The organism is Nocardioides segetis (assembly GCF_051390595.1).
GTDB lineage: Bacteria > Actinomycetota > Actinomycetes > Propionibacteriales > Nocardioidaceae > Nocardioides.
Window position 1 is genome coordinate 112,807 of record NZ_JBNINR010000009.1, and the last position, 55,931, is coordinate 168,737.

Genomic DNA, 55,931 nt, shown 5'->3' on the forward strand with positions numbered 1-55,931 from the left:
CGACCCGCGCGACACCCGGACGGTGCTGGGCATCTGCCTGTCCGTCATCGACAACCAGCCGATCGAGGGCGCCATGAACTTCGGCGTCTTCAGGATGTGAGCGCCATGATCACCCGACTCCTGGTGGCCAACCGCGGCGAGATCGCCCGCCGCGTCTTCCGCACCGCCCGCCGCCTCGGCATCGAGACCGTGGCCGTCCACTCCGACGCCGACGCGGGGCTGCCGTTCGTGCGGGAGGCGGACTTCGCCTGCCGCCTGCCGGGGAACACGCCGGCCGAGACCTACCTGCGCGGCGACCTTGTCATCGCCGCCGCGCTCAAGGCCGGCGCCGACGCGATCCACCCCGGCTACGGCTTCCTCTCTGAGAACGCCGCGTTCGCGCGCCAGGTCGCCGATGCAGGTCTGGTCTGGCTCGGGCCCGACCCGTCCTCGATCGACTCGATGGGCTCCAAGATCGAGTCCAAGAAGCTGATGGACGCCGCCGGCGTGCCGGTCCTCGGCAACCTCACCGTCGACACGGCGACCGAGGCGGACCTGCCACTGCTGGTCAAGGCCTCGGCCGGTGGCGGTGGCCGCGGCATGCGCGTCGTGCGCTCGCTCGGCGAGCTGGCCGGCGAGGTCGAGAAGGCGGCGGCCGAGGCCGAGTCGGCCTTCGGCGACGGCACCGTCTTCGTCGAGCCGTACGTCGAGCGCGGCCGCCATGTCGAGGTCCAGGTCGTCGGCGACCGGTCCGGCAACGTCGAGGTCTTCGGCACCCGCGACTGCTCGCTGCAGCGCCGGCACCAGAAGGTCGTCGAGGAGGCGCCGGCCCCCGGCCTGTCCGACACGGTGCGCACCGCGATGCACGACGCCGCCCGGGCCGCGGCCCAGGCGGTCGACTACGTCGGGGCCGGCACCGTCGAGTTCCTCTACGACGCCGACACCGAGCGCTTCTTCTTCCTGGAGATGAACACCCGGCTCCAGGTCGAGCACCCGGTCTCCGAGCTGATCCACGGCGTCGACCTGGTCGAGCTCCAGATCGCGGTGGCCGAGGGCCGTCCGCTCCCGCCGGTCACCGAGCCGGTGGGGCACGCGATCGAGGTCCGGCTCTACGCCGAGGACCCGGCCGCCGACTACGCGCCCCAGACCGGGCGGCTGCTCGAGCTCGAGGTCGACCACGACGACGCCTTCGCGCTCGCCGGCTTCGGCGTCCGCCTCGACACCGGCTTCGAGTCCGGCGACGAGGTCGGCACCTTCTACGACGCCATGCTGTCGAAGGTCATCGCCTGGGCGCCGACCCGCGAGCAGGCCGTCCGCTCGCTCGCGCGAGTGCTGGAGAAGGCCCGGATCCACGGCCTGGTCACCAACCGCGACCAGCTCGTCGCCTCGCTGCGACACCCCGCGTTCCTGGACCCGGCCGGCCTGACGACCTCCTTCTACGCCGACCACCCCGAGACGCTCGCGTCCCCCGGCGCCGACGACCTGCTGCCGCTGGCCGGCGCGGTCGCGCTCGCCGAGCACCGTCGTACCGGTGCGCAGGTGCAGTCCCGGATCCCGGCCGGCTTCCGCAACGTCGACGCCGGGCCGCGCTCGACCCGGCTCGGTCTCGGGGCCGAGGAGGTCGACGTGCGCTGGTACGGCGGCCGCGACGGCTACCGCAGCGCCGAGCGCGGCGACGTGGTCGTCGTCTCCGCGACGCCGGCCGAGGTCGTGCTCGACGTCGACGGGGTCACTCGGCGCTACCGGACCCGGGTGCTCGACGACGCGGTGCTGGTCGACGGCCCGCGCGGCGGGGCCACCCTCCGGATCTTGCCGCGCTTCGTCGACCCGTCGACCCAGGTCGCGGAGGGGTCGCTGCTGGCACCGATGCCGGGCAGCGTGATCGCGGTCCGGGCGGCTCTCGGGGACGTCGTACGGGAGGGTCAGCCGATCCTCGTGATGGAGGCCATGAAGATGCAGCACACCATCGCGGCGCCCTACGCGGGCACCGTCACCGAGCTGTCGGCGAGCGCCGGTCAGCAGGTCGAGGCGGGCGCCGTGCTCGCCGTCGTGGAGCCCGAGGGCTCGGAGGAGGAAACCGCATGACGCAGACGATGTTCACTGAGCCCGAGGAGCGCGTCGCGCTGCGCGAGGCGGTCAAGAAGCTCGCGAGCAAGTACGGCCGCGAGTATGTCGAGAAGCAGGCCCGCGAGGGCGGCAAGATGACCGAGATGTGGCTCGAGATGGGCCGCAACGGCTTCCTCGGCGTCAACATCGCCGAGGAGTACGGCGGCGGAGGTGGCGGCATGGCCGACCTGGCCGCGGTCCTCGAGGAGTCGGCGGCGGCCGGCGCGCCGCTGCTCATGATGGTGGTCTCGCCGGCCATCTGCGGCTCGATCATCAGCCGCTGCGGCACCGACGAGCAGAAGCAGCGCTGGCTGCCCGCCATCGCCGACGGCACGCACCTGATGGCCTTCGGCATCACCGAGGCCGACGCCGGCTCGAACTCGCACCAGATCACCACCACCGCCACCCGCGACGGCGACCACTGGGTGCTCAACGGGCAGAAGACGTTCATCTCCGGCGTCGACGAGGCGCAGTCGGTGCTCATCGTGTCGCGCACCGAGGACGCGAAGACCGGCAAGCTCAAGCCGGCGCTCTTCGTCGTACCCACCGACGCCGAGGGCTTCACCAAGCAGCCCATCCCGATGTCCTGGCAGGCGCCGGAGAAGCAGTTCACCCTCTTCCTCGACGACGTCCGGGTGCCCGCCGACAGCCTGGTCGGCGACGAGGACGGCGGCCTGTGGCAGCTCTTCGCCGGGCTCAACCCCGAGCGGATCATGGGCGGCGCGTTCTCCTGCGGCATCGCGCGTTACGCGCTGGAGAAGGCGACGGCGTACGCCAAGGAGCGCTCGGTCTGGAAGGACCAGCCCATCGGCGCCCACCAGGGCATCGCCCACCCGCTCGCCAAGGTGAAGATCGAGCTCGAGCAGGCGCGCCTGCTGTGGCAGAAGGCCGCCGCGCTCTACGACGCCGGGGACGACTTCACCGCCGGCGAGTACGCCAACATGGCCAAGTACGCCGGCGGCGAGGTCGCCTGCAACGCCACCGACGTCGCCGTCCACACCCACGGCGGCAACGGCCTGACCCAGGAGTACGGCCTCGGCAACATGCTCGTCGCCGCCCGCCTCGGGCGGATCGCCCCTGTCAGCCGGGAGATGATCCTCAACTTCGTCGCGATGCACTCGTTGGGGCTGCCGAAGTCGTACTGAGGGGTGGTGGGAGTTTCACCGGCCGGCCGGTGAAACTCATGCTGGGACGAGGAAGCTTCCTCGTCCCAGCATGAGTTTCGTCGTCCCACCCCCGCCCATGTCCACAGCCAGGCGTGATGCGCTGATGCGATAGCATCAGATCATGCGCACCACCTTGGACCTCGACGACGACGTCGTGGCAGCGGCCCGCGAGCTGGCCGGTGCCCAGCGGCGCTCGTTGGGTGCCGTCGTGTCCGAGCTGGCGCGGCGCGGCCTCACTCCGGCCAAGGTCGACGCGGACGGAGAGCTGCCGGTGATCCGGGTGCCGGCCGGGACCGCCCCGATCACGCCGGAGATGGTGCGGCGCGCGCTCGACGAGGACTGATCGCGGATGGCCTCCCCTGGACGGGTGCACCTTCTCGACGTCAACGCCCTGGTGGCCCTGGCGTGGGACTCGCACGTCCACCACGCCGCGATCCGGTCGTGGTTCCGTGGTCACGCACGGCGCGGCTGGGCGACCTCGCCGGTCACCGAGAGCGGATTCGTCCGGGTGTCCTCCAACCCGAAGGCACTGCCTGCCGCCATCGGCGTCGGCGCGGCCCGCGAGGTGCTTCGCGGGCTCCGATCAGCAACGGGCCACCGGTTCTGGGTGGATGACGTGTCGCCCACCGACGGGGACGTTCCCTCGCCGCTCGGCCACCGTCAGGTGACCGACGCGCAGCTGCTGACGCTCGCCCGCCGGCGCGGCGGTGCCGTGCTGACCTTCGACGCCGGCCTGGCCACCCTCGGGAGCGACGACGTCGTCCTCCTGGACGTCTGACTCGCGGGTCCCGAGGTGCCCACGCGGCGGCTGTCACCTCACTCCCGGAGGTCGTCGCGGCGGATCTTCCCCGTGGCTGTCTTGGGGAGGTCGGCGACCAGATGCACCTCCCGCGGCGCCTTGTACGCCGCCAGCCGGGCGCGGGCGTGCGCGATGAGGGCCTCGGGCGTGGCCTGGTGGCCCGCGGCGAGGACGACGTGGGCGACGACGGCCTCGCCGCGGTAGTCGTCGGGCCGGCCGACGACGGCGGCCTCGTGCACGGCGGGATGCTCGTAGAGCACGTCCTCGACCTCTCGCGGCCACACCTTGTAGCCGGAGACGTTGATCTGGTCCTTGAGCCGGTCGACCAGGTAGATCCAGCCGTCGGCGTCGGCCACCACGACGTCGCCGGTGTGCAGCCGGCCCTCCGGCATCGTCCGTGCGGTCGCCTCAGGGTTGCGCCAGTAGCCGGGCACCACCTGGCTGCCGCTGAGCACCAGCTCGCCCGGCTCGCCGGGCGCGGCCGGCGAGCCCGCGTCGGTGACGACCTCGACGCCGACCCCGGGCAGGGCCCGGCCGATCGCGACCGCCCCGGACGCCGGGTCGACGGGAGCGGCCACGCCGAGCGGGACGGCGATCACGGCCGAGGTGGACTCGGTCATGCCGTAGGCGTTGTGGATGGCGATCCCGAACCGCTCGCGGAACCGGTCCAGCGAGGCCTGGGGCACGGGCGCGCCGCCGGTGTACGCCGCGCGCAGCGACTCGAGGTGACGGCGCTCGGCCCACTCCACCTGCTCGATCGCGTGGAAGGCGGTGATCGAGGCGATGGTGAAGGTCGCCGCCTCCGCCTCGATCGTGCGCACGGCGTCGGCGGGGTCGAAGCGGCCGGAGAGGGCGAGCGTCGCGCCGCCAGCGAGGGCGAGGGCCGCCGAGGCGACGGCTCCGGTGATGTGGAACAGCGGCGCGGCGGCGTACACGACGTCGTCCTCGGTCAGCTCGATCCAGGCGGCGTACCGCTCGACGGTCGCGAGCACGTTGCCGTGGGTGTTCATCGCGCCCTTGGGCGGACCCGTCGTGCCCGAGGTGTAGGTCAGCAGTGCCACGTCGTGCAATGCGGACTCGTGCTCGGCGACGAGGGCGCCGACGTGCTCCCCGACGACGTCGCCGAGCGTGGGGTCCTCGTCGGCGACGCCGAGCCACCAGTCGACATCGGTCCCCGCCGCGGCCTCGCCGAGCGCGTCGAGGTCGGTGGTCGACGCGATGACGCCGACCGCGCCCGAGTCGGCGAGGAGGTGGTGCAGCTCCCGGTCGCGGTACATCGGGTTGGCCAGCACGCCCACCGCGCCGAGCCGCCACAGGGCGAGCAGCGCGAGCGGGAAGGCGGGCACGTTCTGCAGATGCAGGGCGACCCGGTCGCCCGGTCCGACGCCGCGACCGGCCAGTGCGGCGGCGAGGGCGGTGGCGTCGGCGTCGAGCTCGGCTGCAGTCCAGCGCCGGCCGCGGTGGCTGAGCGCCACCCGGCCCGGGTCCGCTCTCACGCGCGCCCGCCAGGCGGCGGCCAGCGAGGTCGGCGGAGTCGGTGGGGTCGGCGCGGTCATTGCGGGCTCCCGGGCAGGGAGACGTGCCGGGGCGCGAGCTCGGCGACCGAGCGCGCGCCGAGCAGCCGCATGGTGCGCACCAGCTGGGTCTCCAGGATCGTGATGCTGCGCTCGACCCCGGGCAGCCCGCCGGCCATCAGGCCGTAGAGGTACGCGCGGCCGATGAGCACGAAGTCCGCGCCCAGGGCGAGGGCGGCGGCGATGTCCTGGCCGTGCATGACGCCGGTGTCGAGGATGATCTCGGGGTCCGGTCCCAGCGCGGCCCGGGTCGCGGGCAGCAGGGTCAGCGGGACGGGCGCGCGGTCGAGCTGGCGGCCGCCGTGGTTGGACAGGACGACCGCGTCGGCGCCCGCGTCCACGGCCCGGCGCGCATCCTCGACCGTCTGGATCCCCTTGACGACGAGCTTGCCGGGCCAGCGCTCGCGCAGCCAGGCGAGGTCGTCGAACGAGACCGACGGGTCGAACATCGCGTCGAGCAGCTCGGCGATGGTTCCGGACCAGCTGGTGAGCGAGGCGAACGTCAGCGGCGGCGTGGTGAGCAGGTCGGTCCACCAGCGCGGTCGCGGGATGGCGTCGAGCACGGTGCGCGGGGTCAGGGTGGGCGGGATCGTCATCCCGTTGCGTACGTCGCGCAGCCGGGCCCCCGCGACCGGGACGTCGACGGTGACCACGAGCGTGTCGTACCCCGCCGCAGCGGCGCGGTCGACCAGGCCGACGGAGCGCTCCCGGTCGGTCCACATGTAGAGCTGGAACCAGCGCCGGACGCCGGGTGCCGCCGCTGCGACGTCCTCGAGCGACGTCGTCGCCATCGTCGAGAGGGTGTAGGGGATCCCGGCGCGCTGGGCGGCGACCGCGCCGGCGATCTCGCCCTCGGTGTGCATCAGCCGGGTGAAGCCGGTCGGAGCGATCCCGAAGGGCAGGCGACTGGGCGCGCCGAGGATGTCGACGGAGGTGTCGACCGCGCCCACGTCGCGCAGGATCTCGGGGTGGAAGGTCAGCTCGCGGAACGTGGCCCGGGCCCGGTCCAGCGAGATCTCGGCGTCGGCGGCGCCGTCGGTGTAGTCGAAGGCCGCGCGCGGCGTACGGCGCCGGGCCATCGCGCGCAGCTCCTCGATGGTGTGCGCCCGCGCGAGCCGGTGGTGCCGTCCGAAGCCCGGGCGGCGGAACCGGATGAGGGGGGCGAGGTCGCGCCAGCGGGGCAGACGCCGGGGTGTCCGCGGCATCGCGGCAGGTTCATATACATGAACTTTGGTTCGCATACTTGACATGTGACGGACGATACACGAGGGTGAGGGCACTCCGCAGGGCTCGTCGAGCCCTGACCAGGGCGGAGCTCAGGAGGGCCTGCGGGCCGCGCCGCCGAGGCGCCGGCCGACGCTGCCCGTCGCCGTACCCGAGAGGATGTGAAGACCCCGTGAAGCAGGTCCCCGTCGAGGGTGCACCGGGCCTGGCGCCGCTCGCCGTCCCGGCAGCGGGCGCGGCCGCCGGGCTCCCGGCCCGCGACGACCACCGGCTGCGGGCCGGCTTCCGCCGGCGCGCGCTCGGGCTTCCGGTCCGCGACACCGTGCTGACCTGGGAGCCCGGCGCCGCGACGACGCCGGGGACCGGCTACCTGGTCGAGGCGACGCTCGCCGGCGCCCAGGTGTGGACGACGGCGACCGACGGCCCCGTCGCGATCCTTCCGGCCGACCTCGCCGGGACGGCTCGCCGCCTGGAGTGGCGCGTGCGCAGCGCGGACGGTGCGTGGGCCAGCGAGACCGCCACGGTCGAGTTCGGCCTGGCGGACGCCGCGGCGTGGGACGCACCGTGGGTCGCCGCGCCCGCCAACCCGTTCGCGCGGGAGACCGACGACCCGGCGCCGTACCTGCGCCGGGAGGTCGAGCTCGCCGCGGTGCCCCCGGCCGCGCGCCTGTATGTCACGGCTCTCGGGATCTACCGGATCTGGGTCAACGGCGTCGAGATCACCCACGACGACCTCCTCCGTCCCGGGTGGACGGAGTACGGCGTCCGCGTGCACCACCAGACCTTCGCCGTCGAGGCCCACCTCCGCCCGGGGCGCAATGTCGTCGCCGTCGCGCTTGCCAAGGGCTGGTACGCCGGCCGCGTCGGGCTGCTCCGTCACCCGGGCCTGTACGGCGAGCGCCCCGCGCTCCGCCTGCAGCTCGAGGCGACCACCGCCGCGGGGGAACGGACGCTCCTGCTCGGCACCTCCACCGACTGGCGGGCCGGCTCGGGCGCGGTCCGCGCCACCGACATGCTGCGCGGCGAGGTGCTCGACCTGCGCCGCGAGCCGCACGGCTGGACCGAGCCCGGGTACGACGACAGCGGCTGGGCTCCCGTCGAGACGATCACCCCTGCCCCCGACCCCGAGATCACCCCCCAGCCCCACGACACCGTCAGCGTGCTCGAGGTCCGCACCGGGGAGCTGGTGCGTGAGCACGGTCGCGGCCCGGCCGTCTTCGACTTCGGCCAGAACCTGGTCGGCTGGACCCGGATCACCTCACGGCTGCTGCCGCGCACCGAGGTCGTCGTCCGCCACGGCGAGATGCTCACCCCCGAGGACCTCGTCTACCGCGACAACCTGCGGGGGGGCGTTCCAGGAGGACCGCTTCGCCGGCGACGGCGAGGGCCGGCAGACGCTGGAGACCCGGTTCACCGTGCACGGCTTCCGCTACGCCGAGGTCTGGGGCCTGCCGAGCGCCGACACCTACGGCAACTACGCCCTGCCCGACGACGTGGAGGTCGAGGCCGTCGCGCTGACCGCGCTCCCGGAGCGGGTCGGCCGGTTCGAGAGCAGCAACGAGCTGCTCAACCGCTTCGCCTCGGCGGTCGAGTGGACCGTCCGCGACAACTTCATCGAGGTGCCGACCGACTGCCCCCAGCGTGACGAGCGCCTCGGCTGGCTCGGCGACGCCGGCGTGATCTCGCCGACGGCGCGCTACCTGCTGGACGTCGCGGCCTTCCTCGGCAAGTTCCTGCAGGACATCGCGGACACCCAGGGACCCGACGGCGAGATCCGCTCCTACGTCCCGCCCGTCCCTCCGGGCGACCGGCGCCCGGGCGCCCCCGGCTGGGCCGACGGCTTCGTCCGGATGGCCCACGTCCTCGCCGACACCTACGGCGACCTGCCCACGGTCGACCGTCTCTTCCCCGCGCTGGAGCGGTTCTGCGACCACGTCGACCGGCACAACCCCGACGGCCTGCGGGTCAACGAGGTCGGCGCCGACTTCGCCGACTGGCTCTCGCTGCCGGAGAAGGACGGCGAGCCGCTCCACCCGGGCTACGCCTGGACCGGGGCCCGCTCGACCGCGCCCCGCCCCGTCGTCGGCACCGCCCACACCTACCGCTCGCTGCGCCAGCTCGCCGACATCGCCCGCTGGACCGGGCGGGACGCCGCCGGCCGACGACTCGACGAACGGGCCGAGGACGTGCGCGCGGCGTACCGCAAGGCCTTCGTGGGCGACGACCTCGCGATCGACGGTGCCACCCAGACCGTCTACGCCCAGGCGATCGGCTTCGGTCTCCTCGGGGGCCCGGACGCCGCCGTCGCCGCCGAGCGCCTGGCCGCGATGGTCCGTGCGCGCGGACACGTCACGACCGGCATCCACGGCGTCCAGCACGTGCTGCCCGCGCTGATGCGGCACGGCCACGCGGAGCTGGCCTACGACATGCTGCTGCGCGAGGGCATGCCCGGCTGGCTCTACATGGCCGCGCGGGGCGCCACCACCGTGTGGGAGAAGTGGGACGGCCTGCGTCCCGACGCCACCTTGTCCACCGCACAGATGAACTCCTTCAACCACTGCGCGCTCGGTGCGGTCGGCGCCGCGCTGTTCGAGGAGGTGGCCGGCATCCGTGTCGGCGGTGCGCTCCGTGCGGGCCGGATCGGCGTCCAGCCCGTCTACTCCGAGCGGCTCGGCTGGGCCGGGGCGGTGCACGACAGTCCGCTCGGGCGGGTGGCCAGCCGCTGGGTCCACCACGGCGAGCGGGTCGACCAGGAGGTCGTCGTCCCCGCGGGGGCCCGCGTCGACTTCGCCGCGCCGGCCGGGTGGGCACTCGCCGACGGCGCCGTCGCGGCGTCCCTCGCCGCCGGCACCCATCACCTCGTGCTCACCCGGAGCCGATCGTGAGCCGCGCCCGCCTGATGCGGATCGGCCTCAAGGTGCTGCGGCTCGCCGCCGTGCTGCTGGTCGTCTGCACCCTGTGCTTCTTCAGCCTCGCCCTGCTCCCCGGCGACCCCGCCCGGCTGATGCTCGGCGACGCCGCCACCGACGACGCCGTCGCCACGCTGCGCAGCCAGCTGGGACTCGACCTGCCCACGATGGAGCGCTTCGCGCACTGGCTCGGCGGCGTCCTGCGTGGCGACCTCGGCGAGTCCTACCGGACCGGCCAGTCCGTCACCGACGTCCTGGCCGAGCGGGCACCGGTCACCGTGGAGCTGATCGTGCTCAGCCAGATCATCGCGCTCGGCCTCGCCGTGCCCGCCGCGATCGTCGCCGCCCACCGCCGCCGCACCGGCACGGACCGCGCCCTGAGCCTGTGGGTCTTCACGGCGCTGTCCACGCCGGACTTCGTGGTCGGCGTGGTGCTGATCTGGATCCTGTCGGTGCATCTGGGCTGGTTCCCGGCCAACGGCTACGCGCCGTGGTCGGACGGCGTCGGGCCGCACCTCTCCTCGATGATCATGCCGGCCATCGCGCTGGCGGGGACGTCCTTCGCCCTCTACCAGCGGGTGCTGCGCGCCGACCTGGTCGAGACCCTGCGCCAGGACTACATCGAGGTCGCCCGCGCCAAGGGACTCTCGCTGACCCGGATCACCTTCCGGCACGCGCTGCGGCCGAGCCTGCTCGGGCTGACCACCCAGATCGGCGTCACCGTCGGCATGCTGATCGGCTCGACGGTGGTCGTGGAGTCGCTGTTCGGGCTGCCGGGCATCGGCGACGAGCTCGCCGGTGCCGTCACGGCGCGCGACTACGTCGAGGTCCAGGGCCTGGTGCTGGTGATCGCGACCTCCTTCGTGCTCGTCAACGCGCTGGTCGACGTCCTCTACCCCGTGATCGACCCGCGCCTCGCCGCGTCCGGGTCCCGTCGCGCCCGCGGAGGTGCCCGATGACCGCGTCCGCACCCGTGCCCACCCCCGCTCCGTCTCCCGACGCCGATCGTCGGCGCCGTCGTACCCGGCGCGGAGGCCGCTGGACGATCGCCGAGCGGCTCTCGGCCGGCTGGCTCGTCCTGCTCGTCGGCGGCATGCTCCTGCTCCCGGCGCTGCGCGGCACCGACCCGCTCGACATCGGGGCGGAGAGCCGGTTCGCCAAGCCCGGAGCCGACCACTGGCTCGGCGCCGACAACCTCGGCCGCGACCTGCTGGCCCGGGCCCTCGACGGGGCCCAGGTCTCGGTGCTCATCGGTGTCGGCTCGGTGCTCATCGCCGCGCTGATCGGCGTCCCGCTCGGCATGATGTCGGCCTACTACGGCGGTGCCGTCGCCGCGGTCGTCTCCTTCGTCGTCGACGTCATCTTGGCCTTCCCCGGCCTGGTGCTGGCCCTGGGCCTGGCGTCCTTCCTCGGCGCGAGCGTCACGAACGTGATGATCGCGATCACGGTGCCGATGTTCCCGGTCTTCGTCCGGCTGGCCCGCGCCCAGACGCTCTCCCTGCTGGAGAGGGAGTACCTCGAGGCGAGCGAGGTGATCGGCACGCCCGTGCTGTCGATCATGCGTCGCGACGTCCTGCCCAATATCTCCGAGGCGATCCTCGCCTTCGGCTTCGTGAGCATCGGCCGCGCCATCCTCATCGAGGGCAGCCTGAGCTTCCTCGGCATCGGCGTCCCGCGCACCCAGCCCACGTGGGGCGGGATGATCAACGAGGGCCGCATCTACATGACCACCGACCCCCTGCTGATCCTCGTCCCCGGGGCCTTCCTGCTGTTGACGATCCTCAGCCTCAACCTCATCTCCGACCGGTTCCTGGTCGACGGTGACCCTGCGACGGGAGCGCGCGCATGAGCGCCGACGAGCCGCTGCTGCGGGTCCGCGACCTGGTGGTCGAGTTCCGCACCGCCGCCGGACCGCTGCGCGCGGTCGACGGCGTCAGTCTCGACGTGGCCCGCGGCGAGCGTCTGGGCATCGTCGGCGAGTCGGGCTCCGGCAAGTCCGTGCTGTCCCGTACGGCGATGGGCCTACTCGGTCGCAAAGACGCGCGGATCACCGGCGAGATCACGTTCCGGGGTCGCGACCTGCTCGCCCTGGGCGAACGTGAGCGGCGCGAGCTGTGGGGCCGCGAGATCGCGATGGTCTTCCAGGACCCGCTGAGCTCGCTGCACCCGATCACGCCGGTGGGCGAGCAGATCGTCGAGACGCTGCGCCGTGACCCGGCCATGGACAAGGCGAGGGCGCGTGCCCGGGCTGTCGAGCTGCTCGACATGGTCGGCATCCCGCAGGCGGAGCGACGCTTCCGGTCTCGGCCGCACGAGCTGTCCGGCGGCATGCGCCAGCGGGTGATGATCGCGATCGCGGTCGCCAACAGCCCGTCCCTGCTGTTCGCCGACGAGCCGACCACGGCGCTCGACGTCACGGTCCAGGCCCGCATCCTCGAGCTCTTCGACCAGCTGTGTCGCGAGCTGTCCATCGGCCTGGTGATGGTGAGCCACGACCTCGGCGTGGTGGCCCACCACACCGACTCGGTGGCCGTCATGTACGCCGGTCGGATCGCCGAGCAGGGCCGGGTCGACGACGTGCTGCGCACTCCGCGCATGCGCTACACGAGCGCGCTGCTGGCCGCGATCCCCCGGATCGAGCACGGCCGACGGGCACTGCCCCGCCCGATCGGCGGGCTGCCGCCGGACCTCGTCGACCCGCCCCCGGGCTGCCGGTTCGCGCCGCGGTGCCCGGCGGCGGTCGCGGCGTGCGCGGACCAGGTGCCGGCGCTGGAGCCCGCGGCCGGCGTACCCGACCACCGGTTCGCGTGCTGGAACCCCACCGAGCAGACCCAGGGGACGGAGGTCGCGCGATGACCACGAGCAGCGATCCCGTGCTGGAGGTCCGGGGCGGCGGCGTCACCTTCCGTGACGCCGACCGCCGCGAGTTCCACGCCATCGACGACGTCGACCTGCAGCTGCGCCGCGGCGAGATCCTCGGCCTGGTCGGCGAGTCCGGCTGCGGCAAGTCGACCACGGCCCGGGTCCTGATGGGCCTGCAGCGGCTGACCCGCGGGCAGATCCTCCTCGACGGCGGCCCCGTCGTCCCCGGCCGCCGGTCGCTGGCGCCGCGGGTGCAGGCGATCTTCCAGAACCCGGCGGGATCGTTCAATCCTCGCCGCTCCCTGCTGGACTCGGTCGCCGAGCCGCTGCGGGTCTGGAAGCAGGGCACGCCGGCCGAGCGCCGGGACCGGGCCCTGGAGGAGCTGGCCCGGGTGGGCATCTCCCCGCAGATGGCGCAGCGCCGGCCGTCCGAGGTCTCCGGCGGCCAGTGCCAGCGGGCCGCGATCGCGCGGGCCACGGTGCTGCGGCCCGAGGTCCTCATCTGCGACGAGCCGGTCTCCGCGCTCGACGTGTCGATCCAGGCCCAGATCCTCGAGCTGCTCGCCGAGCTCCGCGAGGAACAGGGTCTGGCGATGCTGTTCATCTCCCACGACCTCTCGGTCGTGGCGACGCTGTGCGACCGCACGGCGGTGATGTACGCCGGCACGGTGGTCGAGCAGGGTGACACCCCTGCCGTCACCGACCGGCCCCGGCACCCCTACACCGCGATCCTCCACGACTCGGTCCCCACGCTGGCCCCCGCCGGCGCGGCGACCGGCCTGCGGATGCGCCCGGCGGCCGGCACGGTCGACGGGCGCGCCGAGCCCGGCTGCCGGTTCGCCGCCCTGTGCCCGCTGGCGCAGGACGACTGCCGTGTCGCCCGCCCCGACCTGCAGCCAGGTGATCACACCGCCGCCTGCCTGCACCCGCTGGGCTCCTGATCTCCCGACCAGGACCCGCACCGCAACGCACGCCGACGTGCGTCGATCACAAGGAGAAGAGATGACCACATTCGGATCTGGCGGGCTCGGACGCCTCCGGACCGCGATGGCTGCCTCCGTAGCGGGCGTCCTGCTGTTCGCCGGCTGCTCCGGCGGCGGCTCCGGCTCCGACTCCGACGACCCCCAGAGCGGCGGCACCCTGCGGGTCGGCATGAGCTCGGAGGTCACCACCCTCGACCCGGCGAAAGGGTCGGCCAACGCGATGGCACTGACCGGCTACGCCATCTACGACACCTTGATGAAGGTGGAGAAGCTCGGTGACGAGCCGGCTCCGAACATCGCGGAGTCGATGGAGCCCAACGCCGACTTCACCGAGTGGACGATGAAGCTCCCGTCGGGCCTGAAGTTCAGCGACGGCACGCCCTTCGACGCCGCGGCGGTGAAGTTCAACATGGACCGCCACCTCGACCCCGACACGGCGTCGACGGCCAAGTCGCTGCTGTCCTCCGTGGAGTCGGTGGACGCGCCCGACGCCACGACCGTGGTCTTCCACCTCAAGCACGCCTACGCCGGCCTGCCCTACGCCTTCTCCTACGACGGGAGCGGCACGGCGGGCTACATCGCCTCGCCGACCGCGCTGCAGCAGTACGGCGACGACTACACCGGTCACGCGGCCGGCGTCGGTCCCTACAAGCTCGAGTCGTGGGGCCCGGGCAAGGACACCGTGCTGGTCCGCAACCCGGAGTACTGGGGCGAGGACGAGCCCTACCTCGACAAGGTGCAGATCCGGCTGATCGAGGACGAGCAGGCCCGCTTCCAGGCGCTCCAGGCCGGCGACATCGACTACGCGCCGACGATCAACCCCACGATCATGCTGCAGGCGCAGAACGACGCGTCGGTCAACCTCGTCCAGGGCGTCGGCAGCGACCAGGACTCGATCGTCCTCAACCTGACGAAGCCGCCCTTCGACGACCTGCGGGTCCGCCAGGCGGTGTCGATGGCGCTGGACCGCGAGGAGATCGTGGACCTCACCAAGGAGGGCATGGCCGAGCCGGCCGTCAACCTCTTCCCGGAGTCCGACCCGTTCCACGACGACCACGAGGTCCCCGGCTACGACCTCGACGAGGCCAAGCGGCTGATCGCCGAGTACGAGGCCGAGACCGGCTCCGAGGTCTCCTTCACCTACATGTGCCGGCCGACGGTCAACACCACCGACGTCATCGAGCGCCAGCTCACCGAGGCGGGCATGGACGTGAAGGTCGACGTGCAGGAGAGCACTACCGCGGTCTCGAACTTCATCGCGGGCAAGTACGACGCCGCGTGCTGGACCATGGCGGGCTTCCTCACCCCGGACCTGCTGCCCTACCGGTTCTTCTACTCGAGTGGCGACCTGAACAGCGGCGGCTTCGCCGACCCGGAGTTCGACAAGCTCGTGGACGACGCGCGGCTCACCGCCGACCAGGACGAGCGCAAGGACCTGTGGGGCCAGGCCGACGGCATCCTCACCGAGGAGCTGCCGTGGGTGTGGACGACCAGCCAGCCGATCGGCTTCGTCTACTCCGACCGGGTCCACAGCGTCGATCTCGACGAGCCGAGCCGCCTGCGCTACTACGTGCCGACCATCAACAACGTCTGGCTCTCGAAGTAGCACCCGCACCGGATCCGGAGGAAGGAACACCATGGAGAACGCAGTGCAGCGGCCGCGGGTCGCCGTCGTGACCGGTGCCGCGTCCGGCATCGGCCGTGCCACGGCCGAGCTGTTCGCCGCCCGCGGCCACGTCGTGGCTGCGCTCGACCTCGCCGAGGAGCGCCTGCACCAGGTGGCTGCCGAGGCATCCTCCTCCGGATCCGGCCGGATCCTGCCCGTCGCGGTCGACGTCGCCGACCGCGACCGGGTGGGCGCGGCGCTCGACGAGGTGGCGGCTGCCCACGGCGGCATCGACGCCGTGGTCAACTGCGCCGCGAGCTTCCTCGCCCGCGGCCTCGACGTCACCCCCGACGAGTGGGACGCCGTGCTGCGCGTCAACGTGCGCGGCATCAGCAACGTGGTCCAGGCCGCGCACCCCCACCTGGCCCGCTCCGCCGGCGCGGCGGTCGTCAACACCGCCAGCATCTCCGCCCACATCGCCCAGCCCCGGCGCTGGACCTACAACGCCACCAAGGGCGCCATCGTCAGCCTGACCCGCTGCATGGCGATGGACCTCGCCGTCGACGGGATCCGCGTCAACTCGATCTCGCCGGGCTGGATCTGGACGCCCGAGGTCGCCTCCGCGGCGGCCGACGGGGGCCGCGAGCGGTGGGAGCCGGTCTGGGGCCGCTACCACCTGCTCCGCCGCCTCGGGGAGGCGAGCGAGGTCGCCGCCGCCATCGGCTTCCTCTGCTCGCCGGAGGCGAGCTTCATCACCGGCGTCGACCTGCCCGTCGACGGCGGCTACCTCGCCATGGGCCCGGAGGGGCTCGGCGACACCTCCAGCTTCGCCGGCTCGGCCTGAGCCGCAGCGACGACCCGACACGACAAGAGAGTTCCCATGCGAAGAATCGTCATCACCGACACCAACCTGGGCGACGGGTCCCACGAGCGGGCCGAGCTCGGTGAGGGGTACGACGTGACGCTGGCCGGCGTGCTCACCGAGGAGGAGGTGATCGCGGCCGCCCAGGACGCCGAGGGGATCCTCGTGCAGTGGGCGCCGATGACCGAGCGCGTCTTCGCCGCGCTGCCCGGGCTGCGCGCGGTCGTGCGCTACGGCATCGGCCTCGACAACATCGACCTCGACGCCGCCGCCCGGCACGGCGTGGCCGTCAGCAACGTCGACGACTACTGCATCGCCGAGGTCGCCGACCACGCGGCCGCGTCGATCTACGCCCACAGCCGCCGACTGACCGCGGCCGCGCGCCGGGTCGCCGACCACGGCTGGAGCACGGCCGGCATCGCCCCGCCGTTGCCGCCGGCCCAGGACCCGGTGGGCATCGCCGGCTTCGGTCGGATCGGCCGCGCGGTCGCCGACCGCGTCGGCGCGCTGGGCTTCCCGGTGCACGTCTGGGACCCGTTCGCGACCGACCTGCCGTCGTCCGTGACTCGCCACGAGACCCTGGGCGAGCTGGCCGACGCGGTCCGCCACCTCACCCTGCACATGCCCTCGACCGCCGAGACCGCCGGTGTGGTCGACACCGCCGTGCTCGCCGCGCTCGGTGAGGGCGGCCACCTCGTCAACACCGCCCGGGGGGCGCTCGTGGACGAGGAGGCGCTGCTCGCCGCCCTCGACGCCGGGACCCTCGGCTTCGCCTCGCTCGACGTCCTGTCCAGCGAGCCGCCCGCGGGGATCGCCGCGCAGGTCGCCGCGCACCCGCGGGTCCTCGTGAACCCGCACATCGCCTACCTGTCGACGGAGTCGCTGCCGCAGCTGCGGGTGCGTGCCGCGACCCGGCTCGCCGCGCTGCTCGAGGACGACGCCCGGTGAAGGCCCTCGTCTTCACCGCCCCCGGCGTCGTCGAGCTCCAGGACGTGCCCGAGCCCGTCGCGGGCCCGGGCGAGGTGGAGATCCGGGTCGTCGCCTCGGGCATCTGCGGCAGCGAGCTGCACGGCATCACCCACACCGACTTCCGCAAGCCGCCGCTGGTGATGGGCCACGAGTTCTCCGGGACCACACCCGACGGCCGCCGGGTCACCGTGAACCCCCTGCTCAGCTGCGGAAGCTGCCCGGCCTGCGGCCGCGGGCAGGAGCAGCTGTGCGAGTCCCGCGCGATCATCGGCATCGACGCCCCGGGTGCGTTCGCCGAGCGCGTGGTCGTCCCGGAACGAGCCGTGCGCGAGCTGCCCGAGGGACTGTCCTTCACCCAGGCGGCGCTGGTCGAGCCGCTCGCCAACGCGGTGCACGCGATCCGGCTGGCCGGTCTGGGGCCGGACAGCCGCGTCGCCGTCCTCGGGGCGGGCACCATCGGCCTGACCTGCCTGCTGGTGGCGCTGCAGCACACGCCCGACGTCACCGTGACGGACCTGGCCCCGGGTCGCCTCGACCTGGCCGCCCGCCTCGGCGCCGCGCACACCGCCACCGGGCTGGAGGGACGCTACGACGCGATCATCGACGCCGTGGGCGCCGAGGTGACCCACCAGGCGTCGGTGGACTTCCTGCGGCCCGGCGGCACTGCCGTGTGGATCGGCCTGCTCAGCGCGTCGGCGGGGTTCGACGGCCAGGAGATCGTCCGGGCCGAGAAGCGCGTCGTCGGCTCGTACTGCTACACGCCACGGGACTTCGACGTGGCGCTCGACCTCGCGACCCGGGTTCCGCTGGACTGGGCCACCACGTTCCCCCTGACCGAGGGGGCCGAGGTGTTCACGAGCCTCATGTCGGGCGTCACCGCGACGACCAAAGCACTGTTGATGCCCTGACCACCAGGTCGGGAGAAGGAGGAGCGATGTCGTTCGGAGTGCGGATCCTGCCGCTGGGCACGGGGGAGGTCCCGGGCCCCGAGGTCTACTGGATGTCCGACTGGGACCAGTGGTACGAGCTGGCCTTCCAGGCCTTCCTCGTCGAGGGCGACGGCGTCCGGGCGCTGGTCGGGACCGGTCCCGCGCGGGACCTGACCGCGATGAACGAGGGCTGGGCCTCATTCCTCGGCGAGCGGGCGGCCTTCCGTCGCGAGCCCGGCCAGTGGCTGCCCGAGCAGCTCGCGGCGCTGGACGTGCCGCTCGACAGCATCACCCACGTGCTGCTGACACCGCTCCAGCTCTACACGACCGCGAACGTGCTGGCGTTCCCGGACGCCCAGGTCTGCATCACTCGACGCGGCTGGACGCACTTCCACACCAGCCACCGTCACCCGCACGACGACCGGGACACCTCGCTGCTCCCCGAGGTCGTCGCCCATCTCACCGGCCCCGCCTGGGACCGCGTGCGGCTGCTGGCCGACGAGGACGAGATCGCGCCGGGCCTGCGCACCTGGTGGACCGGCTCGCACCACCGGGCCTCGATGGCGGTGGAGGTCGACACCCCGGCCGGGGTGGTCACGATCACCGATGCCTACTTCACCGAGCGCAACCTGCGCGAGGACCACCCGATCGGCATCTGCGAGAACATCTACGAGGCGCTCGCCGCCCACGACCGGGTCCGGCGCACCGCCGACATCGCGCTGACCCTGTACGACGCCGGCCAGCTCGACCGCTACCCGGACGGCGTCGTCGTCCCGGTGCCGCGATGAGCGCGCCGGTCAAGTCCGCCGACCGGGTGCTGCTGATCTTCGAGCTGCTCACCGAGCATCCCGACGGGCTGACCCTGGCGGAGGTGCAGCAGCGGATGGGGCTGCCGAAGAGCAGCACCCACGGACTGCTGCACACGATGGTCATGCGCGGCTTCCTCGACCTCGACCCGGCGACCAAGCGATTCCGGATCGGCATCCGGCTGTGGCAGGCCGGACGGAGCTACCTCAGTGCCGCCTCGATCGAGAACCTCGCCCTGCCGTACATGGTCAAGGTCCGCGACGAGCTCAACGAGACCGTGCAGCTCGCCGTGCTCGACGGTGCCGACAACGTCTACGTCGCCAAGGTCGACCCCGACCACCAGCTCCGGCTCGCCTCCCACGTCGGCGCCCGGCTCCCGGCGTACGCCACGGGGATCGGGAAGGCGCTGCTGAGCACGCTCGACGACGAGGACGTGCTCGGCCGGGTCGGGACCGAGCCGTTCACGCGCTACACCAGCACCACGCTCCCCGACTCCCGCGCGCTGCTGGCGGAGCTGGCCGAGGTCCGCGAGCGCGGGTTCGCCGAGGACCACGCCGAGTACACCCCCGGCGTCTTCTGCGTCGCCGTGCCGCTGGCCCGCACCACCGAGCACCAACCGGCCATGAGTGTGTCGATCCCCGACGTCCGCAAGACCGACGAGCTCATCGCCCAGGCGATCCGCTCGCTCCAGGACGCCGCCGCGGCGATCGCCGCGCGGATCGCCTGACCCGCCTCTCCTCCATTCCCCCGTCCGTTACCCCGTCCGTTCCCCCTCCCCACCGCAAGGAGCAGTTCCCCCATGGAGTTCTTCAGGTACGGCGCACCCGGCACCGAGCAGCCCGCCGTGCGCGACGACGCGGGGTCGGTCCACGACCTGCGCGGCCTGACCGCCGACATCGACGGTGCCTTCCTCGCCGCCGACGGCATCGCCCGCACGCGGGCCGCGCTGGCGGCGGGCGAGCTGCCCGCCCTCGCGCTCGCCGACGACGTCCGCATCGGCGCACCGATCGCCCGTCCTCAGGCGGTCAGCTGCATCGGCATGAACTATGCGGCGCACGCGGCCGAGTCCGGCGCCGAGCCGCCCCCCGTCCCGGTGCTGTTCTACAAGCACCCCGGCACCGTGATCGGCCCCGACGACGACGTCCTGCTGCCGGTCGGCTCGACCCGCAGCGACTGGGAGGTCGAGCTCGGCGTCGTCATCAAGGACACTCCGCGCCACCTCGCCGACGACGCCGACCCGCTGGCCTTTGTCGCCGGCTACGTCACGGCCAACGACCTCTCCGAGCGGGCCAGCCAGCTGGAGCACTCCGGCGGCCAGTGGTCCAAGGGCAAGTCGGCCGAGACGTTCTGCCCGGTCGGCCCGGTCCTGCGTCCGGCCGACGAGGTCGACCCGCAGGCCCTGCGCCTGCGGTCCTGGGTGAACGGAGAGCCGCGCCAGGACTCCTCGACCTCCGACATGGTCTTCACCGTCGCGGAGATCATCCGGCACCTGAGCCGGCACGTGTACCTCGCGCCCGGTGACCTGGTGCTGACCGGCACGCCCGAGGGCGTGGCCCTCTCGGGCCGCTTCCCCTACCTCGCGGAGGGCGACGTCATGGACCTCGAGATCGAGGGCCTCGGTCACCAGCGCCAGCGGGTGCGCCAGGCGGTCGTCGCCGGGCGGTCCTGAGCGGAGCCGGCGCGAGTTTCACCGGCCGGCCGGTGAAACTCATGCTGGGACGAAGAAGTTTCCTCGTCCCAGCGTGAGTTCTGTCGTCCAGGCCCGCCAGCTTCTCCGGCCGGCTCGACGAACCCGTGCGCCGAGACGAGTCCGCTGGGGCACAATGCCGCTCATGCTGAGGTTGCTGCCACCCCTGCTGATCCTGATCCTGTGGATCTACTGCCTCGTCGACGTGATCACCGCCCGCGAGGACGGCGTCCGCAACCTCGCCAAGACGTGGTGGCTGCTCATCGTCTTCTTGTTCCCGCTCGTCGGGTCGATCGCCTGGTTCATCGCCGGCCGCCCGGTCGCGGAGCGGCCGCTCACCCGAGACCAGGGCGCGGCGCCGGGGTTCCCGGAGTACGAACGGCGCGGCCGGTTCGCCTCCGCCGACCCGGAGAAGGACGAGGACTTCCTGCGGAAGGTCCGCGAGCGGGCGGAGGAGCAGCGCCGCGCCCACGAGATGCGCAGGCGCGAGGAGGAGCGGCGTCAGCAGGAGGGACCCGATCCGGTCCCGTGACGCTCGTAGCCCGTCACGGCCACCACGCGGGCTGGGAGTCGCCCAGGCACGCACCTCGCCACGTCGGCGACGCTCCACAGACGACCCGGTGCGCCAGCGCTCCGCCGCGTCGCGACGCGCCATCCCCGCCCGCTCGGTGACCCGCTCCGGATCACTCACGGCCCCGCTCCGGTCATCCCGTCCGACGGACCGCCTCTCGCACTCGCCCGCTGCCCGGTCTGCCGTCGAGCGGAACGGGTACGCCGGAATGATGGACGACGAGGTACTCCACGGCTACCTGCAGCATCACTGGACCGGCTCGACGGCGGGCGTGTCGCTGTTCCGGCGCGTCGCCGGGACCCACGGCATCGCGGAGGTCGCCGCGGCGGTCGGCGAGCTCGCCGGGGAGGTGGCCGAGGAGCGCGAGATCCTGCAGCGGGTCATGCGCGACGTGGGCGCGCGTCCGAGCACCCTGGGCGCCGTCGCGGGCCGGGTGGGCGCCGAGCTGGGGCGGCTCAAGCCCAACGGCCGGATCCTCACCCGCGCGCCGTTGACCGACCTGGTCGAGATCGAGGCACTGCGCATCGCCGTCTTCGGCAAGCGCAGTGGATGGGAGGTGCTGCGCTCGGTCGCGGACGACGACCCGCGGCTCGACGCGGCCCTCCTCGACGACCTGATCGCCCGCTCCGACCGGCAGATCGAGACGTTGACGCGCCTGCATCTCACCACCGCGCGGCGGAGGGTCGGGTCATGAGGGTGGTCGTGACCGGAGCGTCCGGCAACATCGGCAGCGCGACCCTGCGCGAGCTCACCGCCGGCGGCCGCCACGAGGTGGTGGGGGTGGCCCGGCGCCGGCCGGAGCTGTCGGACCGCGCGGCCGCCGAGGGGTCGGTGACCTGGCGTCCGGCCGATGTCGGCTCCGACGACCTCGACCCCCTGCTGGAGGGCGCGGACGCGGTCATCCACCTCGCGTGGCGCTTCCAGCCGACCCATCGCCCCGAGGTGACCTGGCGGGCCAACGCGGTCGGCACCCGTCGCCTCCTCGCCGCGGTACGCCGTCAGCGGGTCCCCGCCCTCGTGTGCGCCTCCTCCGTGGCGGCCTACTCCCCGGCCCGGCACGACGACCCGGTCGACGAGGGGTGGGAGACCGACGGCTCGTCCGCGGCCGCCTACTGCCGGGAGAAGGCCTACAACGAGCGGGTGCTCGACGCGTTCGAGGCGTCCGGCGACGGCACCCGGGTCGTCCGGATCCGACCCGCCTTCGTGTTCCAGCGCTCGGCGGCCAGTGAGCAGCGGCGGATCTTCGGCGGCCCGCTCCTGCGCCCCCGGATGCTGGATCGCCGGCTGATCCCGGCCGTGCCGGTGCCGCGCGCGCTGCGCCTGCAGGCCGTGCACGCCGAGGACGTCGCGCGAGCGTTCGTCGCCGCGGTCGAGCGGCCGGTGACCGGAGCGTTCAACCTGGCCGCGGACGGCCTGCTGCGGCGCGAGGACCTCGGCCGGATCGTCGGGGCCCCGACCGTCGAGGTCCCGCCGCGGCTGGTCAGCGCGGCGCTCGACCTCGGCTGGCTCACCCGGCTGGTCGGGGTGCCGGGCTCGCTCGCGGACGCGCTGCTCGCCGTACCCGTGCTCGCGCCGGACCGGGCCCACGCCGAGCTCGACTGGCGGCCCCGGCACACGGCCGCCGACGCGATCGACGCGTTCCTCTCGGGTGCGGCGCAGTCGGCCGGCTCCGGGATGCCGCCGCTGCACCCCTGACCCGGCCCGTCGCGCTCGGGGGTGATGGGATCGACCCGTGACCGGGGTGCTGGAGGGGTTCGCGACGATCGCGATCGTCATCGCTCTCGGTGCCCTGCTGGCCGACCGCGGCATCGTCGACGCGCACGGGCAGCGCAGCCTCTCCCTGGCCTCCTTCTATCTCGCCAGTCCGGCGCTGCTGGTGACCGTCCTCGAGGACTCCGACCCCTCGCGCGTGCTGTCCGGCCCGCTGGTCGCGACCGCCGCGGGGGTGGTCGTCAGTGCCGGGATCATGGCGGTCGTCGCCCGGATCCGCCGCCTCGACGCCGGCACGTCGGTGGTCGCGGCGCTGTGCTCGGCGTACGTCAACGCCGGCAACCTCGGCATCCCGATCGCCGCCTACGCCCTGGGCGACGCGGCGCTGGTCGTGCCGGCGCTGCTGATGCAGCTCCTCGTCCTGCAGCCGCTCGCGCTGACCGTGCTCGACGTGGTGACCAGCCCGGAGCGACCGTCGGTGCTCACGATCGTCTCCCGGCCGGTCACCAACCCCCTCACGATCGCCTCCTTCGCCGGCCTGCTGCTCGCCGCGACGGACACCGAGCTGCCGCGGACGGTGCACGCGCCCCTGGAGCTGGTCGGTGGGATGGCGGTGCCCGCCATGCTCATCGCGTACGGCGTCGCGCTGCGGCTCGGGCCGCTGCCCGGGCGCGGGGTGACGCCGCGGGCACTCGCCGCCGTGACGTCGCTGAAGATGGTCGTCCAGCCGCTGGCGGCGTACGTCGTGGGGCGCTTCGGCGTCGGCCTGGAGGGGGACGAGCTGTTCGCCGTCACCCTGCTGTCGGCGCTGCCGACCGCGCAGAACGTGTTCGTGGTGGCGATGCGCTACGACCGCGGCATCCTGCTGGCCCGCGACGCCATCTTCGTCTCCACGATGGCCTCGGCTCCGGTCGCCCTCCTGATCTCGGCGCTGCTCGCCTGACCACCCTCCCGAGCACGGCGGGGCCGATGCCGTAGGTTCTGGCCGTGGGTGTCGTCGGCAACATCGATCGCGGGCAGCGGCGGAGATCCGTCGTCGGCTTCCCGCTCGCGGTCATCTACAAGTTCTTCGACGACCAGGGCAACTACCTCGCCGCGATCCTGACGTTCTACGCGTTCCTCTCGATCTTCCCGCTCCTGCTGCTCGCGACCTCGATCCTCGGCTTCTTCCTCGACGGCAACCCGCAGCTGCAGGAGCAGGTCCTCGACTCGGCCCTCGGGCAGTTCCCGATCATCGGCGACGCGCTCGGCCGGCCCAACGGCATCCAGGGCTCCACGGGCGGCATCATCGTCGGCTCCCTGACCGCGCTGTACGGCGCGCTCGGGCTGGGCCTCGCGCTGCAGAACGTGCAGTCCGCGGCGTGGGCGGTGCCGCGCAACAGCCGGCCGCACCCGGTGATGACCCGGGTCAACAGCCTCTTCCTGCTCCTGGTCGCGGGCACCGTCATCTTCTCGATCTCGGTCGGGTCCGCGGTGCTCACCGAGACCGACCTGGTCGGCACCCTGTCGCGGCACGGCTGGTTCCACTGGCTGGTGCGCCTGCTGACCGTGGCGATCCTCGGCTCGGCGATGACCGTGCTCCTGCGGATGGCCGCGGCCCGCGCGATCCGCGACCGCGGCATCCGCGCCGCGCCCGGCGGCTTCACCATCGCGGTGCTCTGGCAGTTCCTGCAGTACATCGGCACGGTCTACGTCACCAACGTGATCGCGAGCGCCGAGCGCAACAGCATGACCGCCACCTTCGGCGTGGTCCTCGGCCTGATGGGCTTGCTCTACATCGGCGCGATCATGGGCGTGATCGGCATCGAGGTCAACGTCGTCCTGGCCCGCAAGCTGTGGCCGCGAGCCCTCCTGACGCCGTTCACCGACGCCGTCGACCTGACCGAGGCGGACCGCCGCGCGTACGCCATGTACGCCCAGATGCAGCGGCACAAGGGCTTCGAGACCGTAGCGGTGCGCTTCGACGGCCGCGACGGCGACTCCCACGAGATCGTCCTCGATCCGCGGACCGAGCAGATCCACAAGCAGCACATCCCCGGTCGTCCCCCGCGGCCGGAGGCGGCCGAGGAGCCGACCCAGCCGTTCCTGCTGCCGCCGCGTCCGAAGAGCTGACCACGGGGGCGGAGCGCTGCCTCCGCCCGGTCACCCCCGCGTCGGCCCGGTCGCCCCCCGACGGCCCGGTCGCCCGCCGCGCGGTCGGTGACGCCCGCAGCCGTGTCGGCGTGCCGCGCACGGCACCGGTGTCGCGAAGAAATGGGCCGGAGGGTCTTGCGCTCGCCCGGCGGCCCGCCCATTATGGACGCCATGTCCACTTCGAGAATGGACCCCGAGTCCATTTCGGCCCCCTCGCAGGCGTCCGGCGCGGCGAAGAACCTCGTCAAGGGGCTGGCGCTGATCGACCTGGTGGCGACGGCCGACCGGCCCCTGCGGCTCGTGGACCTGGTGGAGGCCACCGGTCTGCCGCGGCCGACCGCGCTACGCCTGCTCGAGGTGCTCTGCCGCGGCGAGGTGCTGCGCAGCCAGTCCGACGGGTCCTACGCGCTCGGCCCCCGGGTGGCCGGCTGGGGCCAGGCCTTCTTGGAGTCGATCGATCTGCCCGGCGCCGCCGAGGACCTGGTGCAGGAGCTGGTCTCGATCAGCGGCGAGACCTGCTACGTCGGCGTCCTCGACGACCGCAGCGTGCTCTACATCGCGGCGGTGCACGGTCCGCATGCGATCCGGCCGGCAGCGCGGGTCGGCTCCCGGATGCCGCTCTACAGCACGGGGATCGGAAAGGTCCTGCTGAGTGCACGCAGCCGTGAGGAGCGTGAGGGCCTGCTGCCGGAGGTGCTGACGGCCCGCACCGAGAACACCATCACCGACCGGTCCCGCCTCCACGCCCATCTGGACGAGGTGCGCGACACCGGCTACGCGATCGACGAGATCGAGAACGAGGAGGGCGTGCGCTGCGTCGCGGCGCCGATCCATGACCACACGGGCGCCGTCACGGCGGCCCTGTCGGTCTCCGCGCCGGCCTACCGGTTCAGCCGCGAGGACGTCACCCGGCTCTCGGCCGACGTCCTCCGGATCACCGGCGAGATCTCCGCCCGGCTGGGCCACCACGGCTCCCGTGGCACGACCACTCGAGAAGGAGAAGGACGATGAGCGACGAGAGCTGGCGGGGCAAGGTCGGCAGGCTGGAGGACGACGAGGTCGCCCGGTTCCTGCGGGGCGCGCCGGTGCTGAGGTTGGCCTGCCTCGACGAGGACGGCTGGCCCTATGCGGTGCCCTGCTGGTTCGAGTGGGACGGCGAGTCGTTCTGGGTGGTGCCCCGCGCGCGTTCGGCGTGGGGGCGCTACCTGGCGCGGGAGCCGCGGTGCGCGTTCACCATCGACGAGGACGGCGCCCAGCGCAAGGTGACCGCCCAGGCCCGGGCCCATCTGGTCGAGGAGCCGAACGTCGGCGGCGCCTGGGTGCCGATCGCGACCCGGATGAGCGAGCGCTACCTGGGCGAGAACGGGCCGAAGTACCTCGAGCCGACCCTCGACAAGCCGCGCTGGCTGTTCCGGCTGGAGCCCGTCAAGCTGCAGACCTGGCAGGGCCAGGACTGGGCCGCGAAGTACAAGAAGTAGCCCCGATGCCGACCCGCACAGGGGCCGCCGCCGCACCGAGCCCGGTCGACGGCGAGGACGTGATCGCCCTCAGCCGCGCGCTCATCGCCGCCCCCAGCCCGAACCCGCCCGGCGACGAGCGCGCCGTGGCGCAGGTGGTCCAGGAGGCGCTGGCGCGCCTGGGCCTGCCACCGGCACAGGTGCGAGCACGCGCGGAGTCGCGTCCCAACCTCATCGTCCCGCTCGAGTTCGGGCCCGGCGGCCGGCACCTCGTGCTGTGCGGTCATCTCGACACCAAGCCGATCGGCGACGCGTCCTGGAGCGTCGACCCCTTCCGGGAGCCTCCGCACGGTGACCGGCTCTACGGTCTGGGCTCCGGCGACATGAAGGCGGCCGTGGCGGCGATGCTGATCGCCGCGGCCCAGCTGCGCCGGGAGCCGCCGGCCGCAGGTCGGATCACCCTGGTCCTCGCGGCGGACGAGGAGGACGGGGCCGCCTTCGGTGCGCAGTTCCTGACCGCGGCGGACACCTCGCCCGACCTGCTCGCCGCCGATGCCGTCGTGATCGGCGAGCCCGGCGGTCTGGTCACCGACTTCGACCATCTGCACGTGGTCAGCCGCGGCATCGCCCGCCTCCGCCTCGTCGCGACCGGCAGGCAGGGGCACTCCAGCCTCTCCGGGACGCCGGGCACGCGCAACGCCGGCGTCGACGCCGCGCGCGCCGTCGCCGCGATCGCTGACGAGCTGCGGCTCGACGTGCCCGCCAACGCCGACGGCCTGGCCGGCTGGGAGGCGACCGTCAACCCGGGACTGCGCTACCGCGGCGGCGTGGGCTACGGCGTCCTGCCGGGGGAGATGGTGGTCGACACCGAGGTCCGCCTGCTGCCCGGCATGCGCCGCGAGGCCGTCGAGCGGTCCTTCGTCGAGCTGACCCGCGCCTTGGCCGCGCGCACCGGCGCCGATCTGCGGGTGGAGTTCGACGAGGCTCCCCACGACTGGCTCGAGCCCACCCAGGTGGGCGCGACCGATCCGATCGTGGGCTCGACCCGACGTGCCTGCACCCGAGTCCTGGGTACGACTCCCACGCTCTCCGTCTTCCCGGGCACCACCGACGCGACCTGGTTCGGTGCCGTCGCGGGCATCCCGACCCTTCCCGCGCTGGGCCCCGGCCTGCTGGCCCGCGCCCACGGTGCCGACGAGTGGGTCTCGGTCGCGGCGGTGCGCCGCACCGTCGAGCTCTATCGCCGGCTCGTCGTCGACTTCTGCGCGAACGGAGGAACGGATGAGTGATCACGCCCCCCTCGCACCGGCGACGACCCCTCGCGCCGCGAGCAGGCTGCGGGACCGGCTGCTCGCGATGCTCGCGCCCGCCTCGGGCCTGATCGTGCTGCTGATCCTCGCGGCGATCACGACCCCGCAGTTCTACAGCGACTCAGTGGCGCGGCTGGTGCTGTTCCAGATCGGTCTGATCGGTCTGACCGCACTCGGCCAGACCTTCGTGCTGCTGGTCGGCGGCATCGACCTCTCGGTCGGTGGCGTGGTCGGGCTCACCACGGTGATCATCGCGGTGCGCACCGGCGGCGACGGCTCGGCCCTGCCCGGAGCGCTCGTGCTCGCGCTGGCAGCGGGCGCGCTCGTCGGCGTCGTGAACGCCGTCCTCGTCCTGGGGCGCGACGTGCCGCCCTTCGTGGCGACCTTCGCCGTGTTCGTGCTCATCCAGGGCGTGGTGATCGCCTGGACCAAGGGCGCGCCGTCGGGCAATGTGCCCGACGAGCTGTCCTGGATCGGCACCGGCGACCTGCTCGGCGTACCGACCGCCGCCTGGCTCTTCGCGGGGCTCGCCCTGCTCGCCTGGTGGACGCTCGCCCACAGCACCGCCGGGCGGCGGATCTATGCCGCGGGCGGCAATCGACGCGCAGCCGACCTCTCCGGCATCCGGACCTGGCTGGTCGTCGGCTGCTGCTATCTCGTCTCGGCGCTGCTGGCCGTCCTGGCCGGCCTCGTCAACGCCGGCTACATCGGCTACGTCGACGCTCAGCTGTCGCGCACGATGGATCTCAACTCCATCGCGGCCGCTGTCGTCGGCGGCGTCGGCCTGGCCGGCGGAAAGGGACGCATCGAGCAGACGGTGCTCGGCGTCCTGCTGCTCGCGGTGATGCTGACCTGGCTGGTGCAGCTGGGCGCGGGTGCCGGCGCGCAGATGTTGGTCTCGGGAGTGGTCATCCTCGGCGCAGTGTGGCTCCAGAACGGACACCGTCGCCCGCTCCGTGCGCTGCGCGCACCCTTCATGAAAGGACAAACATCATGACATCTCGTCACACGAGGTCGCCCCGACTGAGGGCGGCGGCCGCACTGGGCGCCGGCCTGCTGGTGCTGGCCGGCTGCAGCTCGGAGAAGGAGGACGCCTCGGCCGGGACCGGCGGCGGGGACTGCCTCAACGCCGAACAGGCACAGGCCGAGTACGAGAAGGCCTGGCAGGCCGCGTCCGAGCAGCTCGGCGTCGAGCTCGAGCCGGTCGAGGAGGAGGTCTGCGAGGTCGACACCGCCGACTGGAAGGCCGACCCCCGGCAGGGCTCGACCTACCGGATCGCCTTCGCGGCGCAGGGCCCGACCAACTCGTGGGGCCTGACCAGCGAGGAGGCGTTCAAGGCCCGCGCCGACGAGGTCGGCGTCGAGGTGCTCTACGCCTCGGCCAACGGCGACGCGACCGCGCAGGTGGACAACATCCAGCAGCTGACCAGCCAGCAGCCGGACGCGCTGGTGGTCGTGCCCATGGGCGAGGGCATCGCGGGCCAGGTGCGCGCGGCGGTCAAGCAGGGCATCCCGGTGGTCGCCTGCTCGGGGGTCCTGCCCGCCGACAGCGGCGTGGTCTCCACGGTCACCCGCCAGTACGACCTGCTCGGCACGATGTACGCCGAGTGGCTGGCCCAGAAGATCGGCGGCAAGGGCGAGGTGGCCATGCTCAGCGGCCTGGCCGGCGTCCCGACCGCGGAGTACCAGGCGGCGGCCGCGAAGAAGGCGTTCGAGAAGTACCCCGACATCGAGGTCGTCACCCAGCAGTACACCGAGTGGTCGCCGAGCGTCGCCAAGACGGTGGCCGCCAACCTGCTCGCCAAGTACCCCGACCTGGCCGGCATCTGGTCGGATTCCGGCTATGGGGACCTCGGCGTGGTCCAGGCCTACACCGAGGCGGGCAAGGCGGTACCGCCGCTGACCGGTGACGCCAGCAACGCCTTCCTGAAGGCGGTGAAGGGCACCGACGTGGAGTTCGCGCTCTCCTCGTTCCCGCCCGAGATGTCGGCGACCTGCCTGGACACCGCGCTGGAGATCCTGGCCGGTGAGCCCGTCCTCAACAAGGTCTACATCGACTCGCCCAGCTTCACCGACGCCGACGCCGCGACGTACGTCCGGGAGGAGTGCAGCGACAACCTGATGATCCCGACCTCGCTTCCGCAGGACCTGCTCGAGAAGCTCGACCTGTGTTGAGATGACCATGACTGCTGATGTCGTCGTCCACGCCGAGGGACTCGTCAAGGACTACCCGGGAGTCCGCGCCCTCGACGGGGTGGATCTCGGTCTGCGCTCGGGCAGGGTGCACGCCCTGCTGGGCGAGAACGGGGCCGGGAAGTCGACCCTGGTGCGCTGCCTGACCGGGAACACCACCCCCACGTCGGGCACCCTGCGGGTCGCGGGCCAGCCCCGTCGCCTCGGCTCTCCGCGCGATGCCCTCGACCAGGGCATCTGCGCGGTCTACCAGGAGCTGACCGTGCTCCCGTACCTCAGCGTCGCGGACAACGTGATGCTCGGGCAGGAGCGCTCCCGCCGCGGCGTGCTCCGACGACGGCATCAGCGCGAGGTCGCCGGCCGAGCGCTGGCGCGGGTCGGCCTCGACCGGGTCGATCCGCGCGCGCCGGCCGGCGAGCTCTCGCTGGCCAACCAGCAGCTCGTCGAGATCGCTCGCGCCCTCGTTCGCGATCCTCGCGTGCTGATCCTCGACGAACCCTCGGCGGTGCTCTCCAGCGACAAGCTGGAGGCGCTCCACCGCGTGGTCAGGGAGCTGGCCGACAGCGGCCACGCCATCCTCTACATCACTCATCTGCTCGACGAGGTCGCCGCGCTCGCGGACGACGTGACCGTGCTCCGCGACGGACGCACCGTCTCGAGCGGCGCGGTGGAGGACTACCCCGTCGAGCGCATCGTCACCGAGATGGTCGGCCGCGAGGTCGAGTCGCTGCTGGGCGGCGCCGGCGGAGAGCACGGCGACGTCGTGCTCTCCTGCGCCGGGCTGCGCCCGGTGGCGCGGACCCGACCGGCGGCGCCGCTGGACCTCGAGGTGCGCGCCGGCGAGATCGTCGGGCTCGCGGGTCTCGTCGGCTCGGGCCGCAGCCGGATGCTGCGTACCATCGCCGGCGCCCACCCGCGCGCGGCGGGGAAGGTACGCGTCGACGGCGTCGACGTGGGCACGACGGTCCGCGACGCGGTCGGCGCGGGTGTCGTCCTGGTGCCGGAGGAGCGCAAGACCGACGGCCTGATCCTCGACATGACCCTCGGGGCGAACGTCACCCTGACCACGTTGAGCAAGGTCTCGCGTCTCGGCCACATCGACGCGCGCGCCGAGGCCGACGCGTACTGGGACGAGGCCCGGAGGCTGCGGATCCGGGCGACCGGTCCGGCGCAGCGGGTGGGAGAGCTGTCCGGTGGCAACCAGCAGAAGGCCGTCATCGCCAAGTGGCTGCGCCGGGATCCTCGGGTGCTCGTGATGGACGAGCCCACCCGCGGCGTCGACGTCGGCGCGAAGGCGGAGATCTACCGCATCATCCGTGACCTGGCCGCCGAGGGCCGGAGCGTCGTCTTCGCCTCCAGCGAGCTGCCCGAGGTGCTCGGGCTGGCCGACCGCGTGCTGGTGTTCCGCGGTGGCGGTCTCGCCGGTGAGCTCACCGGCGAGCGACGGACGGAGGCCGACGTGATGCGCCTGGCGATGGGAGCTGAGGTCGCGTGAACACCACCCTGATCGACCCGGCGGCGCCGGGAACGGGCGAGCCGGACGTCCTGCGCCGCAGTCCGGTGACGGCGGCACTGCGGATGATCACCCGCCGGGGACTGGCCGCCTGGATCCTGGTGCTGCTCCTCGTGATCGCCCTCTCCGTGCGCGACGGCTCCCGGTTCTGGTCGAGCGCGTCGCTGGCCAGCGTGCTGACCGCGACAGTGGTCCTGGGACTGGTCGCGCTCGGTCAGCACGTGGTGGTGCTGACCGGTGGGATCGACCTCTCGGTCGGTTCGGTGGCGACGCTCGGCGCCCTGCTGACGGCAGTCCTCATCGACGGCTACCCGGTGCGGACCGTCCCCGTGATCCTCGCGGTGCTCGCCATCGGAGCCCTGATCGGCGCCGTCCACGGCGTGCTGGTCGGCAAGGTCGGCCTCGCGGCGTTCATCGTCACGCTGGCGACCTTCTACGCCGTGCAGGGACTGGCCCTGGTGGTGAGCTCGGTCCCCACCGGTCAAGTCACCGTCGCACTGAGCGACTTCGCCATCGGACGCGTCGGCCCCGTCCCGTACCTGTTCGTGGTGCTGGTGGTCGCCGTCGCCCTGGTGGCGCTCCTGCTCAACCGCACGGTCCTCGGCCGGCACATCCTGGCCGTCGGAGGGGATCGCGAGGGTGCTCGGGCCAACGGGATCCGGGTCGTCCGCACCACGGTCGCCGCGTACGCCGTCTCGGGTCTGCTCGCGGCCGGTGCCGGGGTTCTCCTGGCCGCCCGCGCCACCATCGGTTCGCCGACCGCGGGCCAGGGGCTCGAGCTGTCCGCCATCGCCGCGGTCGTCATCGGCGGGGTGTCCCTGCTCGGTGGCCGCGGCACGCTGGTGGGCACCATGGGCGGCGTCGCGCTGCTCACCCTGGTCTCGAGCTCGATCACCATCTGGCAGCTCACGCCCACGCTCACCGATCTGGTCCGCGGGGCGATCATCGTCGCGGCCGCGGCGCTCTTCGTGAGCCGAGAGCGGAGGTGAGCGTGCGCGTCGACGGGCATGCGCACCTCTTCGCCGGCACCACAGTCGAGCGACGCGCGGTCGACGAGCTGGCGCCGGCCGAGCGCACCGCCTCGATCGAGGACCTCTGGGCCGTCGCGGATCCGGTCGGGGTACGCGCCGCCGTGCTGGTTCCGCTGGACCGCGACGACCGCACCTGCGCGGCCGCGCTGGCGGCCTGGCCAGGTCGCTGCGCCGGCGTGGCCGTGGCCGGTCCCGAGGACCATGGGCCCCAGGCCGGTGACGCGCTTCGTCGCCGGCGTGAGAGCTACCGGTTCGACGCCGTGCGGCTGCGTTGGCTCGCGCAACCGGGCACGGAGCTCACCGCCTCGCCGGCGTGGCCGCTGCTGCGCGCCATGGCCGAGGACGACCTCGTGCTGTGGGCCTACCTGCCGCCGGACCAGGTGGACCACCTGTCGACCCTGACCGCGTTGCTCCCCGAGCTGCGCGTCGTGCTCAACCACTTCGGGTTCGCGCCCAGCGGCATGCAGGTCGACGAGTTCCGCCGACCCCGGTTCCCCGGGGCGCTCGACGCCCCCACCCGCCGCCGGGTGGCGGCCCTCGCCGACCGGCACCAGGTGCATCTGATGATCTCCGGCCACTACGCGCTGACGCGCTCCGCGCCGCCGTACCCCGACCTCGTCGCAGCGTCGCGGGAGCTGGTGGCGGCCTTCGGCGCCGAGCGCTGCCTATGGGGCTCGGACTTCCCGTGGCCGGCCGTCGAGCCCGGCTACCGCCGCACCCTCGAGGCCGCCGAGCACGGGCTGGGCCCCCTGCGGCCCGACGAGCGCGATCAGATCTTCGGCGGCACCGCACGACGTCTCTTTCCGGCCGCCCTCGGCGGCACGTCCACCGACCACAGCACCCCATCCGTCGAAGAGGAGAACAACTGATGCCCCGGGTCAGCACAGCGGCCGAGCACATGCCCCGCTCCGGAATCCGCGAGATCATGGATCTCGCCTGGTCCCTGGACGGGCCGGTGATCGGCCTGCATGTGGGGGAGCCGAGCTTCGATGCTCCGGCTCACGTGGTCGAGGCGGCCCGTGCCGCCTATGCCGAGGGCCAGACGCACTACGTTCCCAACGCCGGCGTCCCCGCGCTTCGCGAGGCGATCGCGACCAAGCTGGCCGAGCGCAACGGCGTCCCGACGACGCCGGACCAGGTGACCGTCACCGCAGGTGGGGCGCAGGCGATCCACCTGGCGCTCTCGCTCACCATCGCCCCGGGGGACGAGGTGCTGGTGCCCGATCCGGGGTGGCCCAACTTCGCGATGGCCGTCGGGCTGCTCGGCGGGGTGCCGGTCGGCTACCCGCTGCGCGCCGAGAACGGGTTCATCCCCGCTCTGGCGGACCTGGCGGAGCTGGTGACGCCGCGGACCCGGATGCTCCTGGTCAACTCGCCCTCCAACCCGCTCGGCACCGTGATCGGAGAGGAGCGGGTCGCCGAGTTGGTCCGCTTCGCCGACGAGCACGATCTGTGGCTGCTCTCCGACGAGTGCTACGACGCGCTCACCTTCGACGCCGAGCACGTCTCTCCGCTCCGCTTCGACGAGAGCGGCCGGGTGCTCGCGGCGTACTCCTTCTCCAAGACCTTCGCCATGACCGGCGTGCGCGTCGGCTACCTGCGCACCCCCGAACGGGTCGCGGCCGTCGCCGCGAAGCTGCAGGAGCCGATGGTGGCGTGCGTGAACGCACCGGCGCAGGCCGCGGCGCTCGCCGCGCTGCGCGGTCCCCAGGACGACGTCGACCGGATGCGTGAGGTCTACCGGGCGCGACGCGACGCGGCCCTCGCCGAGCTGCGCCGCCTGGGCATCGGCTACCTGGAGCCGCGCGGAGCCTTCTACCTCTGGCTGGATGTCCGCGACCGCGACGGCGGCGACACGATGGCGTGGGCCAAGCGTCTCCTGCTCGAGCAGAAGGTCGCGCTGGCGCCGGGACCGGTCTTCGGTGGCTCGGGTGAAGGGTGGGCACGGGTCTCGCTGGCGACCGACACCGACGACCTGATCGAGGGTCTGCGCCGGCTGGCGGTCCAGCGATGAGCGGCATCGAGGTCACCGACCTGCTGCTCGGCGGCGCGGTGGTCGTCCTGCGCGAGGGCGACCCTCGTCATGTCGACGACGCGGTCGAGGTGCTGGTCGAGGAGGGTCTGCGCTGCCTGGAGATCACCACGAACACGCCCGGCTGGGCCGCGGCGGTGCGCCGCGGGCGGGACACGTTCGGCGACCGGGTGCGCTGGGGCGTCGGGACCGCCCTGACCCGCGAGCACGTCCTGGAGGCGGCCGAGGCGGGCGCGGAGTTCGTCGTCGCTCCTGACACGGAGCCGGAGGTGGCCAGCGCCGCGGCCGAGGCCGGCCTGGCCTGGCTGCCGGGCGCGCTCACCCCGACCGAGATCGTGCGCGCCTGGCGCCTGGGTGCGACGGCCGTCAAGGTGTTCCCGGCATCCGCGCTGGGCGGGCCCGGATACATCGCCGCGGTCCGGGCTCCTCTGGAGCACATCCCGCTGATCCCCACCGGGGGCGTCGGACCGACCAACGTCGCGGACTACCTGTCCGCCGGTGCGGTCGGGGTCGGGCTCGGCGGCTCCTTGGTGGGCGACGCGCTCAGCAGCGGCGACCTCGACGGCCTGCGGAGCCGCGCCCGCGCCGTGGCGGCCGCGCTGGGGGCGTCCCGATGAGCCAGCTGGTCACCTTCGGGGAGACGATGGCGCTGCTGTCCACCCCCCGCGTCGGCCCGCTGCGGCATGCCGCACAGCTGAACCTCGGCGCCGCGGGGTCGGAGTCCAACGTGGCGATCGGCTTCCAGCGCCTGGGGGGTGCGGCGACCTGGATCGGCCGCGTCGGAGCCGACGAGCTCGGCGCCATGGTGGCGACGACCATCCGCGGCACCGGCGTACGCACGGTCGCGGTGGTCGACCCGGACCGGCCCACCGGCCTGATGTTCAAGGAACGGCGCTCGGCGGAGCTGAGCCGCGTGCAGTACTACCGCGACGGATCCGCCGGCTCCCGGCTGTGCGAGGAGGATCTCGACGGTCACATCCGCGACGGCGTGTCCGTCGTCCACATCAGCGGCATCACCACCGCCCTCTCGCCGACGGCACGCGCCGCCACGCTCGCTGCCGCCCGCCGCGCCCGGGAGGTGGGCGCCGCGGTGTCCGTCGACATCAACTACCGCGCCGCCCTGTGGACCCCGCAGGAGGCCGCCCCGGCCCTCACCGAGCTCGTCGCGCTCGCCGACGTCGTCTTCGCCACCGTCCCCGAGGCGCGGTTGGTGGTCGGCGACGAGGAGCCCGAGACCCTCGCCGCCCGGCTGGCGGAGCTGGGACCGCGGCAGGTGCTGATCAAGCTCGGCGACGACGGCTGCCTGGCGTGGACGGAGGGCAGCCTGCTCCGGGTGCCGGCGGTTCCGGTGCCGGTGGTCGACAGCGTCGGCGCCGGCGACGCGTTCGCGGCCGGCTACCTGTTCGAGCTCGCCCGCCGGCAGCCGGTCACCAGGAGGCTGGAGACCGCGACCCGCACCGGCGCCTACGCCGTGACCGTCGACGGTGACTGGGAGGGCGCCCCCAGCTACGACGAGCTCGGCCATCTCGGGGAGGTGAACGGCACCGTACTGCGGTGACCGGCGCCGATCCGTGATGACTACGGTGGTGCCGAACACAACGGATGAGAGGACTCCCCATGAGTCAGCAGGTGAAGGCCGTCGTCGCTCGTGCGAAGGGTGCGCCGGTGGAGGTCGTGACGATCAACGTGCCGGACCCGGGGCCGGGTGAGGCGGTGGTGAAGGTCCTCTCGTGCGGGGTGTGCCACACGGATCTGCACTACCGCGAGGGTGGGATCAACGACGAGTTCCCGTTCCTGCTGGGCCATGAGGCCTCCGGTGTCGTCGAGGCCGTCGGGCCCGACGTGACGGGGGTGGCGCCGGGTGACTTCGTGGTGCTGAACTGGCGGGCCGTGTGCGGTGAGTGCCGGGCCTGCAAGCGTGGTGATCTGCAGTACTGCTTCGCCACGCACAACGCGAAGCAGAGGATGACGCTCGCCGAGGGTGAGGATGCCGGCACGGAGCTGTCGCCGGCGTTGGGCATCGGTGCGTTCGCGGAGAAGACGCTGGTCGCTGCCGGGCAGTGCACGAAGGTCGACCCGTCGGCCCGCCCGGCCGCGGTGGGTCTGTTGGGCTGCGGCGTGATGGCCGGCATCGGTGCCGCGATCAACACCGGTGCGATCACCCGGGGCAAGTCGATCGCGGTGATCGGCTGTGGTGGGGTCGGGGTGGCCGCGATCGCGGGCGCGGCGCTGGCGGGCGCCAGTCCGATCATCGCGGTCGACATCGACGCGAAGAAGCTCGCGAAGGCCAAGGAGATGGGCGCGACCCACACCGTCGACTCGAGCCAGGTCGACCCGGTGGAGGAGATCAAGCGGATCTGCGGCGACGTCTACGAGGGTGCCGATGGCGCCGACGTGGTGGTCGAGGCGGTCGGCCGTCCGGAGACCTGGAAGCAGGCGTTCTACGCTCGCGACCTGGCCGGCACGGTGGTGCTGGTCGGTGTCCCGACGCCGGACATGAAGGTTCCCGAGATCCCGTTGATCGACGTCTTCGGGCGCGGTGGCGCCCTCAAGTCCAGCTGGTACGGCGACTGCCTGCCCTCGCGTGACTTCCCGATGCTGGTCGACCTCTATCAGCAGGGTCGGCTCGACCTGGATGCGTTCGTGACCGAGGAGATCGGGATCGGCGACATCGAGGCCGCGTTCGAGCGGATGCATCACGGCGACGTCCTCCGCTCGGTCGTCGTCCTGTGACCGCTCGGGTCGATCACGCGGTCACGTCGGGCACGTTCAGCCTCGACGGCGAGACGTTCGACGTCGACAACAACGTGTGGGTGGTCGGTGACGACACCGAGTGCGTGGTCATCGACGCCCCCCACTCGGTCGAGGACATCGTGGCGGTGGTCGGCGGGCGGAAGGTCAAGGCGATCATCTGCACCCACGCCCACGACGACCACGTCCGCGTGGCGCCGGCGCTGCGGGAGGCCACGGTCGCGCCGATCCTGCTGCACCCCGACGACAGGCCGCTGTGGGAGCTGACCCACGGCGGCGACGACGGCCACCTCTGGGACGTCGACCTGGCCGACGGACAGGTCATCGAGGTCGCCGGCACGACCCTGCGGGTGCTCCACACTCCGGGTCACGCCCCGGGGGCGGTGTGCCTCTACGCCCCCGACCTCGGGTGCGTGTTCACGGGCGACACGCTGTTCCACGGCGGACCCGGCGCGACCGGCCGCTCCTACAGCGACCGACCCACCCTCGAGGCCTCGATCCGGGCGAAGCTGTTCGCGCTGCCCGGGGAGACGGTGGTCCACACCGGCCACGGTGACGACACGACCATCGCGGCCGAGCAGGTCCTGCTGGGGTCGTGAGCGCTGGCCCGTCGACCGGCTCCGGCCGGTCGACGGGACGCGGCGTCGCTCGCTACGAGCCGACCCGGAGCATCGCGCGCAGCTCGCCCAGCACGTCGTCGTCCAGGCCGAGCCCGTCACGCAGGTACGACGTCCGGTCGCCGAAGTGCCGGTCGACGGCGGCCCAGGCGGCGTCGAGGTACTCGGTGGCGACGACCAGGGTCGGCTCGTAGGCCGCGACCGCGTCCGGGCCCAGGTGATCGGCGATCTCCGCCTCCACCCGGGCCCGGCTCGCGGCGCTGCGCGCGTTGGTGAGGAGGTAGTCGCTCTCGATCGTCGGGTCGTCGACGCCGGCGATGTGCAGCAGGAGCGCGGAGACCCAGCCGGTGCGGTCCTTGCCGGCCGAGCAGTGGAAGAGCTGGGGACCACCGGTGGCGAGCTGGCGCAGGACGCCGCCGAACGCCGTGCGGGAGCGATCCTCGGTCACGAAGGTGCGGTAGACGTCGTCCATCAGGGCGACGGCGTCCTCGCGCCGCCGCAGCCCGGACATCCGCTCCATCGGTATGCCGATCGCGTCGAAGTGCAGCGCCTCGGCGCCGGGCACGGCGGGGTCGGGATGGAGCGCGACCTCGGTGGGCGAGCGGAGGTCGATGACCGCCCGCAGGCCGATCGCGCCCAGCCGGCCGTGGTCGTCGTCGCTCAGGCGCAGGTCGTTGGAGCGGTAGAAGACGCCCGTGCGCACCCGACCACCGTCGGCGGTGGCGTAGCCGGACCCGGCGACGTCGCGGAAGTTGTCGGCCGAGGCCAGGCGCAGGAGCTCCTCGTCCGTGGTCACGAGGAGACTCTAGGAGGTGCTCCCAGCCCGGTGCCCGCCGGTGCGGCGCGGCGGCCGGGGGAGCAGCCGCGGCGTCCGGGCGGCGTACGCGGCGTACCCCGGTCGCCGCATCATCGTCTCCTCCAGCAGCTTCGCGCCGGTGACCGAGGTCAGGAACCAGGTCATCGCGATCGGCGCGACGAGGGTCGCGAGGCCGGCGACCCACCCGGACGCGAGTCCGCCGGCGAGCCACAGGCCCCACCACACGCAGGCGTCGCCGAAGTAGTTCGGGTGCCGCGTCCATGCCCACAGCCCGGTGTCGAGGACCGGCGGCCGTTCGTCGCGCGGCCGGGAGCGGTATGCCGCCAGCTGGGCGTCGCCGACCGCCTCGAAGAACAGCCCGACCGCCCACACGAGCACACCCAGCACCGCCACCGGCCACCAGCGCACGTCGCGGACCACGCCGACCGAGACGGGCAGGGCGATGACCGGGACCAGAGCGCCCTGCAGCGCGAACACCTTCCGCACCGCCCGGGCCATGCCGACCTCGCGCAGCGAGCCGCCGAGCAGCTTCTCGTAGCGCGGGTCCTCGCCGTCGTGCCGCGCCGTACGTCGTCCGATGTGCCAGGAGAGTCGCCCGCCCCAGACCACGACCAGGGCCACCAGCAGCCAGGTCCGCGGGCCCGAGCCCGCCTCCCCGACCGCGGCGCCCGCCCCGCACGCGAGCGCCGCGACGCCGAACGCCGCCCCCCAGGCGACATCGACGACGGCCACGCGGCCCTGCCGGCGCGCCACCAGCGCGGCCATCGCCATCACCGCGGCGGCCGCGGCGACGGACAGGCCGATGCTGGCGGTGACCGCGGTCATCGGCCCGGCCTCCTGAGGAGCAGCTGGTCGACGCCCATCCGGCCGTCCCGGAAGGCCATCGACCCGCCGACGAGGTAGAGCCGCCAGACCCGGACCAGCTCCTCCCCGACGAGCGCGGTGATCGCGTCGAGGTTCTCCTCGAACCGCCGCAGCCACCCCGCGACCGTCAGCACGTAGTGCTCCCGCAGCGCCTCCACGCCGCGCAGCTCCAGGCCGGCCTGCTCGAGCAGCCCGATCGTCGCGCCGACCGGTCGCATGTGCATGTCCGGCGCGATGAAGGACTCGATGAACGGGCCGCCGCCCGGGTGGCTCGCGCCGCGCGACATCTGCTGCACCAGCACCCGGCCGCCCGGCCGGACCGCGTCGCGCAGCACCCGCGCGTAGGCCGGGTAGTTCCGTTCGCCCACGTGCTCTCCCATCTCCAGCGACGCGACCGCGTCGAACTCGGCACCCGGCAGCGGTACGGCGTCGCGGTAGTCGCACAACCGGATCTCCACCCGGTCGGCCACACCCCGGCGCCGGGCCGCCGCCTCGGCGAACCGCTGCTGCTCCGCCGAGATGGTCACCCCGACGACGTGCGCGCCGAAGTGCTCCGCGGCGTGCAGGGAGAGCGAGCCCCAGCCGCAGCCGACGTCGAGCAGCCGCATGCCCGACTCAGGGGCGCGACCCCCCAGGCCGAGCTTGCGGCAGACCAGGTCGAGCTTGGCCTCCTGGGCGTCGGCCAGCGGCTGCTCGGGCGAGGAGTGGTAGCCGCAGGAGTACGCCATGGTGCGCTCGTCGAGGACCAGCGCGTAGAAGTCGGCGGTGGTGTCGTAGTGGTGGCTGATTGCCCGCCGGTCGCGGTCCTTGCTGTGCAGCCGGCCGCGGACCCGGGCCTGCGTCGCCGGAGGCTCGGGAGGCCGGCCGAGGAGGTCGAGCCCGACAGCGGCGCGCACGGCACCCGCCAGCGCCCGCAACGACGGCCGTCGACCGCCGAGGTCGCGCTCGGCCGCGACCGCGAACGCGTGGGTCAGCGTTGCGTCCAGATCGCCGGGTACGGCGAGCTCCCCGGTCACGTACGCCTGGGCGGCGCCGAGCTCGCCCGGGTGCCACAGCAGTCGCCGCAGCGCGTCGGGCGAGCGCAGCTCCACGACCGGGGCGTCGGCCGGGCCGGCCGTCGTGCCGTCCCAGGCGACCAGCCGGACGGGGAGGTCGCCGCCGACGAAGGGTCGCAGCGCCTGCTCGAGGTCGCTCGCCACCGTGGTCGTCATCGCTCCTCCTCCGGACGGGCCAGCACCAGCTGGTGCACGTCGATGTAGTCGGCGGCGAAGCCGGCGCGGCAGTACTCCAGGTAGAAGTGCCACATCCGCACGAAGGTCGCGTCGAAGCCGAGGTCCGTCACGCGATCGCGCTCGGCGAGGAACGCCCGGTCCCAGCGCTGCAGCGTGGGGGCGTAGTGCCGGCCCATGGCGAGGTCGTCGATGATCCGCAGGGCGGTGTGCCGCCCGGTCACGTCGTCGATCGCGCGGACCGACGGCAGTGCGCCGCCGGGGAAGATGTACTTGGTGATGAAGGTGTGCGTCGACCGCGTGGCGCGCATCCGGTCGTGCGGCAGCGTGATCGCCTGCAGCGCGACCTTCCCCCCGGGAGCGAGGACGTGGTCGAGGGTGCGGAAGTACGACGGCCAGAACTCGTGGCCGACGGCCTCGATCATCTCCACCGACACGACGGCGTCGTACGTCGCGCCGGGCTCGTCGAGCAGCGCTCGGTAGTCGCACAGGTCGACGGCGACCCGGTCGGCGTGTCCGGCGGCGGCGATCCGCGCGCGGCCCAGTGCCTGCTGCTCGACCGACAGCGTGACCGACCGGACCGTCGCCCCGCGGGCCGCGGCCCGGATGGCGAGCTCGCCCCAGCCGGTGCCGATCTCCAGCAGCCGGGTGCCCGCACGGACGCCGGCCCGGTCGAGCAGTCGGTCGATCTTGCGGTGCTGGGCGGTGGCGAAGTCCTCGGACAGCGCGCTCGCGAGGTCGTCGAACAGGGCGCTGGAGTAGGACAGCGTGGGATCGAGGAAGGCCGCGAAGAGGTCGTTGGACAGGTCGTAGTGGTGGGCCACGTTGGCCTGCGTGTTCTCACGCGTCCCCCGGTGGCTGCGCGGCAGGCGCGGTGACACGACTCCGCGCAGCCGCTGCAGGCTGCGTGGCACCAGGTCCGCCATGTCGGCCGCGAGCACGGTGAGGAAGTCGCCGAGCACGCCGTCGCCCGGGACGCCGTCCTCGGCCCAGGCGCCGGTCAGGTAGGCCTCGCCGAAGCCGATCAGCTTGTCCCGTCCGAGGCGCGCGAAGAGCTCGGCCGGCCGGTGCACCACGACGGCGGGTCCGCCGAGTCCGAGCTGTTCGAGGGTCCCGTCCGGGCGGCGCAGCCGCACGGTGATGTGACGGCGCGCCACGGCCGCGCGGAACAGGCGCTCGGCGATCCACGCGGACGGTCCGCCCTCGGGGACCGGCGCGAGACCGGGCCAGGCGGTGGTGGGGGAGGCCGTGAGCGTCATCGGTGGTCTCCTTCGGGAGAGGACGGGCGCGGGCGCGGCTGGACCGGGAGCCGTCGCGCCCACAGGGCGATCCCGTGCGCCCGGATCAGGGCGGCACCGCGCAGGCCGGCCAGCGGCAGCAGGGGCGGCGTCGTCGGGAGACCCGTGAGGCGGGCGTCGAACCGGGCGCCGTCGGCGGTGACCAGCCGGACGCCGAGGTCGAGCCGCCCGGTGACCGGGTCCGGCGGCGGGGCGAGCACCTCGTAGTGGCCGTCGGTGCCGTGGAACGGCGAGACGTACATCGCCTTGTCGACGACATACCGTCCGCCGCTGGTGGTGCGGTCCGGGTCGAGCAGGTAGGCGTGGCGGTCGCCGTAGGTGTTGTGCACCTCCACCACGGTGGCCGCGGGGCGGCCGGTCTCCGTGCCCGCGGCCCAGCACCAGTGGACCGTGATCGGGTTGAAGCAGTGCCCGAGGGCCCGCGGTTGCGCGGCCGTCAGGACCCGGCCGCCCCGCAGGTCGATGTCGTGCGCGGCGAGGAACCGGTCCACGCCCTCGCGCACGGAGGGGGTGTCGCCCGCGAAGTGGTCGCGGCCGAGGAAGCGGCCGCGCGCGCCCTCCACGGAGCCGTCGGCGGCGATCCGGTCGAGGTCGACCACCGTCAGGTGGGAGCGGTGGGTGAACGCGTTGCGCAGCGGGGCCCGGCGGCGATGGGTCAGGGTCGTGGCGTAGGTCGTCGCGGCGGGGCTGGTCGACGCGCTCGTCGACGTGCTCGGTGGGCGGCTGACCGACGGACCCAGGAGTCCGAGACGCTCGAGCGCCCGCTGCCCGGAGCGCGCACCGTCCTCGTGGAAGCCCCAGCCGTGGTAGGCGCCGGCGAACACGATCCGGTCGGTGTCGATCTGCGGCAGCCGGGCCTGCGCCGCGACGGACTCCGGCGTGTAGGCCGGGTGCGCGTAGGTGCGGCGTACCAGCACGGTCGCCGGGTCGACGACGTCCTCGCCGCCGAGCGTGACGAGGTAGCGGGTGGCGGTGGGCAGCCGCTGCAGCCTGGTCAGGTCGTAGGTGACCCGCACCCGCTCCTGGGTCACCCGGGGCCGGCGGAAGTTCCACGACGCCCAGGCGTCGCGGGCGTGCGGCAGGAGGCGGGTGTCGGTGTGCAGCAGCGCGGTGTTGAGGGAGTACGGGATCGCGTCGAGCACCTCCTTCTGCTTGCGCGTCGGCGCCGCCAGCATCCCGAGCGCCTGGTCGGGATGGGTCGCGACCACCACGGCGTCGTACGCCTCCCGTCCGGAGGGCGTGGTGACCTCCACGCCGTCGTCGGTCTCCTCGACGGCGAGCACCGCTGCGCCGGTGCGGATCCGGCCGCCGCGGGCCTCGACCGCGGCGGCGACCGCCGCGACGTAGGTCCCGGACCCACCGCTCACCGTGCGCCACGGCGGCGAGCCGAAGACCGCGAGCATGCCGTGGTGCCGGAGGAACGCGAAGAGGTACGCCGCCGGGTAGTCCAGCGCGGTGCCCGGGTCGCACGACCACACCGCCGCGACGAGCGGCTCGAGGAAGTGCCGGCGGAAGTACGCCGAGAAGCCGTGGCGGTCGAGGAAGCCGGCCAGGGGAGTCAGGTCCGACCTGTCGCCGGGGGAGTCCAGCAGCCGGCGCGCGGCGCGGTGGAAGCGGGGGATCTCGGCCAGCATCCGCAGGTAGGCCGGGTTGCGGTGGTTGCCCGCGCCCGCGGGGAAGAGCCCGCGTCGCCCCAGCGCGCCGGCCCACTCCAGGCCGGTCACCTCGTCGCTCGTCGACATCGACATCTCCGAGTCCTGGGTCGGTACGCCGAGCTCGTCGAGGATCCCCGTCAGCACCGGGTAGGTGCGCCGGTTGTGGACGATGAACCCGCTGTCGATGCGCAGGGAGCGGCCGGTCGGGTCGGTGACGGTGTGGGTGTCAGCGTGCCCGCCGAGCCGGTGGTCGGCCTCGAGCAGGGTGACCTCGGCGCCGATCGCGGGGCGCGAGGCGAGATAGGCCGCGGTGAGTCCGGCGACGCCGGAGCCCACCACGGCGATCCGCCGTGGTGTCGGGGTGGTCATCGTCAGGAGTCCAGGGCGAAGAGCGCGACCGGCTCGCTGGTCGGATGGGGCGATCCGCCGTCCGGCTCGACCGTGATGCCCACCCCGGTCGCCTCGGAGGCGTCGCCGTCGAGGACGTAGGTCGTGTCGGGATCGTCGGGCATCAGTCCGGCCGGGACCATGTCCCCCGCGGGAGTCTGCAGCCACAGCTCGTAGACCTTGCCGTCGGGTGCCGGCGCCATGTCGCTCGTGCGGATCAGCGCCTTGCCCTCGCTGCGCGAGAGCACGATGCTCGCGGTCGATCCGTCCGGGAACGACTGCTCGACGGTGCTGGCGTCGGCGGCGGCCAGGATCCGCTCGGCGGCCGTGAGTCCCGGACCGTCGGGCCCGTCGCTGTCGTCCGCCCAGGGCCGCAGCAGGACCGTGCCTGCCGCGGCCACCAGGACGAGGACCGCGGCCACCAGGAACAGGTGGCCGGCCCGCCCCGACCGGAACGGCCGGCGCCGGCGCCGGGCCGCCGCGAGATCCACCGGCGTCCCCCCAGACGCGGTGGTGCTCAGCGGCGGCAACGGCCGGATCTGGGAGATGCCCTCGAGCACCCGGTCGCGCAGCGCGTCGGGCGGCGCGGCGACCTCGGAGACACCGAGCGTCGATGCCGTCTCACGCAGCCCGTCGACCTCGGCGCGGCACTCGGCGCAGTGCGCGAGGTGCGCCTCGAAGGCGGCCCGCTCGTCGGCATCGAGCGCGTCGACGGCGTACGCACCGGACAGTGCGTGCACGTCCCACCCCGGGGTCTGGTCGTGATCGGTCATCGCTCTACTCCGATCGTGTCGCGCAGCCGGATGAGGCCGTCGCGGATCCTGGTCTTCGCGGTCCCGACCGGCAGGTCGAGGAGGGCGGCCACCTCGGTGTGGGTGTAGCCGCCGAAGTACGCCAGCTCGATCGCCTCGCGCTGTACGTCGGTGAGCTGGCCCAGCGCCGCCCGCACCCGGTGCGCCTCCAGGGAGGCGTGCGCCGCCTCGGCCGTGACGTCGTGCTCGATGCCCCGGTTGGCCTGCTCGTAGGTCGCGTCACGGCGGCCGGCCGCCTCGGCGCTGCGGACCCGGTCGACCGCCTTGCGATGCGTGATCGTCATCAGCCAGGCCAGCGCGCTGCCGCGGGCGGCGTCGTACCTGCTCGCCTGGCGCCACACCTCGAGGAAGACCTCCTGGGTGACCTCCTCGGCCTGGGCCGGGTCGCGGACCACCCGCAGCACGAGGCCGTGGACCCGCGCCGCCGTGGCGTCGTACAGGGTCGCGAAGGCTGCGGTGTCACCGCGCGCGGCCCGCTGCAGCAGCGGGCCGAGGTCGGGGCCGTGGCCGCCGGCCGGCGCCCCCGCGGGAGCGTCGGCCGGGTCGCCCGGGACCGGATCCATGGGTCGATCCTCTCGCGTCGTCAGGTCGGCCGTCAGGTCACTTGACCCCGGTCAGCACCTGGTCGATCACGTAGACGGTGGCGTTCGCCGTCGGGATGTTGCCGCACAGCACCTTCGCGGTGACGGTGCCGTCGGAGACGGTCATGCCGCTCTCGGCGTCGCCCTCGACGGTGAGCTGGTCGCCGGCCAGGGTCTCCTGGTCGCCGACGACGCTGTCCGTCCCTTCGTTGGAGCCGACGACGTGGTGGGCGAGGACCTGGTAGAGCGCGCTCTCCTGGCCCTTCTCCTTGCCCTCGGCGACCATGCCGTTGAGCTGGTCCTCCGGGATCGCGGCGAAGGCGTCGTTGTAGGGCGCGAACACGGTGAGCGCCGCCGCGCCGTTGAGCGTGTCGGCGAGGCCGTCGATGCTCGTCACCGCCGTGACCAGCGTGCTCAGCAGCGGGTTGTTGCTCGCCGCGGTGGCGACCGGGTCCTTCACCATGCCGTCGAAGGAGCCGGCGCCCGAGGTCGGGATCGCCGAGCAGCCCGGACCGAAGGTCTGCGCGGCTGCACCGTCGGCCATCGCGTCGTCGCTCCCCTCGGCGTCGTCGGTGGTCTGCGACGTCTCGTCCGCTTCGGCGTTCGTGTCGTCGGCCGCGTCGTCCTCGCTGCTGCACGCGGCGAAGGTCGTGGTCAGGGCGAGGACGGCGATGCCGGCGCCGGTGGTGCGGCGGAGGTTCTGGAGCTTCATGGTGATGCCTTCCGTAGGAGGGTTCGTGCAGGTGATTCGGAGCGGGTGGCCCAGCGGATGGGACCGATCTGCGCGGAGGTCGAGGCCGGCGTCACGAGACGCGGACCAGCAGCTCGTGCAGTCCGCTCGCGCCGTTCGGGAACGGCTCGGCGCGGACCGGGGTCTGCGGCTCCCCGTCTCCGGCGACCGCGCGGACCGCGATCCGGTGCGAGCCCGGCTCGGCGGCCCAGCGGTGGAACCACTGGCGCCAGTAGTCGTCTCCTCCGTCCGGCCCCAGCCGGGCGTCGACCCAGGGACCTCCGTCCACGCGCACCTGGACCCCGGCGACCCCTCCCCGCGTCTGCGCCCAGGCCACGCCGCCGACCACCACGTCCCCCGCGTCGAGCTCGGCCAGTGCCTTCGGGGTGTCGATGCGCGCGGAGATCTTGATGGGGGCGTCGGTCGCCCAGCCCCGGTCGGTCCAGTAGGCCTGCCGGTCGTCGTACGTCGTCAGGGTGAGCCGGGTCAACCACTTGGTGGCACTGATGAAGCCGTAGAGCCCCGGGATCACCAGGCGCACGGGGAAGCCGTGCTCGCGGGGCAGGGGCTCCCCGTTCATGCCGACCGCGACCAGTGCGTCGCGGCCGTCGAGGGCGAGCGCGAGCGGCGTGCTGATCGTCATGCCGGCGAAGTCCGTCGACAGGATCTGGTCGGCCCGCGTGCTCCCGATGCCGGCGAGATCGAGGACGTCGGCCAGCGGGACGCCGAGCCAGCGCGCGCCGCCGACGTACGGTCCGCCGACGCTGTTGGACACGCAGGTCAGCGTCATGTCGCGCTCGACCATCGGCATCGCCAGCAGCTCGTCGAAGCTCAGCGACACCTTCCGGTCGACGTCGCCGTCGATGGTCAGGGTCCAGTCGTCGGCGCCGATCACGGGGACGTCGAGCCGGGTGTCGACCCGGTAGAAGTCCGCATTCGGCGTGCGGAAGCGGGTGATGCCCGGCACCTGGTCGTCGAGGCCGCGCGGCAGCGGGGGAGCCGGGTCGGTCGGCGTCGGGAGGGCGACGTCCTCGGGCCGGGCGCGCAGGCCGGAGACCAGGCGGCCGGCGAGGCCGCCCGCCGCCGCCAGCGCGGCGACGGCGCCGATCGTCAGCAGCACGGTGCGCCGCCCGCCGTCCGCGCCGTCCGCGCCGGCCGCCTGTCGATGGCTCCGGGCGAGGAGTCGCAGCGCCGCGGTCGCCCCGACCGCCGCGACGGCGGAGGGGAGCAGGTCGAGGAGGGCCGCCTCCGGTCGGCCCAGCACGGCGACCGCGGCGACGCCGACCAGCGCGACCAGGAGCCCGGACCCGACCGCGAGCCGGCGGCGGGTGAGCACCCCGGCCCCGGCGGCGAGGACGAGCACGCCCGCCAGCACCGACCCGACCAGGACCGCCTTGTCTGCGCTGCCGAAGGTGCGGATCGCCCACTCCTTCATCGGGGTGGGCGTCAGGTCGATGACCGTGGAGCCGACCGCCAGCACCGGTGAGGCCGCCGGGTCGGTCAGCGCGGCCGCCAGGTGCGCGAGCCCGATCCCCGCCAGGGTCGCCAGCACGCCGTACCCGGCCCAGGGGAGGTTGCGCCACCGTCGGTTCCTCATGGGAGGGGTTCGGTGCGGAGGGGTGGATCGGATCGGGTGCAGGAATCGCCCGACAAGTCCGCCTGCGGCTACGGTGCGACCGGCGTGGCGATGTGGACGAGCGCGTCGCCCGCGTTGACGAGCGGCGCGCGGGTCAGCCCGATCACGATCCCCGACCGGTCGGCGTGGACCAGCCGCACCCGGCGTCCGAAGGTGTCGGAGAGGCCGCCGAGCCGGCCCCCCTCCTCGACGTACTCGCCGAGGTGGACATCGAGGTGCAGGATCCCGGTGCCCCGGGCCCGGACCCAGGAGCTGCTGCGGCACTCGACGGGGGTCGGCTGCTCCGCCATGGCCGGCTCGGCGTCGATCATGCCGAGGGAGGCGAGCACGCGGCGCAGCCCCGCGACGCCGACGGCGATCGGCTCCTCCTCGAAGCGGAGCGCCTCACCGGCCTCGTAGAGCAGGACCGCCGCGCCGTGGTCGCGCCCGGCCTGGCGCAGCGACCCGTCGCGCAGTCGCGCGTGCAGCATGACCGGGGCGCCGAACGCCTCGGCGAGCTTGCGGGTGCGGGGATCGTCGAGGTCGGCGCGGATCTGGGGGAGGTTGGTACGCCGGTCCGCGGCCGTGTGGAGATCGATGCCGACATCGCACTTGCTGACCACCTCGGTCATGAACAGGTGCGCGATCCGGCTGGCCAGCGACCCGCGCGCGGAGCCCGGGAAGGACCGGTTGAGGTCGCGCCGGTCCGGTAGGTAGCGGTCGCCGGTCATGAAGCCGAGGACGTTGACGACGGGCACCGCCACGAGCGTGCCGCGGAAGGTGCGCGCGGACAGGGTCGCCAGCGCCTGCCGGATCACCTCGACCCCCAGCACCTCGTCACCGTGGATGGCGGCGTTGACCCAGACCGTCGGGCCGTCCTCGCGGCCGTGCACCACGCGCACGGGCAGGCTGACGTCGCCCCCGGTCACCAGCCGGGTGATCGGCAGCTCGACCTCCTTCGTGGAGCCGGCGCGGACCCGCACGGTGCCGATCGCGAACGACTCACGCAGGGCCACCGGACACCCCCCGGTTCTTGCGGCGCACCTTCCGCGGCGGGCGGCCGCCGAGGTAGGAGTGGCCCGAGTCGACGACGAATCCCTGGCGCAGCGCCTCGCGGCCCACGAGCATCCGGAAGCCCATCTCGTCGCGCCGGGTCAGCGTCACCTCGGTGGTGATCACGCGGCCCAGCAGCTCCAGCTCGGTGAGGACGACGAAGCGGTCCTGGGTGTGGCCCGTCGAGCTGCGGACGGTGCGGCGGTCGTGGACCGGGCACTCGACGTACACCGCGTCGTCCGCCGAGCGCTGCCACGGGTGGACGGAGAACCGGACCCAGTCGACGCCGTCGCGCGGGAACGCCGTGAGGTCGAAGGCATGCAGTGCCGACGTGCGGGCACCGGTGTCGAGCTTGGCCTTGACCGGACCCACACCGAGGCCGGGCAGACGCACCCACTCGCGCCAGCCGGCGACCACCGGCGGGCTGCTTGAATGGGCACTGACCACGCATCCATCCAAGCAGGCGATCCCACCAGGTCGGGTATGAAGCTCGCGATCCTCTCTCGCGCACCGCGCTCCTACAGCACCCAGCGGCTGCGTACCGCCGCGCTCGACCGCGGGCACCAGGTGAAGGTGCTCAACACCCTGCGCTTCGCCATCGACCTGTCCGGGGACGAGCCGGACCTGCAGTTCCGCGGCAAGCAGCTGTCGGACTACGACGCCGTGCTGCCCCGGATCGGCAACTCGATCACCTACTTCGGCACCGCCGTGGTCCGGCAGTTCGAGCAGATGGACGTCTACACGCCCAACACCGCCAACGGCATCGCCAACTCGCGCGACAAGCTGCGCGCCACCCAGATCCTGTCGCGGCACAACATCGGCATGCCCGCGACCACGTTCGTGCGCGATCGGGCCGACGTGATCCCCGCGATCGAGCGGGTCGGCGGCGCGCCGGTCGTGATCAAGCTGCTCGAGGGCACCCAGGGCATCGGCGTCATCCTCGCGCCCAGCATCAAGGTCGCCGAGGCGATCATCGAGACGCTGCAGAGCACCAAGCAGCAGGTCCTCATCCAGCGCTTCGTCAAGGAGTCGAAGGGCCGCGACGTCCGCGCTCTCGTCGTCGGCGACCGGGTCGTCGCGGCGATGCGCCGCGTCGCGCAGGGCGACGAGTTCCGCTCCAACGTGCACCGCGGCGGCAGCGTGGAGCGCGTCGACCTCGACCCGGCGTACGAGCAGGTCGCCGTCCGCGCCGCCCAGATCATGGGCCTCAAGGTCGCCGGGGTCGACATGCTCGAGGGCAAGTCCGGCCCACTGGTGATGGAGGTCAACTCCTCGCCCGGCCTCGAGGGCATCGAGACCGCCACCAAGCTCGACGTCGCGGGCGCGATCATCGACTACATCGACAACCAGGTCGCCTTCCCCCAGATCGACGTCCGCGAGCGGCTGTCCGTCTCGACCGGGTACGGCGTCGCGGAGCTCGTCGTCCACGGGGACGCCGATCTCGTCGGCAAGAGCATCGGCGACTCGGGCCTGCGCGACCGCGACATCACGGTGCTCACCCTCCACCGCGGCACCCTGGTCATCCCGAACCCCTTCCCGCACCACGTGCTGGAGGCCGAGGACCGCCTGCTCTGCTTCGGCAAGCTCGAGGAGATGCGCTCGATGATCCCCGCGCGACCCAAGCGCCGGGCCCGGGTCAAGAAGCTGCCGAAGCAGCCCATTCACGAGGGCTGATCGGCCTCGTCCTGTTCCCCCGGCCGACTGGCGCGACGGGCCTGGCCGGAGCCGCAGGAATCGCCGGTCGACCGGCGATTCCTACGCTTGTCGGCCGTTGCAACGCTCGACATGTGCAGGGAACGCCCGACTAGTGGGACGGATGGGGCCGGTGGGAAGTCGAGCACCCGGCCGGCGGTCGGCGCCGGGGTACGACGCGGCAGGATGAGCCGCATGACTGACGCACCCGCCGAGCTGGTCCACCTCGACGTCGCCGACGGCATCGCGACGATCACCCTCGACTCGCCCCACAACCGCAACGCGCTCTCGCGCCAGCTGGTCACCGAGTTGGTCGGCCACCTGGCGGCCGCGGACGCGGCGCCCGACGTCCGGGTGGTGGTCCTGCGGTCGTCGGGCCGGGTGTTCTGCTCGGGCGCTGACCTGTCGGAGGCCTCGACGGTCCCGATGCAGGAGGGCGCGCGGGCCATCGTCGCCCTGCAGCGCCAGATCGTCGCGCTCACCAAGCCGGTGGTGACCGTCGTCGAGGGGGCCGCCCGCGCGGGCGGGATCGGCATCGTGGCCGCCTCCGACGTCGTCGTGGTCGCCGACGACGCCACCTTCGCGCTCACCGAGGTCAAGCTCGGGCTGACGCCGGCGGTCATCTCGCTGACGGTGTTCCCGCGGCTCACGCCGCGCGGACTGGCGTGGACCGCGCTGGGTGGCGAGGTGTTCAGCGGCGCCGAGGCGGCCGACTACGGTCTGGCCACCTTCGCCGTCCCGGCCGCCGAGCTGCAGACGCGGGTCGACGACGTCGTCGGCAAGCTCGCCACCGGCGCGGCCCAGGGCCTGCGCGAGACCAAGGGCCTCCTCGCCGCCGACCTGCTCGCCCGGATCGACGCGCAGGGGGAGGACCTGGTCGAGCTCAGTGCCCGGCTCTTCGGGTCCGACGAGGCGCGGGAGGCGATGACCGCCTTCCTCACCCGCAAGAAGGGCTGACCGGAACCGTTCACCTACCGAATTCGTCGTCCCGGCGGGGGTTCGACGACAATTCCGGTAGGTGAGCGGGAGAGACACCGGCGCGGCTCAGAAGTCGATGAACCCGGCGACCACCTCGTCGATGAGCCCGTCCGGGCCGGGCGTGCCGTAGAAGTACACCGAGCCGTAGCCCCAGAGGTACTCCTCGACGACGTCCTCGAGCTCCCCGTCGACGGGCCAGCCCTCCTCGTCCACCTGGAACAGGAACCGGTGGCCGTCGGCCTCCACCGCGGCGGCGTACGACGGCTCGTCTTGGATCAGCTGCGGCGTGTCCGCGATCCGCACGAGTCCCGGTCCGTCGTGACCGGCGGCGAGCGGGGTGAGGGCGGCGGGCCGCAGGCCCGGCCAGCCCCGGTCCGGGCGCCCGCCGCGCGGGGAGGGCGGGTGGACGAGGGCACGCATCGCCAGGCCGGGGTAGGTGAGGTCCTCGTCGCCGATGTCGAAGCCGTCGCGTAGCAGGACCGACACCTCGCGCCCGGCGGTCCAGGGCGCGCAGCCGGCGGGCAGGGTCAGCACGTAGCGGTGGGTCGCGAGCCACGGGTGGTCCTCGACCGCCCGCGGCGGGGGACCGCCGAGCCGGCCGCCGATCGGGGTGTCGGGCAGGGCGGGGGTGAGCAGGAGGACCACGTCCTGGACCCTAGGGCGCAGGCGATCTCCGGTCCGGTGCCGGTGCCCGGAACCGGGGTGATGCGGGGACCGTCCAACGGGCCGAGGGGTTTGCGTCGGGCCGATCCGGAGCATGGGACCCGGCGGAGGGAGCGCACATGGTGGAGAAGAGGATGCTCAGGCCGACCGTCGCCGGCCTGGCAGCGGCAGCGCTGGTCCTGACCGCGGGACCGGCGCCCGGTGCCGCCGGCCGCGCGGGAGCCACGGGCGAGGCATGCCTCCTGCGCGCGTCGACCGGTGAGCTGCACTGCTATCCGAGTGCCGCGGCGCTCGTCGAGGCGGTGACCGGCGTACCCGCCCACGGACTCACGACCGCGGACCTCGCCGAGCGGTCGACCGTCGCGTCGATCGAGCGGGGCCTGGTGCGTCGCGACCGCGCCACGGCGCGGACGGTGTCGACCGCTCGGGCCGACCGGGCCGACCGGGCCGACCGGGCCGGTCGGACGGCCCGGACCCGGACCGCCGCGCCGGAGGCGCCCGACCCGGCGGACTCCTCCGGCTCGGCCGCGTTGGCATCGGTGGTGACCGCGGTCTTCTACGACGGCACCTACGGCACGGGCGCCGCGCTGGTCATGGAGGCGCCCAGCGGGTGCGACGACGACCCGGAGGTCGAGTGGGCCTGGCCGACCTTGACCTCGAGCTGGCGCAACCGGATCCGCTCCGGCACGGGCTACGCCCGCTGTGACTTCAAGGTCTGGAACAACGCCTCCTACGGCGGCGCGTCCTACGGCTACGTCGCGAGCTCGGGCCACTTCGGCGCGCTCGACGCGGCGGCCAACTCGGTGAAGATGCGCTGAGCCGCCGCCCGTCCTGCCGCCCGTCTTGCCGCCCGTCCTGCCGCCCGCTCCGCCGCCCGCTCCGCCGCCCGCCGTGGACCGGCGGAGCGGATCACGAGGGCTCCTTGGTCTGCACGTCCACGGTGCGCAGCGCCACGACCCGCAGCGGCGCCGGGTCGCCCGGCTCCCCGCAGCCCGGGGTCTCGGTGTCCGCCGGCAGGTCCAGACCGGTCATCGACCCGTCGGTGAAGGTCACCCGGACCGTGGGTGCCGGGTCGCCGCACCAGCTCGTCCAGGCGAGCTCGAGGAGGGCGTCCTGGCCGGGGCGCAGCCGGAGCCGCGGGCCGTCCGGCGGGAGCGTCGCGCTCTGCGCCTCGGCGCCGGAGCCGATCTCGATCCGGGTGCCCGGGCCGATCGCGCATCGGGCGTCCCCTCCGGTGCCGCCGCCGACGACCAGCGCCAGCGTCCGTTCCCCGGCGCCCGTGCTCACGCCCGCGGAGCGCAGCGTCACGCCCGTGCAGCTCGGCCCCGGCGCTGCCGGCTGCGGTGTCGAGTCACGTCCACGCAGCACCGTGCCCGCGATGCCCGCGCCGGCGATGAGACACGCCGCGGCGACCACGCCGGCCACGCGGCGCTGTCGGTGGCGGCGCTGCGCGCGGGCCACTCGCGCGGCCAGGTCGGGGACGTCCGGCACGGGGATCTCGCCCTCGCGGACGAACGCGCGCAGCTGCTTCTCGAGGTCGCTCATGGGCCGACCTCCCCCCCGCGCCGGATCGGCGGCGCCGCCGGGGGTGCCGTCGGGGGTGCCGCCCGGGGGGCCGTCGGTGGTGGGGCCGGCCCCGAGGGCACCGTCGGCATCGACGGCCAGCAGCCGCCGCAGCGTCGCCATGCCGCGGCTGGCCTGGCTCTTGACGGTGCCGGGCCGGCAGGCGAGGACCTCGGCGATCTCCTTCTCGGAGCAGTCCTCGTAGTACCGCAGCACGAGGACGGCACGCTGGCGGGGCGGCAGCTGCTGGAGGGCCGCCCAGAGCTCCGAGGTCCAGGCGGGCTCCACGTCGCTCGCGGCGCGGTCCTCGGGCTCGGCGCGGAGGAGCTCGCGCCGGTCGCGCTTGCTGCGGCTCCACCACAGCCGGGTCATCGCGCGCCGCGCGTACGCGTCCTGGTGCTCGACCTCGCGGACGTGGCGCCAGCGCCGGCCGAGTCGCAGGAAGGTCTCCTGAGCGAGGTCGGCGGCCGTGTGCGGGTCGCCTCCGGTCAGGAGCATGCCGTAGCGCAGGAGGCCGGTCTGCTTCGCCGCGACGAACTCGGCGAAATCGGCATCCACGCGCCGTTCACCTCCTCACGCGACTCCCGAGACCGGATATCCACGACTATCCAAGGGCGCTCGTACCCCCGAGGGTTGCATCACCCTCGTGATTCGTGAGTCACAGGGTCGCGACGAGGCGGGCCGCGTCGGCGGTGGCGCCCCGGATCAGGCCCAGGCCGCCCGCGTCGCCGACCACGTGTACGTCGACGCCGGGCAGTGCCGCGGCCAGCCGGTCCCGCGCGGTCGGGTCGGCCTCCACCTCGCCCGCGAGGACGACCGCGTCCGCCGGCAGGATCCGCGGCCGGCCGTGGGCGGGCGTCCAGTGCACGCCCTCCGCGGTGATCGCGGTGACGGCGGCTCCCACGTGCACGGTGACGCCGAGCCGGTCGAGGCGGTCCATGTGCTCGGTACGCCGCTTGGCCCCGAACTCGGGCGCGATCTCGACGCCGGAGTGCACCAGCGCGACCAGCCGACCGGACCCGGCGAGCACCTCGCACCACTCGACGGCGGCCATCCGGCCGCCGACCACGACGACCCGGTGACCCGAGGGCGGCCGGTCGGGATCGATGCCCGCGACGACGTGCGGCAGGTCCGCTCCCGGCAGGTCCGGGAAGCCGACGCGGCCGCCGGTGGCGACGACGACCAGGTCCGGCGCCAGGGCCCGGACCCGCTCCGGGTCGGCCGCGGTGCCGAGCCGGACGTCGACCCCCGCGTCCGCCACGCGGCCGAGGAGCCAGTCGAGGTAGCTCCGGTTCTCGGGGTGGACCGCGCTCGCGTCGACCAAGGCGCCGCCGAGCGCCGGCGTGCGCTCCAGGACGGTCACGTCCAGCCCGGCTTCGGCGGCCCGCCAGGCGGTCTCGAGCCCGGCCGGTCCGCCGCCCGCGACGACGAGGCGGCGCCGCCGCGCCGGTGCGGACCGCACCAGCTCCAGCTCGTGGCCGGTGAGCGGGTTCACCGCGCACTCGGCGGCCAGCCTCTCCTCCAGCGTGTCGATGCAGTTCTCGCACGAGATGCAACGCCGCAGCCGCGTCGCTCCGCCGAGCTCGCCCGCGAGCTTGCGGGGCAGGTCCGGGTCGGCGAGCAGCGGCCGGCCGAGCGCGACGAAGTCGGCCCGGCCCTCGGCCAGCACCCGCTCGGCGAGCGCGGGATCGTGCAGCCGCCCGACGGCGATCACCGGGACGTCGACGACCTCCCGCACCGCCGCGGCACCGCCGACGTTGAGCCCGTCCCCGTCGTCGGCGGCATTGACCATGCCGGTGACCAGGCGGTCGATCACGCCGCCGCTCACGTGGAAGGCGTCGACGCCCGCCGCGACCAGCAGCGGCGCCATCGCCGCGGTGTCGTGCACGGGGCGTCCGGCGGCGACCCGCTCGTAGCCGGAGACGCGCAGGGTGACCGGGAAGTCGGCGCCGACCTCGGAGCGGATGGCGCCGAGCGCCTCGAGCAGCACCCGGATCCGGCCCTCGAGCGAGGTGCCGCGGTACCGGTCACCGCGGCGGTTGCGCTGGGGCGCGAGGAAGGAGCCGAGGAACATGTAGCCGTGCGCGGCATGCAGCTCGATCCCGTCGTACCCCGCGGCGCGGACCCGCGCCGCGGCCGCGCGGAACCGGTCGAGGATCGCCGCGATCTGCTCCTTCGTGACCTCGGCGGACGGCCGGCCCGTCAGGTACGACG

At 73.5% G+C, this 55,931-nt stretch carries 55 protein-coding genes (2 of these 55 only partly in view); 39 read left to right on the forward strand and 16 right to left on the reverse strand.

Annotated features, from left to right (window positions below; all coding sequences use genetic code 11):
• From ACPZVR_RS16740 to ACPZVR_RS16760, 5 genes are all read left to right on the forward strand, one after another.
• On the forward strand, positions 1-100 hold the 3' portion of the coding sequence (locus tag ACPZVR_RS16740) for an acyl-CoA carboxylase subunit beta (RefSeq protein ID WP_436700746.1). 1,520 nt of this gene lie to the left of the window's left edge; only the last 100 of its 1,620 coding nucleotides appear in the window; its start codon lies off the left edge, out of view; its stop codon occupies positions 98-100.
• 5 nt (positions 101-105) lie between these two features.
• A complete protein-coding gene (locus ACPZVR_RS16745; protein WP_436700747.1) occupies positions 106-2,064 on the forward strand; it encodes an acetyl/propionyl/methylcrotonyl-CoA carboxylase subunit alpha in 1,959 nt (652 codons plus the stop codon).
• Entirely contained in the window at positions 2,061-3,230 is a 1,170-nt protein-coding gene (locus tag ACPZVR_RS16750; protein ID WP_436700748.1) for an acyl-CoA dehydrogenase family protein, read from the forward strand. The genes ACPZVR_RS16745 and ACPZVR_RS16750 overlap by 4 nt, the downstream gene beginning before the upstream one ends.
• 142 nt (positions 3,231-3,372) lie before the next feature.
• Complete coding sequence (locus tag ACPZVR_RS16755; RefSeq protein WP_436700749.1) at positions 3,373-3,594, forward strand: DUF2191 domain-containing protein; 222 nt, start codon at positions 3,373-3,375, stop codon at positions 3,592-3,594.
• 24 nt (positions 3,595-3,618) lie between these two features.
• On the forward strand, positions 3,619-4,029 hold the full coding sequence (locus ACPZVR_RS16760; protein WP_436700750.1) for a TA system VapC family ribonuclease toxin: 411 nt from the start codon (positions 3,619-3,621) through the stop codon (positions 4,027-4,029).
• Positions 4,030-4,067: 38 nt separating this feature from the next.
• On the opposite strand, the gene ACPZVR_RS16765 is transcribed toward ACPZVR_RS16760, so the two are convergent.
• Positions 4,068-5,606: a class I adenylate-forming enzyme family protein gene (locus ACPZVR_RS16765; protein WP_436700751.1), complete on the reverse strand. Its 1,539-nt coding sequence runs from the start codon at positions 5,604-5,606 to the stop codon at positions 4,068-4,070.
• Positions 5,603-6,829 (reverse strand): alpha-hydroxy acid oxidase, encoded by a 1,227-nt coding sequence (locus ACPZVR_RS16770; protein WP_436700752.1) that lies wholly within the window; start codon positions 6,827-6,829, stop codon positions 5,603-5,605. The genes ACPZVR_RS16765 and ACPZVR_RS16770 overlap by 4 nt, the downstream gene beginning before the upstream one ends.
• A 191-nt stretch (positions 6,830-7,020) precedes the next feature.
• On the opposite strand from ACPZVR_RS16770, the gene ACPZVR_RS16775 reads away from it, so the two are divergent.
• From ACPZVR_RS16775 to ACPZVR_RS16925, 31 genes are all read left to right on the forward strand, one after another.
• Entirely contained in the window at positions 7,021-8,493 is a 1,473-nt protein-coding gene (locus ACPZVR_RS16775) for a family 78 glycoside hydrolase catalytic domain (protein ID WP_436700753.1), read from the forward strand.
• Positions 8,411-9,733, forward strand: coding sequence for an alpha-L-rhamnosidase-related protein (locus ACPZVR_RS16780; RefSeq protein WP_436700831.1), 1,323 nt, complete (start codon positions 8,411-8,413; stop codon positions 9,731-9,733). The genes ACPZVR_RS16775 and ACPZVR_RS16780 overlap by 83 nt, the downstream gene beginning before the upstream one ends.
• Entirely contained in the window at positions 9,730-10,716 is a 987-nt protein-coding gene (locus tag ACPZVR_RS16785) for an ABC transporter permease (RefSeq protein WP_436700754.1), read from the forward strand. Before ACPZVR_RS16780 ends, ACPZVR_RS16785 begins: the two co-directional genes overlap by 4 nt.
• A complete protein-coding gene (locus ACPZVR_RS16790) occupies positions 10,713-11,606 on the forward strand; it encodes an ABC transporter permease (protein ID WP_436700755.1) in 894 nt (297 codons plus the stop codon). The genes ACPZVR_RS16785 and ACPZVR_RS16790 overlap by 4 nt, the downstream gene beginning before the upstream one ends.
• Positions 11,603-12,613, forward strand: a complete 1,011-nt coding sequence (locus ACPZVR_RS16795; RefSeq protein WP_436700756.1) for an ABC transporter ATP-binding protein — start codon at positions 11,603-11,605, stop codon at positions 12,611-12,613. Before ACPZVR_RS16790 ends, ACPZVR_RS16795 begins: the two co-directional genes overlap by 4 nt.
• Positions 12,610-13,560, forward strand: a complete 951-nt coding sequence (locus tag ACPZVR_RS16800) for an ABC transporter ATP-binding protein (protein WP_436700757.1) — start codon at positions 12,610-12,612, stop codon at positions 13,558-13,560. Before ACPZVR_RS16795 ends, ACPZVR_RS16800 begins: the two co-directional genes overlap by 4 nt.
• Before the next feature lie 106 nt (positions 13,561-13,666).
• Complete coding sequence (locus ACPZVR_RS16805; protein WP_436700758.1) at positions 13,667-15,208, forward strand: ABC transporter substrate-binding protein; 1,542 nt, start codon at positions 13,667-13,669, stop codon at positions 15,206-15,208.
• Positions 15,209-15,239: 31 nt separating this feature from the next.
• Entirely contained in the window at positions 15,240-16,052 is an 813-nt protein-coding gene (locus ACPZVR_RS16810) for an SDR family NAD(P)-dependent oxidoreductase (RefSeq protein ID WP_436700759.1), read from the forward strand.
• Positions 16,053-16,088: 36 nt separating this feature from the next.
• Positions 16,089-17,018, forward strand: coding sequence for a C-terminal binding protein (locus tag ACPZVR_RS16815; RefSeq protein WP_436700760.1), 930 nt, complete (start codon positions 16,089-16,091; stop codon positions 17,016-17,018).
• Positions 17,015-17,947, forward strand: a complete 933-nt coding sequence (locus ACPZVR_RS16820; RefSeq protein ID WP_436700761.1) for a zinc-dependent alcohol dehydrogenase — start codon at positions 17,015-17,017, stop codon at positions 17,945-17,947. The genes ACPZVR_RS16815 and ACPZVR_RS16820 overlap by 4 nt, the downstream gene beginning before the upstream one ends.
• A gap of 26 nt (positions 17,948-17,973) precedes the next feature.
• The gene (locus tag ACPZVR_RS16825; RefSeq protein ID WP_436700762.1) at positions 17,974-18,756 is read left to right on the forward strand and encodes an MBL fold metallo-hydrolase; all 783 of its coding nucleotides are present in this window, start codon (positions 17,974-17,976) and stop codon (positions 18,754-18,756) included.
• Positions 18,753-19,502 carry an IclR family transcriptional regulator gene (locus ACPZVR_RS16830; protein ID WP_436700763.1) on the forward strand — a complete coding sequence of 250 codons (750 nt, stop codon included), beginning with the start codon at positions 18,753-18,755 and terminating at the stop codon, positions 19,500-19,502. Before ACPZVR_RS16825 ends, ACPZVR_RS16830 begins: the two co-directional genes overlap by 4 nt.
• Positions 19,503-19,574: 72 nt before the next feature.
• Entirely contained in the window at positions 19,575-20,444 is an 870-nt protein-coding gene (locus ACPZVR_RS16835; RefSeq protein ID WP_436700765.1) for a fumarylacetoacetate hydrolase family protein, read from the forward strand.
• A 163-nt stretch (positions 20,445-20,607) separates the two neighbouring features.
• Entirely contained in the window at positions 20,608-20,994 is a 387-nt protein-coding gene (locus tag ACPZVR_RS16840) for a PLD nuclease N-terminal domain-containing protein (RefSeq protein ID WP_436700766.1), read from the forward strand.
• A gap of 250 nt (positions 20,995-21,244) precedes the next feature.
• On the forward strand, positions 21,245-21,727 hold the full coding sequence (locus ACPZVR_RS16845) for a hypothetical protein (RefSeq protein ID WP_436700767.1): 483 nt from the start codon (positions 21,245-21,247) through the stop codon (positions 21,725-21,727).
• The gene (locus ACPZVR_RS16850) at positions 21,724-22,728 is read left to right on the forward strand and encodes an NAD-dependent epimerase/dehydratase family protein (RefSeq protein WP_436700769.1); all 1,005 of its coding nucleotides are present in this window, start codon (positions 21,724-21,726) and stop codon (positions 22,726-22,728) included. Before ACPZVR_RS16845 ends, ACPZVR_RS16850 begins: the two co-directional genes overlap by 4 nt.
• Positions 22,729-22,765: 37 nt before the next feature.
• Complete coding sequence (locus tag ACPZVR_RS16855; protein ID WP_436700771.1) at positions 22,766-23,686, forward strand: AEC family transporter; 921 nt, start codon at positions 22,766-22,768, stop codon at positions 23,684-23,686.
• A 44-nt stretch (positions 23,687-23,730) separates the two neighbouring features.
• Entirely contained in the window at positions 23,731-24,855 is a 1,125-nt protein-coding gene (locus ACPZVR_RS16860) for a YihY/virulence factor BrkB family protein (protein WP_436700773.1), read from the forward strand.
• A gap of 192 nt (positions 24,856-25,047) precedes the next feature.
• Positions 25,048-25,887 carry an IclR family transcriptional regulator gene (locus tag ACPZVR_RS16865; protein WP_436700775.1) on the forward strand — a complete coding sequence of 280 codons (840 nt, stop codon included), beginning with the start codon at positions 25,048-25,050 and terminating at the stop codon, positions 25,885-25,887.
• Complete coding sequence (locus ACPZVR_RS16870) at positions 25,884-26,354, forward strand: pyridoxamine 5'-phosphate oxidase family protein (RefSeq protein WP_436700776.1); 471 nt, start codon at positions 25,884-25,886, stop codon at positions 26,352-26,354. The genes ACPZVR_RS16865 and ACPZVR_RS16870 overlap by 4 nt, the downstream gene beginning before the upstream one ends.
• Before the next feature lie 5 nt (positions 26,355-26,359).
• On the forward strand, positions 26,360-27,622 hold the full coding sequence (locus ACPZVR_RS16875) for a M20 family metallopeptidase (protein ID WP_436700778.1): 1,263 nt from the start codon (positions 26,360-26,362) through the stop codon (positions 27,620-27,622).
• A complete protein-coding gene (locus ACPZVR_RS16880) occupies positions 27,615-28,640 on the forward strand; it encodes an ABC transporter permease (protein WP_436700780.1) in 1,026 nt (341 codons plus the stop codon). The genes ACPZVR_RS16875 and ACPZVR_RS16880 overlap by 8 nt, the downstream gene beginning before the upstream one ends.
• Complete coding sequence (locus ACPZVR_RS16885) at positions 28,637-29,818, forward strand: substrate-binding domain-containing protein (protein ID WP_436700782.1); 1,182 nt, start codon at positions 28,637-28,639, stop codon at positions 29,816-29,818. The genes ACPZVR_RS16880 and ACPZVR_RS16885 overlap by 4 nt, the downstream gene beginning before the upstream one ends.
• Before the next feature lie 7 nt (positions 29,819-29,825).
• Positions 29,826-31,331 carry a sugar ABC transporter ATP-binding protein gene (locus ACPZVR_RS16890; protein ID WP_436700784.1) on the forward strand — a complete coding sequence of 502 codons (1,506 nt, stop codon included), beginning with the start codon at positions 29,826-29,828 and terminating at the stop codon, positions 31,329-31,331.
• Positions 31,328-32,338, forward strand: a complete 1,011-nt coding sequence (locus ACPZVR_RS16895) for an ABC transporter permease (RefSeq protein WP_436700786.1) — start codon at positions 31,328-31,330, stop codon at positions 32,336-32,338. The genes ACPZVR_RS16890 and ACPZVR_RS16895 overlap by 4 nt, the downstream gene beginning before the upstream one ends.
• A complete protein-coding gene (locus tag ACPZVR_RS16900) occupies positions 32,335-33,249 on the forward strand; it encodes an amidohydrolase family protein (protein ID WP_436700788.1) in 915 nt (304 codons plus the stop codon). Before ACPZVR_RS16895 ends, ACPZVR_RS16900 begins: the two co-directional genes overlap by 4 nt.
• A complete protein-coding gene (locus ACPZVR_RS16905; protein ID WP_436700790.1) occupies positions 33,249-34,394 on the forward strand; it encodes a pyridoxal phosphate-dependent aminotransferase in 1,146 nt (381 codons plus the stop codon). The genes ACPZVR_RS16900 and ACPZVR_RS16905 overlap by 1 nt, the downstream gene beginning before the upstream one ends.
• The gene (locus tag ACPZVR_RS16910; RefSeq protein ID WP_436700792.1) at positions 34,391-35,029 is read left to right on the forward strand and encodes a bifunctional 4-hydroxy-2-oxoglutarate aldolase/2-dehydro-3-deoxy-phosphogluconate aldolase; all 639 of its coding nucleotides are present in this window, start codon (positions 34,391-34,393) and stop codon (positions 35,027-35,029) included. The genes ACPZVR_RS16905 and ACPZVR_RS16910 overlap by 4 nt, the downstream gene beginning before the upstream one ends.
• A complete protein-coding gene (locus ACPZVR_RS16915; protein ID WP_436700794.1) occupies positions 35,026-35,970 on the forward strand; it encodes a sugar kinase in 945 nt (314 codons plus the stop codon). The genes ACPZVR_RS16910 and ACPZVR_RS16915 overlap by 4 nt, the downstream gene beginning before the upstream one ends.
• Before the next feature lie 59 nt (positions 35,971-36,029).
• Complete coding sequence (locus ACPZVR_RS16920; RefSeq protein ID WP_436700796.1) at positions 36,030-37,145, forward strand: S-(hydroxymethyl)mycothiol dehydrogenase; 1,116 nt, start codon at positions 36,030-36,032, stop codon at positions 37,143-37,145.
• The gene (locus tag ACPZVR_RS16925; protein ID WP_436700798.1) at positions 37,142-37,762 is read left to right on the forward strand and encodes an MBL fold metallo-hydrolase; all 621 of its coding nucleotides are present in this window, start codon (positions 37,142-37,144) and stop codon (positions 37,760-37,762) included. Before ACPZVR_RS16920 ends, ACPZVR_RS16925 begins: the two co-directional genes overlap by 4 nt.
• Positions 37,763-37,814: 52 nt before the next feature.
• Here the strand turns inward: ACPZVR_RS16925 and ACPZVR_RS16930 are convergent, their stop codons facing one another.
• The 11 genes from ACPZVR_RS16930 to ACPZVR_RS16980 all read right to left on the reverse strand — a co-directional run bounded on the left by ACPZVR_RS16930 (position 37,815) and on the right by ACPZVR_RS16980 (position 49,268).
• Positions 37,815-38,576, reverse strand: a complete 762-nt coding sequence (locus ACPZVR_RS16930) for a tyrosine-protein phosphatase (protein WP_436700800.1) — start codon at positions 38,574-38,576, stop codon at positions 37,815-37,817.
• 9 nt (positions 38,577-38,585) lie between these two features.
• Entirely contained in the window at positions 38,586-39,422 is an 837-nt protein-coding gene (locus ACPZVR_RS16935; protein ID WP_436700802.1) for a DUF1295 domain-containing protein, read from the reverse strand.
• A complete protein-coding gene (locus ACPZVR_RS16940; protein WP_436700804.1) occupies positions 39,419-40,672 on the reverse strand; it encodes a class I SAM-dependent methyltransferase in 1,254 nt (417 codons plus the stop codon). Before ACPZVR_RS16940 ends, ACPZVR_RS16935 begins: the two co-directional genes overlap by 4 nt.
• Positions 40,669-41,949, reverse strand: a complete 1,281-nt coding sequence (locus ACPZVR_RS16945; RefSeq protein WP_436700806.1) for a class I SAM-dependent methyltransferase — start codon at positions 41,947-41,949, stop codon at positions 40,669-40,671. Before ACPZVR_RS16945 ends, ACPZVR_RS16940 begins: the two co-directional genes overlap by 4 nt.
• Complete coding sequence (locus ACPZVR_RS16950) at positions 41,946-44,012, reverse strand: FAD-dependent oxidoreductase (RefSeq protein ID WP_436700808.1); 2,067 nt, start codon at positions 44,010-44,012, stop codon at positions 41,946-41,948. Before ACPZVR_RS16950 ends, ACPZVR_RS16945 begins: the two co-directional genes overlap by 4 nt.
• 2 nt (positions 44,013-44,014) lie before the next feature.
• Entirely contained in the window at positions 44,015-44,803 is a 789-nt protein-coding gene (locus tag ACPZVR_RS16955) for an anti-sigma factor (RefSeq protein WP_436700810.1), read from the reverse strand.
• Positions 44,800-45,405, reverse strand: coding sequence for an ECF RNA polymerase sigma factor SigK (sigK, locus tag ACPZVR_RS16960; RefSeq protein ID WP_436700812.1), 606 nt, complete (start codon positions 45,403-45,405; stop codon positions 44,800-44,802). The genes ACPZVR_RS16955 and sigK overlap by 4 nt, the downstream gene beginning before the upstream one ends.
• A 37-nt stretch (positions 45,406-45,442) precedes the next feature.
• Complete coding sequence (locus ACPZVR_RS16965) at positions 45,443-46,135, reverse strand: fasciclin domain-containing protein (protein WP_436700813.1); 693 nt, start codon at positions 46,133-46,135, stop codon at positions 45,443-45,445.
• A gap of 91 nt (positions 46,136-46,226) precedes the next feature.
• A complete protein-coding gene (locus ACPZVR_RS16970; RefSeq protein ID WP_436700815.1) occupies positions 46,227-47,750 on the reverse strand; it encodes a molybdopterin-dependent oxidoreductase in 1,524 nt (507 codons plus the stop codon).
• Between the two features lie 68 nt (positions 47,751-47,818).
• On the reverse strand, positions 47,819-48,784 hold the full coding sequence (locus ACPZVR_RS16975) for a succinylglutamate desuccinylase/aspartoacylase family protein (protein ID WP_436700816.1): 966 nt from the start codon (positions 48,782-48,784) through the stop codon (positions 47,819-47,821).
• Positions 48,771-49,268: an ATP-dependent zinc protease family protein gene (locus ACPZVR_RS16980; protein ID WP_436700817.1), complete on the reverse strand. Its 498-nt coding sequence runs from the start codon at positions 49,266-49,268 to the stop codon at positions 48,771-48,773. Before ACPZVR_RS16980 ends, ACPZVR_RS16975 begins: the two co-directional genes overlap by 14 nt.
• A 36-nt stretch (positions 49,269-49,304) precedes the next feature.
• Here ACPZVR_RS16980 and ACPZVR_RS16985 point away from each other — a divergent pair, with 36 nt between their 5' ends.
• Both ACPZVR_RS16985 and ACPZVR_RS16990 read left to right on the forward strand, forming a co-directional pair.
• Positions 49,305-50,495, forward strand: coding sequence for a RimK family alpha-L-glutamate ligase (locus tag ACPZVR_RS16985; RefSeq protein WP_436700818.1), 1,191 nt, complete (start codon positions 49,305-49,307; stop codon positions 50,493-50,495).
• Between the two features lie 213 nt (positions 50,496-50,708).
• Positions 50,709-51,470, forward strand: a complete 762-nt coding sequence (locus ACPZVR_RS16990) for an enoyl-CoA hydratase-related protein (protein WP_436700819.1) — start codon at positions 50,709-50,711, stop codon at positions 51,468-51,470.
• Between the two features lie 87 nt (positions 51,471-51,557).
• On the opposite strand, the gene ACPZVR_RS16995 is transcribed toward ACPZVR_RS16990, so the two are convergent.
• Positions 51,558-52,136, reverse strand: a complete 579-nt coding sequence (locus ACPZVR_RS16995; RefSeq protein ID WP_436700820.1) for a hypothetical protein — start codon at positions 52,134-52,136, stop codon at positions 51,558-51,560.
• Positions 52,137-52,288: 152 nt separating this feature from the next.
• Between ACPZVR_RS16995 and ACPZVR_RS17000 the strand changes: the two genes are divergently transcribed.
• On the forward strand, positions 52,289-52,972 hold the full coding sequence (locus ACPZVR_RS17000; protein WP_436700821.1) for a hypothetical protein: 684 nt from the start codon (positions 52,289-52,291) through the stop codon (positions 52,970-52,972).
• Positions 52,973-53,063: 91 nt separating this feature from the next.
• Here ACPZVR_RS17000 and ACPZVR_RS17005 read toward each other — a convergent pair whose 3' ends face one another.
• Complete coding sequence (locus ACPZVR_RS17005) at positions 53,064-54,275, reverse strand: SigE family RNA polymerase sigma factor (RefSeq protein ID WP_436700822.1); 1,212 nt, start codon at positions 54,273-54,275, stop codon at positions 53,064-53,066.
• A 100-nt stretch (positions 54,276-54,375) separates the two neighbouring features.
• Positions 54,376-55,931, reverse strand: the 3' portion of a protein-coding gene (locus ACPZVR_RS17010; protein WP_436700823.1) for an oxidoreductase. Its footprint extends 376 nt past the window's final position; only the last 1,556 of its 1,932 coding nucleotides appear in the window; the start codon falls outside the window, past its right edge — the gene reads right to left on this strand; its stop codon occupies positions 54,376-54,378.

What these genes read in the sequence shown, in the direction of transcription:
- ACPZVR_RS16970 (WP_436700815.1), bottom strand. Translation starts at nt 47,750, where the DNA reads ATGAGGAACCGACGGTGGCGCAACCTCCCCTGGGCCGGGTACGGCGTG.
- ACPZVR_RS16990 (WP_436700819.1), top strand. Translation starts at nt 50,709, where the DNA reads ATGACTGACGCACCCGCCGAGCTGGTCCACCTCGACGTCGCCGACGGC.
- ACPZVR_RS16935 (WP_436700802.1), bottom strand. Translation starts at nt 39,422, where the DNA reads ATGACCGCGGTCACCGCCAGCATCGGCCTGTCCGTCGCCGCGGCCGCC.
- ACPZVR_RS16845 (WP_436700767.1), top strand. Translation starts at nt 21,245, where the DNA reads ATGGACGACGAGGTACTCCACGGCTACCTGCAGCATCACTGGACCGGC.
- sigK (WP_436700812.1), bottom strand. Translation starts at nt 45,405, where the DNA reads ATGGATCCGGTCCCGGGCGACCCGGCCGACGCTCCCGCGGGGGCGCCG.
- ACPZVR_RS16850 (WP_436700769.1), top strand. Translation starts at nt 21,724, where the DNA reads ATGAGGGTGGTCGTGACCGGAGCGTCCGGCAACATCGGCAGCGCGACC.
- ACPZVR_RS16950 (WP_436700808.1), bottom strand. Translation starts at nt 44,012, where the DNA reads ATGACCACCCCGACACCACGGCGGATCGCCGTGGTGGGCTCCGGCGTC.
- ACPZVR_RS16840 (WP_436700766.1), top strand. Translation starts at nt 20,608, where the DNA reads ATGCTGAGGTTGCTGCCACCCCTGCTGATCCTGATCCTGTGGATCTAC.
- ACPZVR_RS16745 (WP_436700747.1), top strand. Translation starts at nt 106, where the DNA reads ATGATCACCCGACTCCTGGTGGCCAACCGCGGCGAGATCGCCCGCCGC.
- ACPZVR_RS16880 (WP_436700780.1), top strand. Translation starts at nt 27,615, where the DNA reads ATGAGTGATCACGCCCCCCTCGCACCGGCGACGACCCCTCGCGCCGCG.
- ACPZVR_RS16890 (WP_436700784.1), top strand. Translation starts at nt 29,826, where the DNA reads ATGACTGCTGATGTCGTCGTCCACGCCGAGGGACTCGTCAAGGACTAC.
- ACPZVR_RS16940 (WP_436700804.1), bottom strand. Translation starts at nt 40,672, where the DNA reads ATGACGACCACGGTGGCGAGCGACCTCGAGCAGGCGCTGCGACCCTTC.
- ACPZVR_RS16800 (WP_436700757.1), top strand. Translation starts at nt 12,610, where the DNA reads ATGACCACGAGCAGCGATCCCGTGCTGGAGGTCCGGGGCGGCGGCGTC.
- ACPZVR_RS16985 (WP_436700818.1), top strand. Translation starts at nt 49,305, where the DNA reads ATGAAGCTCGCGATCCTCTCTCGCGCACCGCGCTCCTACAGCACCCAG.
- ACPZVR_RS16885 (WP_436700782.1), top strand. Translation starts at nt 28,637, where the DNA reads ATGACATCTCGTCACACGAGGTCGCCCCGACTGAGGGCGGCGGCCGCA.
- ACPZVR_RS16955 (WP_436700810.1), bottom strand. Translation starts at nt 44,803, where the DNA reads ATGACCGATCACGACCAGACCCCGGGGTGGGACGTGCACGCACTGTCC.
- ACPZVR_RS16920 (WP_436700796.1), top strand. Translation starts at nt 36,030, where the DNA reads ATGAGTCAGCAGGTGAAGGCCGTCGTCGCTCGTGCGAAGGGTGCGCCG.
- ACPZVR_RS16815 (WP_436700760.1), top strand. Translation starts at nt 16,089, where the DNA reads ATGCGAAGAATCGTCATCACCGACACCAACCTGGGCGACGGGTCCCAC.
- ACPZVR_RS16865 (WP_436700775.1), top strand. Translation starts at nt 25,048, where the DNA reads ATGTCCACTTCGAGAATGGACCCCGAGTCCATTTCGGCCCCCTCGCAG.
- ACPZVR_RS16770 (WP_436700752.1), bottom strand. Translation starts at nt 6,829, where the DNA reads ATGCCGCGGACACCCCGGCGTCTGCCCCGCTGGCGCGACCTCGCCCCC.
- ACPZVR_RS16910 (WP_436700792.1), top strand. Translation starts at nt 34,391, where the DNA reads ATGAGCGGCATCGAGGTCACCGACCTGCTGCTCGGCGGCGCGGTGGTC.
- ACPZVR_RS16945 (WP_436700806.1), bottom strand. Translation starts at nt 41,949, where the DNA reads ATGACGCTCACGGCCTCCCCCACCACCGCCTGGCCCGGTCTCGCGCCG.
- ACPZVR_RS16915 (WP_436700794.1), top strand. Translation starts at nt 35,026, where the DNA reads ATGAGCCAGCTGGTCACCTTCGGGGAGACGATGGCGCTGCTGTCCACC.
- ACPZVR_RS16835 (WP_436700765.1), top strand. Translation starts at nt 19,575, where the DNA reads ATGGAGTTCTTCAGGTACGGCGCACCCGGCACCGAGCAGCCCGCCGTG.
- ACPZVR_RS16810 (WP_436700759.1), top strand. Translation starts at nt 15,240, where the DNA reads ATGGAGAACGCAGTGCAGCGGCCGCGGGTCGCCGTCGTGACCGGTGCC.
- ACPZVR_RS16790 (WP_436700755.1), top strand. Translation starts at nt 10,713, where the DNA reads ATGACCGCGTCCGCACCCGTGCCCACCCCCGCTCCGTCTCCCGACGCC.
- ACPZVR_RS16870 (WP_436700776.1), top strand. Translation starts at nt 25,884, where the DNA reads ATGAGCGACGAGAGCTGGCGGGGCAAGGTCGGCAGGCTGGAGGACGAC.
- ACPZVR_RS16755 (WP_436700749.1), top strand. Translation starts at nt 3,373, where the DNA reads ATGCGCACCACCTTGGACCTCGACGACGACGTCGTGGCAGCGGCCCGC.
- ACPZVR_RS16805 (WP_436700758.1), top strand. Translation starts at nt 13,667, where the DNA reads ATGGCTGCCTCCGTAGCGGGCGTCCTGCTGTTCGCCGGCTGCTCCGGC.
- ACPZVR_RS16795 (WP_436700756.1), top strand. Translation starts at nt 11,603, where the DNA reads ATGAGCGCCGACGAGCCGCTGCTGCGGGTCCGCGACCTGGTGGTCGAG.
- ACPZVR_RS16965 (WP_436700813.1), bottom strand. Translation starts at nt 46,135, where the DNA reads ATGAAGCTCCAGAACCTCCGCCGCACCACCGGCGCCGGCATCGCCGTC.
- ACPZVR_RS16750 (WP_436700748.1), top strand. Translation starts at nt 2,061, where the DNA reads ATGACGCAGACGATGTTCACTGAGCCCGAGGAGCGCGTCGCGCTGCGC.
- ACPZVR_RS16830 (WP_436700763.1), top strand. Translation starts at nt 18,753, where the DNA reads ATGAGCGCGCCGGTCAAGTCCGCCGACCGGGTGCTGCTGATCTTCGAG.
- ACPZVR_RS17000 (WP_436700821.1), top strand. Translation starts at nt 52,289, where the DNA reads ATGCTCAGGCCGACCGTCGCCGGCCTGGCAGCGGCAGCGCTGGTCCTG.
- ACPZVR_RS16905 (WP_436700790.1), top strand. Translation starts at nt 33,249, where the DNA reads ATGCCCCGGGTCAGCACAGCGGCCGAGCACATGCCCCGCTCCGGAATC.
- ACPZVR_RS16765 (WP_436700751.1), bottom strand. Translation starts at nt 5,606, where the DNA reads ATGACCGCGCCGACCCCACCGACTCCGCCGACCTCGCTGGCCGCCGCC.
- ACPZVR_RS16825 (WP_436700762.1), top strand. Translation starts at nt 17,974, where the DNA reads ATGTCGTTCGGAGTGCGGATCCTGCCGCTGGGCACGGGGGAGGTCCCG.
- ACPZVR_RS16875 (WP_436700778.1), top strand. Translation starts at nt 26,360, where the DNA reads ATGCCGACCCGCACAGGGGCCGCCGCCGCACCGAGCCCGGTCGACGGC.